This window comes from Sphingomonas sp., assembly GCF_045810705.1.
Taxonomy (GTDB): domain Bacteria; phylum Pseudomonadota; class Alphaproteobacteria; order Sphingomonadales; family Sphingomonadaceae; genus Sphingomicrobium.
Genome location: NZ_JBJMVI010000011.1, coordinates 1 through 57,540, shown reverse-complemented (window position 1 = coordinate 57,540; position 57,540 = coordinate 1). Strand labels below are relative to the sequence as shown.

Genomic DNA, 57,540 nt, shown 5'->3' with positions numbered 1-57,540 from the left:
CCGATCTGGCCGACCAGATACGGATCCTCGCCGTAAGTTTCCTCGATGCGTCCCCACCGCGGGTCCTTGGCGACATCGACCACCGGCGCGAGGGCGAGGAAGGCGCCTCGCGCCCGCATTTCGCGCGCGGCAACCGAGAAGACGCGGGTGACGAGCTCCGGGTCCCAGGTGCTGGCCAGGCCGATCGCCTGCGGGAAGCTGGTGGCGCCCCGCGCGACATAGCCGTGCAGCGACTCCTCGTGCATCAGGATCGGAATCCCGAGACGGGTGTGCTCGACCGCCCAATGCTGCGCGGCATTCACATATTCGGCCGTATCCCGAGCGTCGCGGTTTGAAGCGGCGTTGGCTCCAGCTGCGCCGTTTGACGAGGTCACTCCGCGCTTGTCCGATGGACGCGCGAATCCGCCGATTCCGTTCGGGAAATTCCTCGAGGCGAGCTCGGGCGAGAAACGGCCGTCGGGAGTCTGCAGCTTCGCCTTGCTCTCCCACGCGGTCTCGAGCTGCGCGACCTTCTCGTCGAGGGTCATGCGAGAGAGGAGGTCGTCGACCCGCCGCTCGACCGGCTGGCGAGGGTCCTTGTAAATTGCGGGCGCAGTGGCCGCCTGGGCCGAAGGGGCCGATGCCGCGAGCATGGCCGCGAGCGCGACTGTTGCGATGGCGTGCAGCTTTGAAGTCATCCCGCTCCTCGTGACCTCGTATGATAGCGCTACCATAGCCGCCGGTCTGTCGGTTGCAATGCTGTTGCCCGGTGATAGAGCCGCTTCGATGGGAACAGCACCCAAGGCGAGCCGCCGAAGCCGTGGAAGCGTCACCATCGAGGACGTTGCCCGCGCCGCAAGGGTCTCGGCGATGACCGTGTCGCGCGTCATCAACAAGGAACGGAACGTTCGCGAAGAGACTCGGCGGAGCGTGCTCGAAGCGATCAAGGCGCTGCGCTATTCGCCCAACACCGCGGCGCGCAGCCTTGCCGCCGGCGACGCCACCCATATCGGCTTGCTCTACTCGAACCCGAGCGCCGCCTATCTCAGCCTGTTCCTGGTCGGTGCGCTCGAAGCATCGCGCAAGGCCGGCGTGCACCTGGTCATCGAGCCGTGCCTGGATGACGAAGCGAGCCAGCGCCAGGCCGCCCGTCACCTCGCCAGCGCCAACGTCGAGGGCGTCGTCCTACCGCCGCCGCTGTCGGAATCGGGTGCGATCCTGAGCGAACTTGCGCTCGCCGAGATTCCGGTCGTGACCGTGGCGATGGGTGAAGTTTATCCCAACATGCTGAACGTCCGCATGGACGATTTCAAAGCGGCCGCCGAAATCACCGATCACCTGATTTCTCTCGGCCACCAGCACATCGGCCTGATCAGGGGCTATCCCGGCCATATTGCGACACAGGACCGCGAACGCGGTTTCCGCGCGGCGCTCGAGGCGGCCGGCCTGTCGAGCGATCAAATGCCCGTCGAGCAGGGCTATTTCACGTTTCGGTCGGGCCTGACCGCAGCCGAGCGGCTGCTCGACCGCCCGAACCCGCCGACCGCGATCTTCGCCAGCAACGACGACATGGCCGCCGCGGCGATCAGCGTCGCCCACCGCCGCGGGCTGGCGATTCCCGGCGACCTTAGCGTGGCTGGCTTCGACGATACGCCGATGGCGACGGCGGTGTGGCCCGAACTGACGACCGTTCGCCAGCCGGTGTCCGAAATGGCCGCCGCGGCGATGGAGCTGTTGCTTTCCAACCTCCGCAGCCGCCGCCGTGGGGCGCCGCCGGCGCGTTCCGATTGCGTACTCGAGCATGAGCTTGTCATTCGAGAATCCACTGGTGCCCCGGTTGCATTTGCCGGGAAATCGTTGAGTAGTTAGCGCTAACGGCTGGCGTGCTGCAGGAGTCGGCGCGACTGAGGGGAGAGCATATGGTTGAGGCAAGTCCGTCGCGCGCCAACATGGGATTCATCGGCGCGATCGTCGCTGTCGCCACGATTGGCGGATTCCTGTTCGGCTATGACAGCGGTGCGGTCAACGGAACCCAGGAAGGCCTGAAGTCGACATTCAGCCTGATACCGGGAAGCTGGTCGCCGACCAACGGCCTCGGATTCACCGTCGCCTCGCTGCTCATCGGCTGCTTCATCGGCGCCTTCTTCGCGGGGCGGCTCGCCGACCTGATGGGCCGACGCAACACGATGATGGTGGCCGCCGCGCTCTTCCTCGCCGGCGCTCTCGTCCAGGGCTTCGCGCCGTCACAGATCATCTTCGTGATCGCGCGTATCTGCGGCGGAATGGCGGTCGGGGCGGCTAGCGTGCTGTCCCCTGCGTACATTTCAGAAGTCGCGCCGGCGGAGATCCGCGGGCGGCTGACGACCGTTCAGCAGATCATGATCATTACCGGCCTCACGGCCGCCTTCGTGGTCAATTATTTCCTCGCCGCCTCGGCCGGCGTGTCGACCGCGCCGCACTGGCTCGGCATCGCCGCCTGGCGCTGGATGTTCCTGATGCAGGCGCTCCCGGCGGCGATCTTCCTCGTCGCATTGCTGTTCATTCCCGAGAGCCCGCGCTACCTCGTCTCGAAGGGTCGCGAGGAGAAGGCCGAAAGCGTCCTCGCCAGCCTGTTCGGACGCGGCATCGCCCGCGCGAAGCTCGACGAAATCCGCGCGACCTACAGCGCCGATCACCGTCCGCGGTTGAGCGACATCAAGGGCAATGGTTTCCTCGGCGTCAGGCCGATCGTGTGGACCGGCATCATGCTCGCGGCCTTCCAGCAGTTCGTCGGCATCAATGTCATCTTTTACTATGGCGCGACACTGTGGCAGCTCGCCGGGTTCACCGAGGATCAGTCGCTCCAGATCAACATCGTTTCAGGCGCGGTGTCGATCGCGGCCTGCTTCGCGACGATTGCGGTGATCGACAAGATCGGGCGCAAGCCGCTGTTGCTGATCGGCTCGGCGGGCATGGCGGTCACCTTGTTCGCGATGGTCTATGCGTTCAGCCAGGGCTCGCTCGATCCGGCGGGCAATCTCGTGCTGTCGCGCGGCCTCGGACTGATCGCGGTGGTCGCCGCCAACCTCTACGTGATCTTCTTCAACTTCAGCTGGGGCCCCGTGATGTGGGTGATGCTCGGCGAGATGTTCCCGAACCAGATCCGCGGGTCGGCGCTGGCCGTGTCGGGGTTCGTCCAGTGGTTCGCGAACTTCCTGGTCTCGTTCAGCTTCCCGGTGATGGCGGCGAAGCTTGGGCTGACCATCAGCTACAGTTTCTACGCGGTGTGCGCGGTGATCAGCTTCTTCCTGGTGCAGAAGCTCGTGCGCGAAACCCGTGGCAAGGAACTCGAGCACATGGAAGGCTGAGCAGGCGGCGGCTCAAAGTGAGGTGATGGAGCGAAACCCGGCACGTCCGTTCCGCTCGCGCGAGTGGTTCGCCGCGCCGGAGCGCGCCGACATGGCGGCGCTCTACATCGAGCGGTTCATGAACTACGGCCTGACGCGCGACGAGCTGCGCTCGGGCAAGCCGATCATCGGCATTGCGCAGTCCGGTTCGGACATCGCGCCGTGCAACCGAATCCACCTCGAGCTTGCCGAGCGCATCAAGGCGGGCATCCGCGACGCCGGCGGAATTCCGATGGAATTCCCTATGCATCCGATCTTCGAGAATTGCCGCCGGCCCACTGCCGCGCTCGACCGCAACCTCGCTTATCTGGGCCTGGTCGAGATTCTCAACGGCTACCCGATCGATGCGGTGGTCCTCACGACGGGCTGCGACAAGACGACGCCCGCGGCAATCATGGCTGCGGCCACGGTCGACATCCCGGCGATCACGCTCAACGGCGGCCCGATGCTCGACGGCTGGCACGAGGGCGAGCTGGTCGGCTCGGGCACGGTGATCTGGCGTTCCCGGCGGCTGCTCGGCGCAGGCGAAATCGACGAGGAGGAGTTCGTCCGCCGTGCGTGCGATTCGGCGCCTTCGCCGGGCCATTGCAATACGATGGGCACGGCCTCGACCATGAACGCCATCTCCGAGGCGCTCGGCATGTCGCTGCCCGGCAACGCGGCGATCCCAGCGCCGTATCGCGAACGCGGTCAGATGGCTTATCGCACGGGCCGGCGGATCGTGGACATGGCGTACGAGGATTTGCGTCCGTCGAAGATCCTGATCCGTGCCGCCTTCCTCAACGCGGTCCGTCTCAACGCCGCGATCGGCGGATCGACCAACGCGCAGCCGCACATTGTTGCGATGGCGCGCCATGCGGGTGTCGAGCTCGGCAGCGGCGACTGGATGGAGCACGGTTACGACATTCCCCTCCTCGTCAACATGCAGCCGGCGGGCAAGTATCTGAGCGAGCGCTTTCACCGCGCGGGGGGCGTCCCATCAGTAATGTGGGAGTTGCTCCAGGCGGGCAAGCTCGATGGCTCGGCGCTAACCTGCACGGGTCGCACACAGGCCGACAATCTCGAGGGCCGGGAAGCGACGGATCGCGAAGTCATCTATCCTTACGCGACGCCGCTGAAGGACCGTGCGGGCTTCCTCGTCCTGTCCGGAAACCTGTTCGATTTCGCGATCATGAAGACCAGCGTCATCGGCGACGAGTTTCGGAAGCGCTATTTGTCGACGCCGGGGAGCGAGGGCCTTTTTGAAGCGCGCGCGATCGTCTTCGACGGCTCGGACGACTACCACCATCGCATCAACGATCCGTCGCTGAACATCGACGAGAATTGCATCCTGGTGATCCGCGGGTCGGGTCCACTCGGCTGGCCCGGCTCCGCCGAGGTGGTGAACATGCAGCCGCCCGATGCGCTGCTCCGGCGCGGCATTCAGAGCCTTCCAACGCTCGGCGACGGGCGGCAGTCGGGAACGTCCGACAGTCCGTCGATCCTCAATGCGTCGCCGGAGAGTGCGGCGGGCGGAGGCCTGGGCTGGCTACGCACGGGCGACACGATCCGCATCGACCTGAACGAGGGCCGGTGCGACGCCTTGGTGAGCGAGGGAGAAATCGCGCGGCGGAAAGCCGAAGCGCCGCCGCCGGTTCCGCCGAGCAAAACGCCGTGGGAGGAACTCTACCGCGAGAAGACCGGGCAGCTGTCGACCGGAGGTACGCTCGAATTCGCAGTCAAGTATCGCGGCACTTCATTGAAGACCCCCCGTCACAACCACTGACAGGGGAAGCTCAAAAACCGGCACCGGCAACAGATCGAGATCGTACACATTGACGATCGGATAGTCGGCCCACGCATATCGAACCTCGGCGACGGGCTGGTTGTCGGTCCATGCTATGTCGACCAACGAACCGCGCACGCGCGCATCCGCGTAGCGGCAGCGAGAAGGAAGCCCGCCGCAAAGCTCGAAGCCGAGCGCCCCCGGGCCACCGATCGACTGCAAGGGCTTGCTGAAGCGAACGACAATCATTCCCGGTCCCGATGCCATTGCGTCGATCGGCATCGGGCCCACCGCGCCCGCTGCGCCGTAAGCGAGCTGCTTCGCTGCAAGCGACAGCCGCCGTCCAACCTCCTGCTTGTTCGGGGGATGGAGATCGGTTGGAATGCCAATGTCGATCGCACTGATCAGTGCGGCGTGGGAATCGTGCTGGACACCGAGCCGCTGCTCATTGATCAGCGCGGCCCATCCGCTCTCGACGGGTTTGGACGTGGGCCGGCCCCATCCGGCGAGCCCGACGATCAGGAACGGCAGGTTGGGATCGCGGAACTGGCCCCGCCAATTCGCCATCCAGGCCGCGAGCCGCCGGTCGTAGCCGGGAACACCGACGTCGGCTTCGCCCTGGTACCAGGCGACGCCCTTGAGCCCGAGCGGCCCGAATGGAGCCGCCATCGCATTGTAGATTTTCGAAACGCTCGCAACTCCGGACCAGGGCGGCGTCGGGCCGTTTGCGATCGCCTTGTCGATAGGCGAATATTGCCATTGGTCGCCGAGCGGGAGGGCAGCGCTGCCATCGAAATCGAGGTGCACTTTGTCAATGGGGCCGACGAAACCGCCAGCGCCGTATGTGTTGAGCACATAGATGACGATCTCGTTGGTGCCGGCATGCAGCAGGCTCGGCGGGATGGCGTATACGCGTTGCGCCGCCCAGTCGCTGGTCCCGCCGACGGGCACGCCATTGACCCACGTCTGGTCCATGTCGTCGAACACACCGAGCGAGAGGCTCGCGCCTCCGGCAGCTTGGGCTGGGGTCAGGCTGAAGCGGCGCCGAAACCATACAGCGCCTATGTGATTCTTCCAGTCGGGGCCCCACGAATCCCAATAGTCGATCCGCGGCACCGGCTGCCAGGCCAGCCGGTCGCCGGCGCGCCATGGTTCCTGGCCGGCCGGCGTGCCCGCCTGGCTGTCCCACCACTTCACCCACGTCGCGTCGAACTGGCGCAGCGCCTGTGACGGGTTTGTTCGATGAAGCCGCACGAGATCGGCGATGGCCGCTTCGCCGCCGGCGCGGACGGAGGCCTCGTCCATCCATTGGCGGATCGGCGTCGCGCCCCAGCTGTCGTCGATCGCGCCGATCGCCACGTGCTGCGAGGTGCGCAGATCCCGAATCATGAAGTAGCATGCGGCGGAGAAATCCTTGACCGAGTCCGGAGTGGTCGCTTGCCATTGCGGCGGCTTGGCGAAATGCGCCTGGGGGTCGTCGGCAACCTGTTGCGGCACCTTGAACAGGCGCAAATCCGGATCGTTCGCGCTCTGGACCTCGCCGGCGCCGTTGAGCGCCCGGTGGACCGGAAATTCCATGTTCGACTGGCCCGAGCACAGCCAGACGTCGCCGACCATCACGTCCGCGGACGCGGCTTTCGCGCCACCCGCTCCAGCAACATCGATCGTGAAGGGGCCACCGGCGCCGCGTCTCGGAAAGCTCGCGGCCCATGTCCCTTTGCGGTCAGCGACCGAGCGCCGGGTCTGTCCACCAAAGCTCACCGCGACAGGCTCATCCGGAGCTGCGGTGCCGGATAGGACGATCGGCTTGCCGCGCTGGATGACGGCGTGACTTCCGAATTGCGGGTCGATGGCCGGAGCAGCTGCCGCGGGCGATGCGAGGAGGCTGACGAAGATCAGAGACGCGCGAGCGGACATGGCACTCCCGGCACATTGACTCGAAACTCGAACAGCGCGCCGATCAGCGGCTGCTTCGCGATCTTTTCTGGCGAAAGGAGCTGACGCGCGGTCGTCGCAAACGCAGTGCGAAGATCGGCGCCGCCGAACGCAATCTTGGTGATGTTCGCGACCGGAAAACGGACACTATCAACCAGCTCTCCGGAAGGCGCATAACGGCGCGCTCCCCACCCGGCGTAAAGAGAGATCCAGACATAGCCGTTGCTGTCGATGGTCGGGCCGTCCGGATAGCCGTCGGCCGGATCGATGCGGGCAAAGGGCCGAGGTTCGCCAAGCGAGCCGTCGTCGCGAATCTCGGCGATACCGATCGTCCCTTTGAGCGTGTCCACGAAGTAGAGCAGCCCGCCGTCAGGCGAAATCGCCGGCCCGTTGGTGATCGCGATGCCGTCCAGTCCGGTCCGCTTCAGCCGTCCTTCGTGGAAACAGTAGAAAGCGCCGGTCTTCGCTTTCTCGGCATTGTCCATCGTTCCGAACCACAGCCGCCCGGCGGGATCGACGACGCCGTCGTTCAAGCGATTGTCGGGTAGGTCCGGTTCGACCTCAACGATCAGCTCGAAGGCGCTGCTTCCCTGGTCGAAGCGATACAGGCCAGATTGGAGTCCCGCGACGAAGCCGCCGCCCGCGGTCGGAAGGATGAAGCCGACCTGTTCGGGCGACTTCCAGCTTTGCTTCGCCCCGGCTTCGGGATCGTAGCGGTGGATTTGCTGCTTCTTGATGTCGACGAACCATAGAGCCTGGTCTCGCTCGACCCATACCGGTCCTTCACCAAGCTCGGCCTCAAGCTCCCAGACTGGCTTCGGACTTTGGCCGCTCATTCAGCGCCAGCCAGCGTCGACAAAATATTCGTGGCCGGTGACGAGCCGCGCATCGTCGGAAGCGAGAAACAGAGCGAAGGCGGCAATGTCTTCGGGCACCAGCCGGCCGGGGAGGCATTGCGCGTTCACGATCTCCGCTTCGCCCTCCGGTGTATACCATTTCAGCTGACGCGGGGTGCGGACGTTCCCGGGGACGATGCAGGTCACCCGGATATTGTCCGGACCGAGGTCGCGCGCGAGCGCGCGGGTGAGCCCCTCGATCGCCGCTTTGCAGGTTTCGTAAAGGGCGAGCCCCGGCAAAGCGAGATGCCAGCTGATCGACCCCAAATTGATGATCGCGCCACCGCCAATGGAGCGCATCCCTGGCGCAACCGCCTGCGCACAAAAGAACTGGTGCTTGAGGTTCACGTTGAGCCGATCGTTCCAATACTCCTCGGTCACATCATCGACGTTGTGGCGGTCGTCGTTGGCGGCGTTGTTCACCAGCACGTCGATAGGCCCGTCTTTCGTGAGCCCTTCGATCGCCTTTTGAGTCGCTGGAATATCCTTGAGGTCGATGCGCAGGAATTTGCCGCCCGTACGCTCGGCTAGCGCTTCTGAATCAGACCCGTTGATGTCGAAGAAGGTGACATTGGAGCCCTGCGCGGCAAACGCTTCGACGATGCCGGCGCCGATGCCCGAGCCGCCGCCCGTGACCAGGACCTTCTTGCCTTTGAGGCTTGGATAGACGGCGCGCTGGCCAGGCGATTCCGACAAATTCTTCAGCTCCAGATGTAGGCGGTCTTGGTCTGCGAATAGAATTCGACGGCGGCGAAGCCCTGCTCGCGCGCGCCATAGCTCGACTTGCGCGTGCCGCCGAATGGCACGTGGTAGTCGACACCCGCGGTCGGCAGGTTGATCATGACCATTCCGGCCCGAATGTTGCGCCGGAAATGCCGCGCATACTTCAGGGAACCGGTGACAATTCCGGCCGAAAGCCCGAACTGACCGCGGTTGGCGATGTCCAGCGCTTCTTCATAGTCGCGCACCTTCACCGTGCTGGCGACCGGGCCGAACACTTCCTCGCAATTGATGCGCTGCGCGGGCTGGGTGTCGGCGACGACCGTCGGCGCCATGTACCAACCGCGCTTGTCGAGCGTCAGCGGTTCGCCGCCCGTCAGCACCCTGCCCCCCTCATTGCGGGCAATCTCGACGTAATGTAGGTTTTGCTCGAGCTGCTGCTCGCTGACCGCCGGCCCGATCTGCGTCTGCGGATCGAGCGCATCGCCGACGCGCAGCGACCGCGCCTTTTCCGCCAGCGCCTCGACAAAGCGGTCGTGAATGCCTTCGGTTACAATGATCCGCGATGATGCCGTGCAGCGCTGGCCGGTGCCATAAAACGCGCCGTCGATCGCGCACATGACGGCGCGGTCGATGTCCGCATCGTCGAGTACGACGAGCGGGTTCTTGCCGCCCATTTCGAGCTGGACTCGCGCCTGGCGCTTAGCGGCGCCTTCGGCGACCGATGCGCCGACCGACTGCGAACCCGTGAATGAAATGCCATCGATGCCGGCGTGGTTGACGATTGCACGGCCAACGTCGCCTTCGCCTATCACCAGGTTGAAAACGCCTGGGGGAACACCGGCCTCGATCAGGATTTCGGCGAATGCATGAGCGATCGCCGGCGTCGGAGTCGCCGGTTTCAGCACTACCGTGTTGCCGAAGGCGAGGGCAGGAGCGCTCTTCCACGCGGGGATGGCGATCGGGAAATTCCAGGGGGTAATCAGGCCGAACACGCCGACGGGTTCGCGGTACGTCTCGACGTCGATTCCCGGACGAGTCGATTCCAGTGTCTGCCCATGCCGGCGGAGCGCTTCGCCCGCGAAATATTTGCAGATGCGCGCCGCGCGCATCACTTCGCCCGTGCCTTCGGGGAGGGTCTTACCCTCTTCGCGCGACAGCAACGTGCCGAGCTCCTTGGCGCGGTTCATGATCAGCGACCCGGCCTTGTCGAGCACGTCGGAGCGGACTTCCGGCGACGCTTCAGACCAGGCGGGGGAGGCCGAGCGCGCCGCGTCGACCGCGCGGTCGACCTCCGCGGCTCCGCCCTTGGGATAGCGCGCGACGACGTCGTCGAGGTTGGAAGGATTCAGACTCTGTCCGGACGACTCGCCGCCGACCTTTTCTCCGTTGATCAGATGGCTCAGGGCCTCGAGCATCAGGCGTTCTCCATCGCCCCGGTTAGCAGCCCCCGTGCCGCAAGATTGCGCATTAGCGCCCTGGTCCCGAAGGTCCACGCCGGCGCGTCGCGCGACGTCACGACGGTGTTGGCCAGCGTGCCCAGTTTCGGTGTCGAAATCCGGACTTCGTCGCCCACCTTGTGGGTGAACCCGCGCCCCGGCTCGTCGCGGTCCTGCGTCGGGGCGAACAGGGTGCCCAGGAACAGCACGAAGCCGTCCGGATAATGGTGTTCGCTCATCGCCTGGCGAACCAGCTCCTCGGGGTCGCGGCTGATCTCACTCATCCGGCTTTGCCCTCGCAGCGAGAAGCCGTCGGGGCCGGATATTTCGAGCTCGACCACCGCCGAACGTACGTCATCGATCGTGAAGCCCTCGTCGAACAGCCGGATGAAAGGGCCGATCGCGCACGAAGCATTATTGTCCTTGGCCTTGCTGAGAAGGAGGGCGCTGCGCCCTTCGAAGTCGCGCAAGTTGACGTCATTGCCAAGCGTCGCGCCGCGGATATCGCCCTCGTCGTTGACGGCCAGCACGACCTCGGGCTCGGGATTGTTCCAGGTGGAGTCCGAACGAACGCCGATCTCGGCGCCCCAGCCGACGCTCGCCAGCGGCGCGGTCTTGGTGAAGATTTCCGCGTCGGGCCCGATCGCGACTTCCAGGTATTGCGACCATAGGCCCTCCTCGATGAGCAAGTCCTTGAGCCGCGCGGCCGCGTCGCTGCCCGGGACGACCGAGCGGATTCCGCCGCCGATCCGCTCTTCGAGCTTGTCGCGGAACGAGCCCGCGAGCCGATAATCGCCGCGTGCACGCTCCTCGATCACGCGCTCGATCGCCGACACCGCGAACGTAACGCCGGCGGCCTTCACCGCCTGAAGGTCGACTGGCGCGAGAATCCGCTCGGGCGGAAAGCGATCGAGCTCATCGATGGCGAAGAGCCGCTCACCAGCGACTCCGGCCGGGTCGGGAAGGTCCAGCAGATCGGCGATGGTCGGAGCGACCCGCGAGATGTCTTCGACCGCGCCGCCGCGGATCAGCACGGGCGTTGGACCGGCATCGAGTAGCAACCGCCCAGCAAGCATCGCGCGGGCAACGTCGACGGGCAGCATGGCGGCTGTGAACTGCATCAAGAGCGATGAACCCAAGTGTTCATGGTAGCGCTACCAATCAGCGCTCGCAGCTATTAGTGTCAAGCTTGTATGTGGGCACGCCGGCATGAATTCCCAGGGGAGAGCGCAATGCATCGCAGGTATCGGATTCGCATCGCAGTGTTGATGGCGTGCGCCGCGCCAGCGGTTGCCTCAGCGGCCCCGCCTGGCCCGGGCGAGCGCGCAGAAGCGGTCGTCAGCAAGATGACGCTCGATGAAAAGCTCCAGCTGACCTTCGGCTATTTCGCAACCGACTGGCAGGGAAAACATCCCCCGGCGGGCGTACGCTATGGGTCGGCGGGATTCGTTCCGGGAATTCCGCGCCTGGGGATCACGCCGCAGTGGGAAACGGATGCGGGCGTCGGGGTCGCGACGCAAGGCGGCGCGCAGCAAAAGCGCGAGCGCACCGCGCTCCCGTCGGGAATTGCAACAGCGGCGACCTGGAACCCGGAGCTCGCGTTCAAAGGCGGCCGGATGATTGGCGCCGAGGCGCGCGCGTCGGGCTTCAACGTGATGCTCGCCGGCGGCGTCGACCTCGCGCGCGACCCACGCAATGGGCGCAACTTCGAATATGCCGGCGAAGACCCGTTGCTTGCTGGAACGATCGTCGGGTCGGAAATCGCCGGCATCCAGTCCAACCACGTCATTTCGACGACCAAGCATTATGCGCTGAACGACCTCGAGACCGGGCGCAAAGGCCACGATGTCCGGATCGACCATAGCGCGGCACGGATGTCGGACCTACTCGCGTTCCAGTTCGCGATCGAACGCGGCAACCCCGGGTCGGTCATGTGCTCGTACAACAAGGTCGACGGCGATTTTGCCTGTGAGAACAGCTGGCTGCTCAATGACGTGCTCAAGCGGGACCTCGGCTTTCGCGGCTACGTCATGTCCGACTGGGGCGCGGTCCACAGCACCGTCAAGGCGACGCTCAACGGGCTGGACCAGCAGTCGGGCTGGCCGTTTGACGAGCAGCCTTATTTCCGCGAGCCGATGAAGGCCGCCATTGCCGCGGGTCAGGTGCCGCAGGCCCGGATCGACGACATGGCCCAGCGCGTCCTTTGGGCGCTCTATTCCACTGGCGCTGCGGATGACCCCGTCAACGAGAACGGCCCAACCGACTTCGCCGCGCACGAAGCGGTCAGCCAGGCGGACGCCGAACAGGGCATCGTGCTGCTCAAGAACGAGGGCGGCCTGCTTCCGCTCGGCCCGAACGTACGCAGGATCGTCCTGATTGGCGGCCATGCGGACAAGGGCGTGCTCGCGGGCAGCGGTTCCTCGCTGGTCTATCCGCGGGGCGGCAATGCCGTGCCGGGTTTGCTGCCGACCGGCTGGCCAGGGCCGGTGATGTATTACCCGTCCTCGCCGCTCGCAGCGCTCAAGACAGCGGCACCGAACGCCCCGATCATTTTCGTGGATGGCGCCGATCCTGCCGCCGCGGCAGTTGCCGCGCGCGCGGCCGACGTCGCGATCGTCTTCGCGACCCAATGGTCGAGCGAGTCGATCGACGTGCCAATGTCGCTCGACGGTAACCAGGATGCCTTGATCGATGCCGTCGCTGCCGCCAATCCCAGGACCGCGGTGGTCCTGGAAACCAACGCGGGCGTGGCAATGCCCTGGGCCGGACGCGTCGCCGCGGTCGTCGAGGCCTGGTATCCGGGAAGAGCCGGCGGAACAGCCATTGCCAACGTGCTTACCGGGCGCGTCAACCCGTCCGGCCATTTGCCGGTGACATTCTACCAAAGCGAGGCGCAACTCCCTCGACCCGTGCGGCCCGGCGGCAAGTCCGAGATGGACGAGTTCACCATCGATTATTCGGAAGGCGCCGCAGTTGGCTACAAGTGGATCGACCGGCAGAAGCTGCAGCCCTTGTTCCCGTTCGGTCACGGGCTCAGCTACACCCGCTTCGGTTACGGCCCGATGCGAGCGGCCGCCGGCACCGCAGACAAGCTTCGGGTCCACTTCAACCTCAGCAACACCGGCAAGCGCCGCGGGATGGCCGTCGGGCAGGTCTATGCGGCGAGTGTTGCCGGCGGATGGGAAGCGCCCAAGCGCCTTGTCGGGTTCGCCAAGGTGGACCTCGCACCGGGTCAGTCCAAGGCCGTCGACCTCGACGTCGATCCGCGGCTGCTGGCGACATTCGACGAGACGGCCCATGTGTGGCGCATCGCCGCCGGCGAATATCGCCTGATGCTGGGAGCGTCTTCCGCCGATCTTCGAAGCAATGCCTCGGTCGCATTGCCGGCAGTCACCCTGCCGGCGAACTGGCGGCCGGGAGTTGCAGGCGCCGTCCCCGCTTCGACGCCGACCGAGCGAGGCGAATGAGATCGAGCCCGATGCGGGCGTCACCGGCTAGGACGGGCACCGGCGCTCCGTCGAGGATCGCAGCGGCAAGGCCGTCGTAGAAGGCGGGGTAATTGCCGCGCCTGGATCGCACCGGCTCGCTGCTGCCATCCGGCGCGACGATCACTCCGTCATTGGAATCGATGCCGAATGCCGGATCGCTCGGATCCATTCCTGACTTGAGTTGCGCTTCCTGCGGGTCGAGCCCGTGCTTTATGAATGAGCCGCCGGTCCCGTGGATGGCGAATCGCGGCCGAGGCGCGGCGACAAGCGTCGACGACCGCAGGCACACGCGGCGCGCGCCATAGTGAAGCGTCACGTCGAAATAATCGTCGACCAGCGCGCCTTTTCGCTGCGTCAAAATGTCCGCGTCGATTGCGTCCGGCATGCCGAACAGTTGCAGCGCCTGGTCGATCAGGTGCGGGGCGAGATCATTGAAGAGGCCCGCGCCGGGCCCGGCGTCTTCGCGCCAGCCCATCTTGATCTCGGGCCGAAAACGATCCCAGTTCGCTTCGAAGAGCAGCACGTCGCCGAGTTGTGGAAGAATGTCGCGAACCGTCAGGAAGTCCGCGTCCCAGCGCCGGTTGTGGAAGACGCTGAGGACGCGCTTTCGCTCGGCCGCAATGCGGATGAGTTCGTCGGCCTCGTCGACTATTGCCGTGAAGGGTTTGTCGACGACCACGTGCCGCCCAGCCTCAAGTGCCTGTTTGGCTAATGGGAAATGCGTCGCGTTGGGCGACGCGATGACGATCAGGTCGGAGCATGCGATCAACTCGGGCATCGAGCCGACTCGATCCGGCGCGCCGCGTGAGCTCAGGATGGCGGCCAGCTGCAAGCGATCGCAGGCCCGGATCAGCGGCGCGTGGAAGGCCGACCCGGCGAGCCCGTAGCCAACCAATCCCACTCGAATGATGTCGCGCGCCATCGGCTTCAGACCCGCCTTTAGCGCATCCGGACGGTGATCGGCGCGCCCGTGTAGGTAATCGTCGCGTCCGAAGCGTCGAGGTTCAGCGGCGTGCCGGGCCGGACCCAGCGCACCTTGATCACGCGTGTGCCCGCCATGCCCCGATAGCTGCCCTGCCGCGGGCCGATTGTCAGGGTCTTGCGACGCTCATTCCAAGCGAATGGAATACGCGAATATTGGCCGTGCAGATACTGGCGGCTGACGTCATCGTCCTCGTAGAGCGAAAAGCCGCCGTCGGCGCCGGTGTAGACATTCACCGTCAGCGGCGAATGCGTGTCGTTTCCTGTGAACTGAATCGCAGGCCCGGTCGGGACGATCGATCCGGCGCGCACGAACAGCGGCATGCGCTCATAGGGCGCAGCAGCGTCGATCATCCGCCCGCCCGCAATCTTACTCCCGGTGTAGAAATCGACCCAGCTTGCGCCGGCGGGAAGGTAGACCTTGCGGCTGCGGGCCTTGTAGTCGGTCACTGGCGCGACGAGGAATGCGGGCCCGAACATATATTCGTCGCCGATATTCCAGCTGCGCTTGTCGCCGGCGAAATCCAGCACCAGGCCGCGCATGATCGTGCCGTCCTTGAAATAGGTGTCGGCGCCGAGCGTGTAGGTGTAGGGCATCAAGCGGTAACGCAGCTTGTCATACCAGACCATCGACCGATAAGTCGGCGAACCTTCGGGCGACATTTCGAAAATCTCGCGGTGGATGTTTTCGCCGTGGCTGCGGAAAATCGGCGAGAAGGCGCCGAACTGGAACCAGCGGGTGTTGAGCTCGCGCCATTCGTCCAAGTCTGCGGCATTCGGTTTGAGGAACCGATCCTCCATCGTGTAGCCGCCGATGTCGTGGCTCCAGTTGGGGATACCCGACATGGAAAAGTTGATCCCGGCGGAGATCTGCTCGCGCAGATTGTCCCAGCGCGACGCGACGTCCCCCGACCAGATCGCGGCGCCGGCGCGCTGGATGCCGCCGAAGCCGGAGCGCGTGAGAATGAACGGGCGAACATCGGGCCGATAAGCGATCATATGGTCGTAGACGCCCTCGACATGCTCGAGCGGGTAGGCATTGAAGAAGGCGGCGCCGGGGCCGAGCGCGGTCGGGCTCATCCGCCGCTGGCGCTCGGCGACCGACAGATTGGAGTGGAAGTCGGGCTCGTCGGAATCGAGCCACCAGGCGTCGAAACCCTTGCTTCCGATGCCCTCGATCACTTGCCGCGAATAGATATGCTTCGCCCGGGTGTTATACGGGTCGTAGAAGGCGTTGGCATAGCCCTTGCCGATCCAGTCGCGATACATGCCGTGGATGTAGTTGGGGTCGTCGACCGGCTCGTCGCGCCGCGGCGTGACCATGTTGCGGTAGATCCCGCCGACCGCGTCGAGCTCCCTGTAGTTGGCGGTGCCCGGATAGAATTTCGCCCACACCGAGATCATCACGTGAGCGCCGCTGCGATGCACCTCATCGACCATCGCCCTGGGATCGGGGAAGCGTGACGCGTCGAAGCACTGGCAGCCCCACTGGTCTTCTGGCCAATAGTCCCAGTCCTGCACGATATTATCGAGCGGCAGCCCGCGCTTCCGATACTCGCGAAGGAGGGAAAGCAGCTGGTCCTGGGTCTCGTAGCGCTGGCGGCTCTGCCAGAAGCCATAGGCCCATTTGGGCATGATCGGCGCCTTGCCGGTGAGCTGGCGGTAGCCGCCGATCACCTCGTCGATGCTGCGGCCGCCGACGAAATAATAATCGACCGCGTGGCCGAAATCGGACGACAAAGTTAGCGTATGGCGATCGGCGTCGGGGCGCGGGTCCCTGTGGAGCAGCGCGATATAGCCGCCGTTCGGTTCCCACTCGAGCCGCACTTCGTGGCGCTTCCCGCCGGTCAGCTCGACGTCGGCATTATGATACCAGGGGTTCCAGTTCTGCCGCCAGCGATCGAGCAACTTGCGCCGGTCGACGAACAATTTCGCATAGCTCGACGAATAAAGGCGGAAGCGGTGCAGGCCGGTTGCTGCGGGGACAATTGTGCCGGTCCACGTCACCTTCAGCCCTGGGACCGTGCTGCTGTTGTCCGGCGCGCGCGTGCCGGCCGGCCAGTCTTTCCGGTTCTCGAGATATTGGAGATCGACCGCGGGTTCCTGTCGTTCGGCGATGACCCGGCCATTGACTGTGTAGGTCGCCGTCCATCCGGCAGCGCCGTCCTTGCCGGTGACCTTCAGCCCGTCCCCGGAGGCGCCGGCGAGCGGGTAGGGGACGGGGTCGCCGAAGCGGGTGATCGAATCATTGTCCCACAACAGCCCGTAATTCCGCGTCGAGACCACGAACGGGATCGCGACGTCCATGTTGTGCTGGGCAAGCTCGACGTCCTCGCCGTTGTAATTCATCTGGCCGAACTGGTGCTGGCCGAGGCCGTAGAACCCTTCGTTCGTGCCGCGATTGAATTGCTGCCGGATGGCGAGGAACGGCACGCCCTCGGAGCTCGTCGGCGTAAACAGCGGTGCGCCGCTTTCGGCAAGCACGACGCGCCCGTCGGCGTCCCTGAAGCTCACGCGCCCAGTCCGCAGATCGACGGTCGCAGCCGCCTTGGCCGTTTTGAGCGTTACATTTCCTGGCGCTTCGCTGAATGAAAGCGCGGCCGAGGGCTGCGCAACGACCATCAGGCTATGCGTGAGGTCCAAATCTTTGGTCGGAGCCTCGGTGACCCGGATGATCCCATCGCCATAGACCTGCAGCCGCACGATCGAGTCCGGTCGCCGCGCAGGCACGACGATGATTCCCGTGTCGGTGCGCTGGTAGGTCTGCGAGCCAGCCGCGCTGCTCACCGCGACGAGAGCAAGCGTGAGACGTCGAAGCTTCATCGATAGCTTCCCAGCCGGACCTTGAGCAAAGTCGGCGTCGTGAGGTTGAGGCCGTAATCGACCTGATCGCCATTCCACCGGCGCTGCATCACCCAGCGGCCATCCTCGAACCTGCCTTCCTCGACATCCAGGAATTGCGAGTTCTCGCCGGGTTGGGGTCGATCCAGCGAAAAGGCGAGCCGAACGTCCGACCCGGCGACGAGAAGTTCATCGGGCCCAAGCTGAATGATTGCGGCGCCCCCGACCGGTCGGTCCTTGTTGGGAGACGCCGCGGTTCCCGCGCGCTCGCGCTGGCCGAACTGCCACAAGCCATACATGGCCATGACCTTCCATCGCCCCAGCACCGCGGTCTGATCGGACGCATCGTCTGGCTTGGCGAAACCGGCAGTCGGGTGCTCGAACGAAAGCCTGGCCCAGTCCCGCGCCATTGGTGCGAGCAAGGCGAACTTCGCCGCGAATTCTTCGAGCGTCTCCCCGTTGAGTTGCTTGGCGCCGAGCGGGAAGTTGAAGTAGCCGGTGGCGTCCATGCCGAACGGCGACCAGCCGATCGCGCCATTGCCGAGCGTCAGCCAGAAAAAGCGGGCGAACTGCACGTCGTTGCCGGTTTCGGGAATAAGCAGCGGATTGTCGGGCCGGCGATAGTGCTCGATGTACTTGGCGTATTTGCGCTGGTCGGCGGTATAGATGTCCGGCGCTTCGATATCGACGTGCGGTGCCGCGACCTTCCAGATGTCGATCACGTTCCAATTGGGTCCGCCGCTTGCTCCGAACTGGACACCCTCGAGATTGAACGGGTCGGTCAGAGACGCATTGACATACATCGGCAGGTCGAGCTGCGCCTTGCCCGCAACCGCGATCTGATCGACATAGCGTGCGACGTGCCAGGCGTTGAATGCCTGATCCGCCGTCGGCCCGAATGCTTGCGACCAGGTGCCCCTCTTGCCGACGCGCCGCGACAGCTCGGGCGGAATCGCTTGAGCAAAGAGGCGCTGCGCAGTCGGTGAGAAATCGCGCGGGATGCCGTAGCTTCCAGTCTCATTCTCGACCTGCATCATGATGACCGTGTGTTGTGGGTCGGCCACTCGCAGGTGTGCCATCAGCGCCGCGAATGCGTGGCTGTCGGCGTCGAGCGTCGCCGGGCCATGCGCCGACAGCACGAAATGTGTCGTCCCGTCCGGCTTCACTTCGCGGGGAAAGCGGCGCGTGTCCGTCTTCACCCATTCGGGTGCATATTGCGGGTTGGTATTCTTCCACGTCCCGAACCAGAGCAGCACCAGCCGCACCTCGTTCTGCCGCGCCTGCGCGAGCAACGTGTCGACCCAGGAGAAATTGAACCGCCCTTCCTGCGGCTCGATTTGCTCCCACGCGACCGGGATCTCGAAGGTGTTGGCGTGAAGCTGGCGGATCACGGGCCAGACCTGTGGGAGCACCGCGGGATAGTTGCTGCTGTTGTTGACCTGGGCTCCGAGGATCAGGAACGGCGCGCCGTCCACCATGAGCGCGTGCCTTCCGCCACGCTCGACCAAATGCGGCAATGATTGCCCATGAAGCGGCGCGTTGGCCAGCCCCGCAAGGCCAAGCAGCAGGCAAGTCAGACGCCCCACGATTCTCGGCACCAAGGCGATTTGCATTGAGCTGTGGTAGCGCTACCAAACGAACAGCGCCAGATTGCGGGAGAGGTTGGATGTGGAAGGCATTTTTGGCTGTCGTCGTGGCCCTTTGGGCATCGGCAGCGGCGGCAAAACCCTCGACTGTCCTCCAGTCGCCCTTCCACCGCGGCGTCAACGTGCTCGGCTACGATCCCTACTGGAACGACGAGAGCAAGCGCCGCTTCGAGTGGCGCCATTTCACGGAGATCCGCCGCGGCGGCTTCGATTTCGTGCGCCTGAACCTGCAGGCGTTCAAGCATATGGATGCCCAGAACAAGCTCGAACCGGCCTGGCTGGCCAAGCTCGACGAGGTTGTCAGCCGTGCCCGGGCGGCGGGTCTCGGGATCATCATTGACGAGCATGATTTCGACGTATGTTCGACGGACGTAGATGGCTGCCGCACCAAGCTGTCGGCATTTTGGCAGCAGGTCGCGCCGCGCTTTGCACGGGCTCCGCGCAACGTCGCCTTCGAGTTGCTGAATGAGCCGCACGACAAATTGAACGGCGAGCCGTGGAATGTGCTGTTTGCGCACGAGCTGGCGATCGTTCGCAAGAGCAACCCAACGCGGATCGTGGTGGTGGGGCCGAGCCATTGGAACAGCCTCAAGGACCTGCCGCTGCTGAGGCTTCCGAATGACGCCAACCTGCTCGTGACGTTCCATTATTACGAGCCGTTCCACTTTACGCACCAGGGGGCAGGCTGGGTCGAGGAAACCAAGAACCTCCACGGCATCACCTGGGGCAGCGAGAAAGATCGAGCGGCGCTGGCTAGCGACTTCAACGAGGTCGCCGCCTGGTCGGCCGCCAACCACAGGCCGATCCTGCTCGGCGAGTTCGGTGCCTATGACAAGAGCGGGACGCCGACCGATCTGCGGGTGGCCTATACGTCGGCCGTGCGCTGTCAGGCCGAACGGCGTGGTTTCGGCTGGGCCTATTGGCAGTTCGACAGCGACTTCATCGCCTGGGACATGAAGGCCAACGCCTGGGTCCGGCCGATCAAGGATGCATTGATTCCGCCGCGCTCAGGCGGGGGGTGTTAGCAGCCTAGTAGAGAAACATCGGCATGCCCTGGATCCGTTGCAGCTTCGCCCGGTAAAGCGTCGGATCGTAGAGAGCGTCCACGTCAACGAACTTGCTGCCTTGCTCCAACGTGTCGATCGGCATGTGGTCGTAGTTCCCCCCGGTCAACGCGACCATTCGCCCGGTTTCGCCACGGGACAGGAGTTGGACGGCGAGAGCACCGAACGCGAGACCAACCATCCTGTCCACGGCGTCTGGCTCGCCGGCGCGCATCAGGTAAGCAAGCTCCTGAACCACTGTCCCGAACCCAAGCTTCGCTTTGATGTGCTGCGCAAGTCTGCGGCTGACGCTCACCTCCTCGCGATCGCTGCCGGGGAGGGACCGGTCGGCCTGTCCGTTGCGCTCGTCCCCGGCGATCGTCGCGCCTTCGGAGATCACGCACATGGCATAGCCGGCGCCGCTTTCGGACTTGTCCCTGGCCAGCAGCGGCAGCAGCACATCGAGGTCGACGGGAACCTCGGCGATGATCGTGCGATCGACCTGCGCCAGGAAGCCGGCGAGCAGCGCCGTTTCCCCGCTGCGCCTGCCGAACAGCTCAACAATCCCGATTCTCTCATGACTTTCGACGGTCGTGCGGAGCGAGTTGATCGCTTCGACCGAGCGGCTGACAGCCGTCGAAAAGCCGATCGAATAGTCCGTCCCGAACACGTCATTGTCCATCGTCTTGGGAATCGAGACGATGGGAAACCCCCGGCGCGACAAATGTGCCGAGAAGCGAAGAGTCCCGTCTCCGCCCAGGGTGATCAGTGCGTCCACGCCCAACGCTTCGAGCACCTCCAGAACATGATCCGTCCGGTCCGCAGTTCCGATGGTTCGCGGGTCAAGTCTCGACGTATGAAGGATGGTGCCGCCCAAGCGGTGGATGTCGCGCACCGATTCCCGCGTCAACGGTCGGGAATTATAGTCGACCGAGGCAAGATCGGCCGGGTCGATGTCCAACACGCCCTGCCAGCCGCGCTTGAACCCGAGCACTTCCCAGCCAAGGTCGGTAGCCGACATGGTGATCGAGCGGATGCATGGATTAAGGCCGGGCACATCGCCGCCGCCCGTGAGGATTCCTAGTTTCATCCGACCCCGCTTATCTTCTGGCCCGATTGAGCAGAAGGATTAATTGGCGATGTATTGACCGAAGCTGGGCCGGCCCTCGGATTCAGCATTTTCGGTTCTTTGGCTATAGCTCGTCAGGCTCGATCGTCCGACAGAGCGCGACATCAGGGGAATTCTCGGGCGAAGGCCACCGCGGCCCCGAGCAACCCCGGCTCGGCACTAGTGATGAGCTTCACCGGCGTTGCTGCAAGGCGGCGCTCGAAACGGCCCTTCGCGGCAAAGCGGTTCGGAAATCCGGAGCTTCCCAATCGATGGCTGAGGCGCCTGCCGACACCGCCGCCGATCACGACCGCCGAGGCGCCGTGCGCAAGCGCCAGGTCTCCGGCGACGGCACCCATGCACATGCAAAACCGGTCGAGCGCGATGGCCGCGAGTTGATCGGTCTGGTCGAGCGCCATCGACCACAATGTCGCCTCATCGCGAGTTAAGTCGCTTCGACCCTCCAGCTTGCCCAGGACTTCATAGATGTTGACCAGGCCCGGCCCCGAGACGAGCCGCTCGACCGACACTCGACCGAATTTCTTTCTCAACTCTGCGACGATGCTGTCTTCAAGGGAATCAAGCGGCGCGAAATCGATGTGCCCGCCCTCCGTCTCGATCACGTGATAATCTTGTCCGCCTCCGCGCACGAGCAAGGCTGCGCCGAGCCCGGTTCCAGGACCAACGATCGTGATCACGCCGGTTGTCGGCAACGGCTCATCCGGGCCGGTGATGTGTAGGAGCCCTGCGTGGTCAATGGCAGAGACCGCGTGCGCTACTGCGGCGAAGTCGTTGATCAGCACAAGCGAGCTGAGTTGAAGCTGCGAGACGATTTGTGCGCGGCTGAGCCGCCAATGGCTATTCGTCAGCGAGAATTCATCGTTGGCGACCGGAGCCGCTACGGCGAGCGAAAGCCTGTCGGGAAGCTTCGTTCCGGAACGCTCTTCGAAGGCATCCCAGGCGCGTTCAAAACTCACGAACTCGGCCGTTTTCAAGGTGACCGGATCGCCGAGCCCAACGATCTGTCCGCGATCGATCGTCGCAATTGCAAATCGCGCGTGGGTTCCACCGATGTCGGCCGTAACGATCTGGTCCATCAAGTCTCCCGTGCGGGTCCGCTCAGCTTTGGGCGAACCATTTTAAAATGGTCTCTGCTCCGCTGAGGCGGCTCAGCCGTTCTTGCCATGCGGCTCGCCAGCTCGCCCGTATTGATCGTCAAACCGGACAATATCGTCTTCGCCGAGATATGGGCCGCATTGGATCTCGACCAGCTCGAGCGGCACTTTGCCCGGGTTGGCGAGCCGGTGGCGGGTGCCGGCCGGTATGTGGGTCGACTGGTTTTCCTGGAGGATCGAGACCGTCTCGCCAACGGTCACTTGCGCCGAGCCGCGCACGACCACCCAATGCTCGGATCGGTGGAAGTGCATCTGGAGCGACAGCGTCTCGCCCGGATCGACGATGATGTGCTTGACCTGGAAGCGCGGGCCGTCGCCGATCGTCTCGTATGAGCCCCACGGCCGAGCCACCTTGGGGGGCGTCAGGACGCAATCGCGCTCCTCGCGCTGGAGACCGGCGACGAGTTCCTTGACCTCCGACACACGGTCCATCGGCGCGACGAACACCGCGTCGCGCACCGCGATCACGGCCATGCGGTCGAGCCCGACCGTCGCGATCATCGCCTGACCGTCCGAACGCAGCAGCGAATTGCGCGTGTCGAGCGCGACCACGTCACCGTGAATCGCGTTGCCCTCGGTGTCCTTGGGACTAAGCTTCCACACCGCGTCCCATGCGCCGACGTCGGACCATTGCATCTCGACCGGCACGACGATGCCGCGCGCGGTCTTCTCCATTACGCCATGGTCGATCGAGATATTGTCGGCCTCGGCGAACGCCGCGGCCGCCGGGCGGACGAACAGCCCGTCGATACGCGCCTCCTTGACCGCCCTCAGGATCGCCTCGAGGCTCGCGGGCAGAAATTCGCGCATCTCGTCGAGCAGGGTGGATGGCTTCATCAGGAAAATGCCCGAGTTCCAGAAGAAGCGGCCGCTCTCGACATATTCGGCCGCCTTCGCCGCGCTGGGCTTTTCGACAAACCTGGCGATCGGGGAAGCGCCGTCCGGGAAGGATTGGGACGTGTCGGCTTCGATGTAGCCATATTGGGTGTTCGGTTCGGTCGGCCTGGCGCCAAAGGTGACGATCGCGCCATTCTCGGCATGCGGGATGGCGATTGCCACGGCGGCCATGAACGCGTCGGCGTCGCCGATCACATGATCCGAAGGCATGACGAGCATGAGCTCGTCGCGCCCGCTGGCGTCGAGCCACGCCGCGGCGAGCGCCGCCGCCGCCGAGGTATTGCGCGCAGCCGGCTCGAGGAGGATCGCGTCGACGGGGGCGGCGACAGCCTCGAGTTGGCGTTTGATGAAGAAACGCTGCTCTTCGCCGCTGACGATAAGCGCCGGACCGAAGACTTTCGCCGGCAGCCGCGCCGCGGTCTGCTGGAGCAAGGACTGATCGCCGATCAAAGGCAGCAGCTGCTTGGGAAACAGCTGCCGCGAGACCGGCCACAGGCGCGTCCCCGCGCCGCCACACAGGATCACTGGACGAACGATTTAGCCCCTCCCGAGAAGATGTTACGGCCGGTCTGGCCAGCGGGTGATCTATCGCACGCCGCCAGCCACCGCAACGAACCGCGGTGGATCACCGCTGTTCGTTTACTTTACGTTTAATTCGATAGGCTCGGAGCGAACCGTTTATCCACAGTTTCCTTCCAGTAGAAAGTGCGTCTGGTCGGCGTCCAGAACGGTCTATCGTAAACAAATATTAACTATCTCGCCCCAACGTCCGCCAAGGTGCAAATAGGGCTCTGGAAGCCCGGGGTGGGAAATTGTTGTTTGAAATCAGGCTGTGGCGAACAGCAGCATCAATTCGTGCGAGGCTGAGCCTCGGCGCGGCAGCCGCAGCGGCCGCCGCGGCGCTGTTCGCGACTCCCGCTGAGGGGCAGGTGATGGACATTGCCTCGGACGGCACGGTGTCGGTCCGCCAAGGGTCTGGCGCGGCGACATGGGAAGTCGTCAGCCCGGCGTCCGACAAGACCGTCGATCAGAACGGCCAGCCAATCGTTCCCGCTTACGCGTATAGCGATGTCACTCCGCCTCCGGTTCCGCCGCAGTTCGCCGCTGCCCTGACCCAGGCCGCCGTTTCAGCGAACCTCAGCCCGACACTGCTCTCCGCTTTGGTGTGGCAAGAAAGTCGTTGGAATCCTTCGGCAATTTCGCCTAAGGGAGCGATCGGCCTGGCCCAACTGATGCCAGGCACGGCGCGCGATCTTGGCGTCAACCCTGCCGACCCCGCGGCAAATTTGATCGGGGGCGCGCGCTACCTGCGCCAGCTGCTCGACCAGTTCGACGGCGATGTCGAAAGGGCGCTCGCTGCTTACAACGCAGGCCCGGGCCGGGTACGCAGCGCCGGGGGCATCCCCGCGATTGCCGAGACCCGGGCCTATGTGGCGTCGATTGTTCGTCACATTTCATTTTCCACCGGAGGAAGCCAATGACCATGAACCGCCGCCTCGCACTCCTGCCGCTGCTCGCGCTTAGCGCGCCGGCGGCAGCCGCGGGGCAGGTCAATCCGCAAGGCTCGGGGCCGATCGTCGCCGCCTTGATGTGGCTGCAGGGAACGCTGCTCGGCAATGTCGCCACGGCGGTCGCCGTCATCGCGGTCGCGATGGTCGGTTTCATGATGCTGACCGGACGGATGAACTGGCGCTTCGGCGCGACCGTGATCATCGGTTGCTTCATCCTGTTCGGCGCCGGGACCATCGTCGCTGGAATTCAGTCGGCGGCGGGTTGATCCATGGCGCTCGCTAGATCGCCCGTGTTCCGCGCGCTGACCCGCCCGCAGATGTTCGCGGGCGTGACCTACAGCTATTTCGTGATCAATGCCGCGGTGACCACCGAGGCGTTCCTGATCACTCGCAGCTACCTCGCCATCCCGGTCGCCGTCGCGGTGCATGTGATCGGCTATTTCGCCTGCCTTCGCGAACCCCGAATCTTCGATCTGTGGATCACCAAAGTCAGCCGTTGCCCGCGCACCAGGAATTGGAAGCGCTGGGGCTGCAACAGCTACACGCCTTGAGCGGGAAAGCGCCGAACATGACCAAATGGCTGGGACCGGCAGCATGGGGGAAGAAGGAAGCCAGGGGCGGCGACCGGCTGCCCTATGCCTGCCATGTCGACTCCTCGACCCTGAGGCTGCGCGACGGCTCGCTGATGCGCTCGATGCGCCTCGCCGGCTTTCCGTTCGAAACCGAGGACGACGATGTCCTCAACCATTTGCTCGCGGTCCGCGACGTGGTGCTGCGCAGCGCGCTCAATTCGAAAGCGGTTCTCTACCATCACCTCATCCGCCGCCGCGTCGAGGTCGACCTCGGCGCGCGCAACCCCGACCCGTTGTCGACCGAGATCGACCGCCGCTGGACGGCGCAACTCAATCACGACCGGATGTTCCTCAACGAGCAGTTCCTGACGATCGTCATCCGTCCGCCGCGCGGCAAGGCCGGCTTGCCAGAGCGGCTGAGCAAGCTTGGCGCGAAGCCGACCGGCGCGCCGACGGGCGCCGAAGCCCTGGACCTCGATTCGGCAACTGCGGCGCTGACCGCGGCGCTCCAATCGTACGGCGTGAGGATCCTCGGAACCTATGAAACCGAGACCGGCGTCTTTTCCGAGCCGCTGGAGCTGCTCTCGGCGCTCTACAATGGCGAGACCCGCCCGGTGCTGCTTCCGCGCCCGGAGCAGGATCTCGGCCAGCACATCCCTTATTCGCGCGTCAGCTTCGGTCTCGACGTGCTCGAGATTCGCGGGCCCGCCCAGCGCGGCTTCGCCAGTATCCTCGGCATCAAGGAATATCCGGACGCGAGCCGCGCCGGCCTGCTCGATTCGCTGCTGAGAGTGCCGCACGAGCTGGTGATCACCGAGAGCTTTGCGCCGATCGAGCGCCAGACCGCGCGCGAGCGCATCGACTTGTCGCTCCGCCGGCTGAAGAGCGCGGACGAGGGCGCGGCGACCGAGCGGGCCGAAATGCTCGCAGCGCGCGACGCCGTCGGCGCCGGGCAGCTGAGCTTCGGCGACCATCATTTGAGCCTGCTGGTTCGGAGCGGCTCGCCCGAGACGCTCGAAGCCGCGACCGCGGAGGCTGCGGCGGCCCTTGCCGATATCGGCGCGGTCGCGGTGCGCGAAGACGTCAATCTCGAGCCCGCCTTCTGGGGTCAGTTCCCGGGCAACGAGCAATATGTCGTCCGTCGGGCGTTGATCTCCAGCTCGAATGCGGCCGGGTTCATTTCGCTGCACGGCTTCCCGATGGGCCGCGCGACCGGCAATCACTGGGGAGAAGCGGTCACGGTCCTCGAGACCACGAGCGCCACGCCTTATTTCTTCAACTTCCACGAGGGCGACCTCGGCAATTTCACGATCATCGGCCCCTCCGGGTCGGGCAAGACCGTCGTTCTGAACTTCCTCGCGGCGCAGGCGCAAAAGTTCGCGCCGCGCACCATCCTGTTCGACAAGGACCGCGGCTCGGAGATTTTCCTCCGCGCGCTCGGCGGCAGGTATGAGCGGATCACCCGTGGCGGAGCGACCGGATTCAATCCCCTCGCTCTGCCCGACTCTGCAGTGAACCGGGCGTTCCTCAGGGAATGGCTGGCCAACCTCCTGCAAGCGAACGGCGCCGAGGAAGAGACCGCGATCGCCAAGTCGATCGACGAGATTTTCGCTCACGGCGCGGAGCTGCGCCGCCTGCGCTTCATGCGCGACCTGCTCGGTGGCGGCCGCCGGCCTCAGGCGGGCGACCTCCCGTCGCGGCTCGACCCATGGATCTTCGATGGCGAGCATGCATGGCTGTTCGACAATCGCGAGGACGAGCTCGACTTCGACAGCCGGGTGATCGGGTTCGACATGACCGAGCTGCTCGAGGACCGTCGCCTGCGCACGCCCGTGCTGCTCTACCTGTTCCACCGGATCGAGGACCGTCTCGACGGCGAGCCTACCATGATCCTGATCGACGAGGCGTGGAAGGCGCTTGACGACCCGATGTTCGCCGCGCGCATCCGCAACTGGATGAAGACGCTGCGCAAGCGCAACGCGATGATCGGCTTCGCTACCCAATCGGCGGCAGATGCGCTCGACAGCTCGATCGCCTCGGCCATCGTCGAGCAGACCGCGACCGCGATTTTCATGCCCAACACCAAGGCGCGCGAGGAGCATTATTGCCAGGGCTTCGGCCTCAGCACGCAGGAGCTCGAGTTCATCCGCAGCCTGCCCGCGCACAGCCGCTGCTTCCTGGTGCGCCAGGCGAACCGCTCGGTCGTCGTCCGGCTCGACCTCAATGGGATGCCCGACCTGCTGACGGTGCTCTCGGGCCGCGAATCCAGCGTCCGCCGCCTCGACGAATTGCGCGCCTCGGTCGGAGACGACCCTGCCAATTGGTACCCGCTGCTGACGCGCGCCCCGTGGCCCGGCTCCCCGCCGCCGAGCGGCGACGACTTCTGGCTGGAAGCCGCCGAATGACTCAGTGCCAGCCATTCACCGCCGACGGGCCCGCAGGGGTCGCCGACGCGCTGTCGAAGGTCGACTGCCTGGCCAGCGATGCGACGGCGGTATCGTTCGGCCGCCTGTTCGGTGCCCACGGCAGCTTCCAGACGGCGTTGACGATCATCCTCACGCTCTATGTTGCGCTCCTCGCCTTCAACATCCTGACCGGCAGGTCGGCGCTCCGTGTGTCGGTGCTGACTCCGCGGATGATGACTCTCGGCCTAGTGCTGACCTTCGCGACCTCATGGATCGCTTACCAGTCGGTCGTGTGGAACCTCGCGATGGGGGCCCCCGATGAAATCGCCAGCGTGCTGGTGGGCACGAGGGGCTCCGCGACGACGATCTTTGCGCAGCAGCTCGACGGCGTGTTCACCGCGATCACCGATGCCGCGAGCGCAATTACGCCGGCCGCAGCCGCTGCGCCCGGCATGCCTGCAGCGGCGGCCGTTCCGACGATGGCCTCGCCGGCCAATATCCTGTCGATTGCCGGGCTGATCCTGCTGCTCGGAACCGTCGGCGTCCTCGTTGTCTGCCGGCTTGCGCTCGCTGCGCTGTTGATCCTCGGCCCCATATTCATTGTGCTGGCGCTGTTCGACGGCACGCGCGGCCTGTTCGAAGGCTGGCTCAAGAGCGTCGCGATGTTCGCGCTGGTGCCGCTGTTGACAGTGATCATGGGCAGCGGCGCGCTGGTCGCGATCTCGCCGATGGTCGCCGGCCTTGGCGAAGGCGGCGCCGAGATCTCACTGCGCAGCGCCGTGTCCATCCTCGTCGCGTCCATCATCTACGTCGCCCTGATGCTGGTCGTGTTCAAGGTCGCCGCATCGCTCACGAAGGGCTGGCGGATGGGCCGCGCGCAGGCACTCGCCCAGGCGCACATGGGTGCGGCCCTGTCGGCTCACCAGGAACGTCCGCTCAACCCTGCCGCGTCCGCCGCGCCTGCGACGGCCGTGGCCTCGGAGCGCGTCCGCAGCACGGTCGCCAGTCTTGAAAACAGCAGTTCGAGCCATCGGCTGCTGACCAGTGGCGCGGCGCTCGCTGCCATCGCAGCGCCGGCACCGCGGCCGGCGCTTGCGGGACCCAACGATGCGCGCAACCAGCTTCGTTATCTCCACCACCGCGTCGCCGGTGCAGCCACTCCTCATTCGCGAGAAATGTTTCGATGATCCGCAAGGTTAGTTTTGCCGCTTTGGCGGTGCTGGGCTGCACGAGCATGAGCGCCGCCGCGGACACCCGCATTCGCTCTTTGCCTTACGATCCGGACCACATCGTCCAGATACTCGGCAAGGCCGGGATCCAGTCGACGATCGAGTTCGCGCCCGACGAGCGGATTGAGAATATCGCGGTCGGCGATTCCAACGCCTGGCAGATCACGCCGAACCACCGCGCCAGCCTGGTGTTCGTCAAGCCGCTGGCGCCGCGCACCCGGACCAACATGACGGTGGTCACCGACCGCCGCACCTACATGTTCGACCTGGTCGCGGGCGATAAGTGGACCACCCCGGTCTACGCCCTGAAATTCACCTATCGGAACGAGAAGCCGCCGGAGGCTGAGGCGAAGCCGGGGCAGTCAGCCCCACAGCTTGCCGTCGCCGCCGCGCCACCCTCGACGACGATGGTCGCCGACAAGCTGCATTTCGATTGGCGGAGCAAGGGTTATGGCAAGCTGGTCCCGTCGCGCGTGTTCGACGACGGCGCCGCGGTCTATCTGTCGTGGAACCGCGACGTTCCGCTTCCGGCAATCCTGACCGTCACCGAGGACCGCAAGGAAGGGCCGCTGAGCTATCGGATGAGCGGCGAATATATTGTCGTCAGCCCGATCCCGCAGAACATGGTGCTGCGCTACGGCAATCGCATGGCGGTGCTGTGGACATCGCGGCGCATCGTGCCCGCGCCTGCTGCGCCGGCGGCGACCCCGCCAAGTGACTTCGCCCAGCGCGTGGCGGCCACGCAAGTGACGCCGAGCGCTCCGCCACCGTCGCAGGGCAGGGCGGTCAGGCTCGCCAATCTGACCGCGCTCTACTCCGACAAACTCACGGACGGCCGCTAATGACCACTCGAGCAACCATCGAAGCCACCGGCAACACTGTCCGTGGTCCCTGGGACGATTCGCTGCGTCCACCTCTTCCGGTCGCTGTGCCGGCGACGGATCCGCGGCTCGAGCTCAGCGAGCAGGCGCTGGTCATCGCCAGCCACAATGCTTACCCGATCGTCGCGACCCGCAAGACACGCCGCGACAGTGTCGGCCTCGCCGCCGGCGGTGCGATCGCGCTGGTGCTGGGCTGCGCGACCTTCGTTTCGCTGAGCTCCAGCCGCCACGCCTCCACCAGCCCGGCGGCAGCGCCCGCGACAGGGGCACAGACGCAGCCCGGCCTGCCGATGCCGGCCGCCGCCGGCAAGGCGATGGTCATGCCGCCCTCGACGCTTGCGACCAACGCCGAGCCGGGTGCCGTTCCCGGCACCGCTCAAATGCCGCGGACGGGCGCGATGTCTGGCATGTCGCCGCCCGCCTCTCCCGTCCTGGTCTATGACGGGGGATCGGCCCCCGGCCTGACGGTCGCGGCTGGGCCCAACAGCCCCCGCGACGCTGACGGCGCCCCCAGCTTGCTCGCCGGAGCGGCGCCGGGACGTGGCTTTGCCAGCGAGAATACGTCGGTGCACTCGACGCGTCTCGCCGAACCGGCAAGTACTGTGATCCAGGGAACGCTCATCCCGGCGGTCCTCGAGACGGCCATCGATACCGATGTCCCCGGCTATGCCCGCGCCGTGGTCAGCCAGGACATCAAGTCATTCGACGGCAGCCGAGTGTTGATCCCGCGCTCGTCGCGGCTGATCGGCGAATATAAAGGCGCGACCCAGGCCGGCCAGCGCCGCGCCTATCTGATGTGGACCCGGCTTGTGCGCCCCGACGGCGTGTCGATCGCGCTCGCGTCGCCCGCCGCCGATTTCTCCGGCCAGGCCGGCATTGGCGGTCAGGTGAACAGCCACTTCTTCTCCCGCTTCGGATCGGCGATCCTGCTGTCAATCCTCGGTAGTGCAAGCACGCTCGCCTCCGCTGGTGCAGGAACCGTGATCGTGTCCGGAGCCGGGCAGAACGCCGCGTCGGCCGCAATCCAGAGCAGCGGCAATCGCGGTCCGACGATCAAGGTCCGCCAAGGCGAGCCGATCCGCGTCTTCACCGCCCGCGACCTCATCTTTTCGGCCGATGACGGGTCAACGGGATGAGCAAGGCCGACGAGCCGCAGCGCGACGACGGGATCGATCCATTCCTCGAGGCCTATCTCGAGCCGTTTCGCGGCTGGCTTGCCGCGGCGGACGTCACCGAGCTGCTCGTCAATCGCCCCGGCGAGGTCTGGATCGAGCAGCGCGGGAAGATGACCCGCCACGAGACGCCGGCGGTCGACGACGCATTGCTGCAGCGCCTCGCCGAACAGGTCGCGCGGGTCAGTAACCAGGGGATCAGTCGCGAGCGGCCGCTGCTTGCCGCGATGCTTCCAAACGGCGCGCGCGTCCAGTTCGTCGCACCAACGGCAACACGGGCCCATTGGGCGCTCGCGATCCGGCGCCACTGCCTGCTCGACATGCCACTCGAAGCTTATGGCAACGGGCCCCTTCAGCCCTTGCAAAAGGCTGCGGGATGCTCGCCTGAAGCTGATCCGATCGGCTTCCTGCGCGAAGCCGTCGTCGAGCGGAAGACAATTCTGATCAGCGGCGGTACCTCGACGGGCAAGACCACATTCCTCAACGCGTTGCTGCGCGAAGTCCCGGCCGAAGAGCGCGTGATCGTGGTCGAGGATACGGCGGAAGTGCAGCTCCACGGCCCCAACGACCTCGGCCTGATTGCGGTCAAGGGCGAGCTTGGCGAGGCGTTGGTCAACACCGACGATTTGCTCCAGGCCGCGCTGCGCTTGCGCCCCGACCGCATCCTGCTCGGTGAGCTGCGCGGCAAGGAAGCAGTCAGCTTCCTGCGCGCCGTCAACACCGGTCACCCCGGATCGTTCAGCACGATTCATGCGAATTCGGCGAGCGGGGCTCTCGAGCAGCTGGCGCTGATGGTGATGCAGTCGGGCCTCGGCCTCTCGCGCGCCGAGACGATCGATTACGCCCGTTCGGTCATCGACGTCGTGGTCCAGCTCGGCCGCGACGGCGCCGAGCGCAAGATCGTCGCGATCGAGGAGCTGTCTGCGCGCAGCGAACCTCGCGAGACCACGCTGCGCGGTGCGCTGGACAAGCTGCGCGCGGCTTAGGGCGCTTCCCGCGGAGACTCCGCAACTTGCCGGAGCTACAGGGCCATCCATGCTCCGCAGAGGGACAGGCCCAAAGTTGCTGTTGTGAGCGTCGGCGGCCGGCTGCTAAACTCAAAAGAGCAATGGCTGGTTCTAGCGACAATCTCAGTAGCACCCCTGCGGTTTGGTCCGACCACGGCGCCAAGTCTCTCCGCGATTATTGCCTGATCAGCCCGGCACGCAACGAAGCGGAATATATCAGAGAGACGCTGGATTCGGTGCTCGCCCAAACTGTGCTGCCCAAGCGGTGGATCATCATCGACGACGGCTCGGAGGACGCGACCGCTCGTATTGTGTCGGAATATTCCGCGAAGTATGACTTCATTGAAGTTTACTCCCGTGCCAACCGCGGACGTCGTGCTCTCGGCGGTGGCGTGGTCGAGGTGTTCAACATCGGCCTCGAGCTGCTGGGCGATCATCCATCGGAGTTCGTCTGCAAGCTCGACGTCGACCTCATCCTGCCGCCACGCTACTTCGAGCGTCTGCTCGAGGAGATGGCGCGGGACGAGCGCCTGGGCTCTATCTCGGGCAAGCCCTACTTCAGGGTCGGCGGCGAAGACTCCGGCGAGCTGAAGAGCGAGCGCATCGCCGATGACGTGTCCGTTGGAGCCTCAAAGTTCTACCGTCGGACCTTCCTTGAGGACATCGGCGGCCTAGTGAAGGGTCTTATCTGGGACGGGATCGATTGTTATCGCGGACGAATGTTGGGGTGGCGGTCGAAGTCGATTGATGACGCCGAGCTTCGATTCATTCATCTTCGACCGATGGGCTCAAGCGACCGCGGTATCCTGACTGGCCGCATGCGGCTAGGGGAGGGTTATTGGTTCATGGGCGCTGCGCCGTCGTTCGTGCTCGGAAAGGCAGTCCACGGCGTCGGACACAGACCGGCTGTGATCGGTAGCTTGACGCTGCTCTGTGGATACGGAAGGGCTTGGTTGAAGGGGCTCCCGCGGTACAATGACCACGGGTTTCGCCAGTATCTACGTCGCTATCATCGCGCGATGCTGACCCGCGGGAAAGCGCGAGCCTCGGCCCTGTTTAACGCGGAAGCGGACGAAATTTGGGAAAGGCGACGCCGTCAGGTCGCGCGCCCTGTGTCGCCGACCCAATGATGAATCAATTAGGGTCAACGCTCGCGGACGGCGTGGTCGCGCTCGATCGAGGCTGACAGCGCATGTGCGGCATAGCCGGAGCTATTGGAGCGCTTCGTCCAAGCGATCGTCAAGCTTGTGAGGCGATGAGCAACCGATTGCGCCATCGCGGCCCAGACGATGCGGGTTCATGGACTTGGCAGGTGGGAGCTTCGTTCGGCGCGGTGCTCTGCCATCGTCGCCTGTCCATCATCGACTTACGGTCGATCGCAGCGGAGCCGATGATCAGCCCGGCCACAGGTACGACGCTGGTTTTCAACGGCGAAATCTACAATTTTCAAAGTTTGCGGGCGGAGCTCGAGGCGGCCGGGGCGCGGTTTGTCACGAACGGCGATACCGAGGTCATATTACACGGCTACGACCTCTGGGGGGTCGACGTTTTTGCCCGACTGCGGGGGATGTTCGCAATCGTCCTTGTCGATCCACGCAAGGGGCGAGCTATATTGGCCCGCGACGGTTACGGCATCAAGCCACTCTACTGGGCCAGTTTCGCCGGCACAGATGGGCGACCGGCGCTGGCCTTTGCATCCGAAGGGCGCGCACTCGTGGAAGGCGGTTTTGCTGACCGTCGCACGGATGCGGGTCGGATCGGGCAGTATTTGTGGAACGGGTTCATGCCCGGGCCACACACAATCTGGACTCAGGTCAAAGACGTACCTCGCGGCTGCTACGCCATTATCGACGAGCATCATTTTACGCCCAGGTTTGAGCGGTTTTGGCGCATCGGCTCGAGTCTTGCGACGGGCGACCCCATTAGTGCGGAGGAAGCGGACCGGCTCATAACCGAGACGGTCAAGCTCCACTTGATCGCCGACGTACCCAAGGTGGTGTTCCTTTCGGGTGGTGTAGATTCAACCGCCGTTGCAGCCGCCGCGGCGGCGCAGGCGGGCGACCTCGAAACACTATCGGTCGCATTCGACGTTTCGGCCTCCGACGAGAGCCGCTTCGCCGCGTCAGCTGCTACGGCTATCGGTAGCCGACATCATGTTGTTGAACTTTCTGCCGCGCGAATTGTCAGCCACCTCAGCGACGCTGTGGCTGCGCTCGACCAGCCTAGCTTCGATGGGATCAACAGCTGGTTCGTCTGCCGCGAAGCCGCACGGTTGGGCTTCAAGGTCGCGCTATCCGGAGCCGGGGGCGACGAACTCGCCGGCGGCTACACCTCTTTCCGGCGAGCCATGCGCGGCGAGCCGCTGATGAGAGTACCGGGCAGCAGGTTGGCCGCACGGATTGCCGGCTACGCACTGCAGCAGCTTCGACCGGCCTCTAAGGCGGGGCAGCTCGGTCGCGGTTTCGGTGCTTTGGACCAAATGTACCAAACTCAATATGCCCTTTTCAGCACGGGCACCATTCGGCGTCTGCTCATCAACGCCGATGAACTGACACCTTGGGGAGTTGAGGAGGAACGTGCGTGCGATTTGAGTTGTCAGATCTCCCCGCTGTCGACGCTTCGCGCGGTAACCGCACTTGAATCGGAAATGTATTTAGGGGACCGACTGCTGCGGGACATGGACAGCGTCAGCATGGCACATTCGATCGAGCTGCGGGTTCCTTTGGTCGATACCTTCCTTTCGGACGCCCTTGCCGGCCTCAGCGACGAAGACCGCTACTTGCCGATCGGCGAGAAGCGCCTGCTGCGTCGGCAGAGCAAGGCTGTACTGCCCGATAGATTCTTCGCTCGGCCAAAGCGCGGGTTCGAGTTTCCGATGGACAGTTGGATGCGCGGCCCGCTCCGCCAACTTATCGAGGCTGACCTTCTCGATGGCCAAAAGTGCGCTGCGCTCGGACTGCGCTCAGGCGAAGTCGCGAAAATTTGGAAGCGGTTTCTCGACCGACCCGGCGCTATATATTGGACACGGCCCTGGGCCCTATTTTCACTGCTGCACTGGTCCTCGATCAACGGTGTCAGTTGTGGGGGCCCTGAGATGGAGAGCCTTTGACTAATCCCACAGAGGTTTCGGCCAGCGTGCCGGATTGGAGCCGGGAACAGGCCGCGGCACGGTCATGGGACCCATCCAGGGCGCTGATCCGAAGCATCCGCGACTATCAGCGGGCGCGTGATAAGGGTTTTTGGCTGCGGATGAGGCTATCTCTGCTTCGGCATCGATTTTGGTCCGTCGTTACCGGGGCGGACATCCCCTTGAACTGCCGCATTGCGGACGGATTGCTCATCCCACACCCGAACGGCATCGTTATCCACCCGGACGTTGAAGTCGGTCCGAATTGTTTGTTGTTCCAACAAGTCACCCTCGGACATGCGGGGGCCGGCGTACCGCGCCTCGGTGGACATGTGGACGTCGGCGCCGGAGCCAAGATTAGGGCCGGTCACCATCGGGGATCACGCGAGGATTGGCGCCAACGCCGTAGTCACGATCGACGTGCCGATGAGCGCGACTGCCGTTGGCATTCCGGCTCGATTGCTCGGCGAGAAATCGATGGGCTGAGTTCCCGGTTAACTCTTCATGAGCAGCGAGGCGTTTCATCGCGAGACTGCCCCCTTTCCGCTAGTTGATCCTTCCCGACCAGTCTAGCATCCCCGTCAGCGGCAGTTCGTGAGGAATTTTTCGTGACAATTCGGTCGGCCGTCATCGGCCTGGGCAAAATGGGCCTGTCTCACCTCAGCATTGCGAATGCGCTTGATGATTTCGAGGTTGTTGCCGCGTGCGATAACTCCAAGCTCGTCACTGCCGTTTTGAGTAAGGCAACGGGTCTCAAGGCCTTCAACGACTACGACGAGGTGCTGGCCCTCGAGGCGCTCGACGCGGTCCTGATCGCAACCCCCAGCATTGCCCACGAGCCGATGATCCGCAAAGCGCTCGACCGCGGATTGCATGTTTTCGCCGAAAAGCCGCTGACGCTCGATGCCGCCGCGAGTCGCGAACTGGCGGAACTGGCGGCGAAGAAGGGCGTGGTTGGGCAAGTCGGCTATCATAACCGCTACGTCGGCACGTTCGCGGAGGCCGCCCGTCTGCTGTCCGGCGGAGCGCTCGGCAAGATCAGCCACGCGCTGGCGGAATCCTACGGTCCGGTCGTGCTGCGGCGCACCAAGCCGACTTGGCGGGGCAAGGCCGGGCAGGGGGGAGGGTGTCTTCATGATTATGCCGCGCACCCGATCAATCTTCTGAACTGGATGTTCGGGTCGCCGGTCGGCTGTCTCGGGGCGTCACTGACGCGGCATTTCAGCGCTGAGGTTGAAGACCAAACGCACGCTCTACTGCAATTTCGGGATGGTACGATGGGGCAGGTTTGCGTCGATTGGTCCGATCCGTCGGTCAGGAAGATGACAACCAAGGTGTCGATTTGGGGCGAGGCAGGCAAGCTTTACGTCGACCGCACCGAGTTGCAGCTCTTCCTCAGCGGTAAGGGCAAGTCGCCGGAGGGCTATCGGGAGGGCTGGACGATCAAGCATATTACCGACCTCACACCGCCAGTCAGCTTTTACCTTCGCGGCGAGGAGTATAGCGCGCAGCTGGAAGCATTCGGCGGAGCGATCGCCGGCAGGGAGTCGCAACGCAATGACTTCGCGTCTGCCGCGCAGACCGACCTCACCATTGAAATGATCGAACACACGGCAGCGGCGCCCCAGCTGGCCAAGCAAGCCACCCCTTCTGCCAGCTCGCCGAAGTCCCTCCTCGGGCGCGTCTTCAGCCGCTGATGCAGACGAATGTGCAGCAGCGAAGGGCCGGTGAACGACGCTGGCACCGATCGCGGATCTTGAACGCGTGGGTCGACAGCCTGACCGTTCAGGAGCTCGTCGAGCAGCTTGACGAGGGAATGTTGTTCACTCTCAACCCAGACCATCTCTACTGGCTCCAGCGTAACGCGGATTTCGCCGCTGCCTACCGCAATGCGGCGCTGGTCTCGTCTGACAGCAAATATGTCTACTGGGCGCTCGGCTTCCTCGGCCGCCCCATCAAGCAGAAATCTTCCGGATCGGATATCGTCCCGGCCTACTGGCGCCACCATGCGGCAAACCCCGGTGTCACCATTTTTCTGCTCGGCGCACGCCCTGGCGTCGCACAGATGGCACGCGAACGCATCAATCGGCTCGCTGGCCGCGAGATCGTGGTAGGTGCGCACGGTCCTTCGTTCAATTTCGTCAAAGATGTCCAAGAGACCGCCGACGTCGTCGACATGATCAATGCTTCCAAGGCGACTTGCCTGATCGTCGGACTCGGCGCGCCGAAACAGGAAATCTGGATCAATCGTCATCGCTCGCGCCTGCCTGGAGTGAAGGTTTACATGGGGGTCGGGGCTACGATCGACTACGAGGCCGAGGCTGTCGGGCGCGCACCGGGCTGGATGACCCGCAACGGCCTAGAGTGGGTCTATCGCATGGCGACCGAGCCGCGGCGTTACTGGCGGCGATATACCCGAACGCTCGAGTTTTTCTGGCTAGTACTTCTCGACCGGTTCGGCTTGTACCGGCCGCCGCCCTTCACGTCGCCGGTTGTGGATGCGGATGCCTCGACCTGTGCGGCGGCAATCAACGGGAGCTGACGTGCAGCGTGTTCTTTTCGGCGACAACCAGTTCTTCGGGATCAATCATTTTTCCGAAGAAAAAGCTCGCCAACAAGCGATAAAATTCCAGGACATCGAGGCCATTCTCGATATCCTTCAGTCCGCGCTGCAGTCCGGCGTGTCAGACTTCATGTGTACGACGCACGACACCGTGGGCCAGATTGCCGCGGAGGTTCGGTCGAACCCCGAAAAATGGGAGGGCTTCACTTTCCATCCGGGCATGCCGTACGCCCACAAATATGCCAACGCGGTGACCGAGCTTGGTTATTTGGGAGCGCTCAAGAAGTTCATCCCGAGCGGCGGCATGGTGGATACCCTGACGCGCGGCGCGCGCGCGGTGGTGGCAAAGGATCTTGAATCAGTGATGTCCATGCTGATTGATGCCGAAATGAAAATGTTCGAGGGACTCGAAACGCCGGTGATCTTCCTGCAAAATGTTGTGACCGACCTGATCCTGGGCCTTGGTGCCATCGACGTGTTCGCCAGCTTCGAGGCCTACATAAAGCGCCGCTACAATGCTGAAGCAGGATTTTTCACCATGAACCTGCCCAAGCTACTTGAGGCCCTGCATGCGGCTGGCGTCCGGAAGCCGATCGTGTGCGCAAACGTGAACAAGGCCGGGTTTAGGATGAGCGGCGGTATTGAAGCCTACCGGGATGCCACGAATAAATATCCGGCACGGGTGATCGCGATGTCGGTGTTCGCGTCGGGAGGCATCCCTCCGCGCGAAGCAATCGAATGGGTCGTCGGTGAGCCCTACGTCGAATCAATCGTATTCGGAGCGTCGAGCTGCCGAAACATCGAAAGCAGTGTCGCTCTGATCACCGAAGCGGACCGGCAGCTCGGTAGAGCTGCTTAGCTCACCGTTGAGCGAACCGGCGCGACCGGTAGAATGAGCCGACGAGCTTGGGGAGTTGATTTGCTGCGCAGGGTGGGCATCGTCACGGTCAACCATCGGACGCCAGGCCTGACCGCGGCGTGCCTTGCGTCGTTGCGCCAGGAGCGAGACAGGCTGCCTGGCCTGAAAGCAATCGTTGTGGATGGCGGATCTGGCGACAACTCAGCCGAAGAGTTGGCGAAGTTCATCGACCGGCCAGAATATCGGGACTGGGTCGAGTTGATGCCGCTGGCGATCAATGGCGGGTTCGGCTGGGCGAACAACCACGCGATTAGCCGCCTGATCGGGCAAGGAGATCCCCCGGAATATATCCACCTGCTCAACCCCGATTCCGAGATCGAGCCGGGGGCGGTCCGGTGTCTGGCCGATTACCTGGACGCGCATCCGCGGGTGGCAGCCGTTGGCAGCCAGTTGTTGGAGCTGGACGGATCCTGGACAGGCAGCGCGTTCAGCTTTCCGACGATCAGGGGAGAATTCGCGCGCGGCGCGGGGACTGGTGCCATCGACCGACTCCTAAAGGTGCCACCGGTAGCCATCGAATCCGCCGAAGCGCGGGAAGTCGAGTGGGCAACGGGTGCAAGCGTCATGATCCGACGAGAAGCGCTCGAGCAAGTCGGGCTCTTCGATGAAGGATTTTTCCTCTATCATGAGGAAATCGAGTTGATGTGGCGGATGCGGCGGGCGGGGTGGGCAATCGCCACTGAGCCTCGGAGCCGGGTGCGGCATGTCGGTGGCGGCTCGACCGGTGTGCATAGTCGTGAGGTCGTGGAGCGCTTGCGGCCGCGGAGACCGCATTATTGGTATCGCTCGAGGGCGCGACTTTTTGGTCTGACCCGCGGACGATTGGCGTCTTGGGCCGCTTTTTGCGGCTGGATCATGGGTCACGGTATCTGGCGGATTCGGCGTCTGCTTGGGCTCACAGGAAACGCCAAACTCTTGGATCACGAGGTTCGCGACTTCCTGAAATTTGCGCGACCGAGACGAGACGATTTTGCTTCGGCGCCAGTGCCAGCGCTTCGGCAGCCAAGCAGGTCGCCGGTTTGGATGCAAAAGCGATGGCTGTAGATCCTGCGGCTGTCGGCGCCATCGTCATCGGCCGCAACGAGGGCGAGCGGCTCGACGTTTGTCTGCGGTCGGTGAAAGAAGAGATCGACCGCGTCGTTTACGTGGACTCCGGCTCGAGTGACGGCAGCGTGGCGTTGGCGAAGGAGCGCGGCGCTGAGGTCGTCGAATTGTTCGCTGATCGTCCCTTTACTGCAGCTCGTGCGCGCAACGCGGGCGCTGCCAAACTGCTGGAGGATCACGAGGTCGATTTCATCCAGTTCATCGACGGCGATTGCGAGTTGCAGCCAGGTTGGGTCGAGCAGGCTACAAGCTTTCTCGCTTGCAATCCTGAGGTGGCGATTGCCTGCGGTCGGAGGCGCGAGCGCTTTCCGGACCGAACGCGGTACAATCAACTGTGCGACATGGAATGGGACACGCCCGTTGGTGAAGCGGCCGCCTGCGGAGGCGATTCTCTTATGCGTACGAAAGCATTTAAGGCGGTTGAAGGGTTTACGGAAACGTTGATCGCGGGTGAGGAGCCTGATCTTTGCTTCCGTCTTCGGCAGGCAGGCTGGAAGATATGGCGGCTGGATGACGAGATGACCCTGCACGATGCAGCGATGTCCCGCGTCGGCCAATGGTGGCAGCGTTCCGTCAGAAGCGGCTACGCGACAGCCGAAGCGCATCAGCGGCGTGGCGACACCGAACGCCACTTGAAGAGGCAGGTTGTCAGCAATCTAGTTTGGGGCTTGCCGATCGCATGGCCCCTCTGGCCGATCCTTTGGCTCCGGATACAGCGCCGCAAGGGCGCGCTCTACGCATCGCATATCGTCCTGGGAAAAGTGCCGCATTTAATTGGCCAGATCCGCTTCTGGTGGCAGAGAATGCGCGGGGAGGCGGGGACACTCATTGAGTATAAATGAACCGACCACGCGACCGACCTTTTCGGCCATGCTTCGCCTAGTCCGAGAAGACCTCGCCGCTCACGGGGGCGATTCCAGCAGGGCCGGATTCCGGGCACTCGCGGTCTACCGCTTTGGCGTCTGGCGAATGGCGATCTCGTCCAAGCTGCTGCGAGCGCCCCTCAGTGTCATTTACCGGTATCTCTTCCGCCGCATTAGAAACCACTATGGGATTGAACTGCCATATTCCGCGTCCGTCGGAAGGCGCGTGGTAATTGAACATCAGTCCGGGATCGTCATCCATGGCGCGACCGTCATCGGCGACGAATGCATCATACGGCAGAATTGCACGCTCGGAATCCGTCGCGTCGACGAGCCGACGAAGGCGCCGGTTCTGGGTCGAGGCGTCGATGTGGGAGCCGGCGCGGTAATTCTCGGCGACATTCAAGTCGGCGATTTCGCCAGCATCGGTGCTAACGCCGTGGTGCTCCAAGACGTCCCCCCAGGCGCTCTTGCCGTCGGCGTGCCGGCAACAATCAAATCGCCTAGTCGCTGAGACCGAACGAGGCATCGCTTCGCGTGCTGCGAATGGCCTCCAGAATCGATCCCGCGTTTCGCTCGGCATCATGCAACCGCTTGACTCTTTCGCGTCCTGTAGCGCCCTTGGCGGCGAGATCGCCGGCGGTCGCGTGAAGCGCCGCCGACATTTTTTCGACTAGCGCCTCTTCCGAGCCGGCGGGGATCAGCCAGCCGCATGTGTCGTCGACGAGCTCAGGAATGCCAGCAATGGCGGTGCTGATCACCGGCCGACCAAGCGCGAGCGCTTCCATGATCACCACCGGCAGGCCTTCGGCAAAGCTCGGCAGAACGAATGCCCGCGACCGACGGAGATGGTCGCGGATTTCCGCCGAGGAGCAGGTGCCTGCGAGGAACACGAAGCTCCCCAGCTCGCGAAACCGAATATCTTCTTCGAGGCTCTCCCGAAGCTCACCATCGCCGATGATCGTGAGGGTGAAGCGCTCGCCGGCTTGGCGGAGTTGATCGCAGGCGGCGATGAGCAGCGGCAAGCCTTTCTGAGCCGAAAGGCGCGCGACACAAACGAATTCAGGCGAGCCTTCCGGAATCGGCTCAACGCTCGCCTCCAAGAATGCGGCATCAAGGCCGCAGCCGACGACCCTGATCTTGCCCCAATGTTGCGGGTCGCTCCAGCGCATCAGCTGGCTCCGCCCGTAGCTGCTGATCGCAACGACGAAGCTTGCCGCTTCGATCTTGGCCGGGAGCGACAGGGTAAGCGGCGCGTCGAACTCGTCCGGACCGTGCGCGGTGAAGCTGAACGGCGGGCCACCCCAAGCACGCGCAAGCGCCGCGACGCTCGCTGGGTTGGTACCGAAGTGCGCGTGAAGATGTTCCACCTGCAACTCTGCCATGCGGCGCACCAGCCAAGCCGCCTCAAGCCAATAGGCCAAGTGCCGGAACATCGATTCCAGCCCCGGTGCGCTAAGCCGCCATGCCGCGGCGAGCGCTTGGAGGCTCCTTGCTGGTCGTGTCAGGAGCAGACCCAACGCGCAAAGCCCAAGACGCATGAAGCCTTCAGCGAGGACGGCTTCCGTCCGCTCTGCTTCGCGCAAATCTTGCTGGTCCTTCAGGTCGCCACGCGCCGGCCGAAGCGAGAAGCGGTGCACCTCATGGCCGGCGCGCACGACGGCTTCGATCTCGCGGCGCACGAACGAGTGACTGACGGCCGGATAGAGATTGCACAAATAGGCTAGGCGCACTCTCGCTCCATCGCGGCTGGTCCCCCGCGCGCATCATAGCAAAGCTGCGGCGGGTTTAGGGAAGTGAGATTCTAGAGGTGCCCGCCAGCGAGGGCCTTGGCGACAAGGTGCGGCTTGTTCCTAGCGTTGAGCTTGTTGCGCAGGTTCTCGACGTGCCGCTCAACCGTGCGCGGAGCAATTCCGAGCTGCTGCGCGCACTGCTTCGATGACAGGCCGCTGGCGATGCACTGCAGCACCTCGCGTTCCCGATCGGACAAGGCGACGAAATCTTCCTGTTGCCTCGGAAAATTCACCATGCACTCCACTCTAAGGCTTTTTCCGCCTCTAGCCGCACATACGCTTTGTCCGCCATCGGGTTACAGCAATTTGAACACACTGTTCCAATTTCGGACGGTTCGGCGGTGCCATCGCGCAATTTTGCCGCGCGTCAGGATCATAACAACCTGCCGATCGGATTTTATTCATCCTTAAAGAATGGCGCTTTTCCGCCGTTGCTGGCGAGCAACGCATACCGCGGTATGGGTATAATTACCTAGTCCTTCGTACTAGGTAGTCACGCTTAACTCATGGTTAACTCGATATTGTTGCGAATCGTTAAAAAAGCGTTTATTCGAAGGCCGCTTCAAGTCGCAAACACGCGACCGAACGTGAGCTGGGGGCCGCACCACACTTAAGAAGAAGTGCCGGGCAAACCCACCTTCAGGGGCAACGGAAGGAAACAGTTATGCGACGCGTATTGATGACAGCTCTCGCGGCAGCGACGATGCTAACGGCAGTTCCAGCATTCGCGGTACCGACTCTCGTGCAACAGACCGGGCCCGATCTGAATGTTAAGATCTACGCCAGTGGCGATGCCGGTTTTCTAACGACAAGCAATCCGGCAGGCAGTACGCAGGACCAGTCCGTGTACGGCAATACAAGCCCGGGTGCTGGCCATAACGTCAGTTTTACGGGCTATACGAGCTTCAACGGAACCACGCTCGGAACCGGCACGAGCATCAACATCACCGGGGGCAACGGCTTCGCGCAGATCGCAGACGCTAATGGCGTCAACCCAACCGGCCAGAACCCCACCCCCAGCGAGAATGATCTGTTCGCGTTGGTGATGAATCCGGCGCCGGACTTCTACCTCTATGAGTTCAGCATCCAGCAATTCGTCGCGGGCAATGTCAGCATCTACTACGACCTCGCTGGCGGCGGCGTCACCTGGCTTCCCGCTACTGGCAATCCGATCATGAATGGCAACGGTGACACGCAGTACATCTTCGGTGATGCGAACAATATAAACCTGGCTATCGACTCGATCCTGATTCTGTCGAGCACGGCGATCAATCACGTGAAGCAGAACTCCATCCAGACCACGGGTACGGCGCCGCTGCCTGAGCCCGCGACCTGGGCGATGATGCTCCTTGGTTTCGGCGGCATCGGCATGGCGATGCGCCGCAGCCGTCGCCGCAATGGCGTCCTGATGCAGGTTGCCTAACCAACAGTTTTAACTTGTAACCCCTTGCGGCCCGGCTCACGCCGGGCCGTATTTTTTTGCTCGAGGCTTCATAAGCTAAAACCGTAGTCAGCTTGCCCTTCAGGGGACGCTGGCGCCCGCGCGCGCTTCGCGTCATTCAAGAACGGCTGGGGATCAACAGGTCGACGAGCTCAAGCCGGCGCGCATGTCGTTGGCGCCGAGCGGCGCGATCCGCTTTCCCTCGCTATTGGCGGCACAGTTACTCGCCGACTTCGCCTTGGCCTTCGGCGCGCGCGGAGCCTGCCCGTCCACGAGCAGCGTCGCAGGCGACACATCCGCGAGGAGCGGCAAAGGTGGCGGGCCAGCTTTTTCGATTTCGGGTATGGCGGGATCGGTGCCATCGCTGACCAGGCCGCTCGCCAGCTGCGCAGTTTCCGCTGTGGGCGGCAAAACGACTACGGAACCCGGGGTCGGGATGGGGGGCTCGGCGCCGGCATATCGCTGAAAGAAAGAGCGGTTGTCGCCCAATAGGCCGCGCAGGCGGTAAAAGATGTGACGTCCAATCTGCACGCTCTTGTCGAGGGAATCCGCCCAATATGGCAGCACATAATCGGCGTGATAGTGGGTTGCGTGCCCGATGGAGGCGAACACCCGGCCAGCTAGTGCCTCTTCGGCAATCTTGCGCGCTCGCGTCCATAAGGCCGGCACCGGCGTCCGCAGCAGCGAGCCGTCGCAAGTGAACGTAAACTGGCAGCCGCTGCCTCGTTCCGACCCCTGATAGACGACGCCGCAGACGCTCGCTGCGTAGCCCGGGTGGTGCATGCGATTGAGGACGACCTGTGCGACCGCGCGCTCTCCTTCCGCTCCCTCGGCGGCGGCTTCGTAGTAGACAGCCTGCGCCAGGCAGGTGAGCGCGCGTTCGCGGTCGTCAGCGCCGGCTTTCAGGACAAATTTTCTCGCCGCCGTGTCGGGCCGTACGACGAACGGCCGCTCCGCGTTTTCCTTGACTGCCTCTTGCGGAGAGAGCGGCTTCAACAGGTCCGGCGGCGGAAGGCTCATGACCGCGGCGGACGCCGAGGCGATCGGCAGTTTCTCGGTCACCGTTGGCTGGGTGCCGCCCCATTTATACGCCATCGAACCATAGACCAGCAGTCCAACGCCTGCCGTGGCCAGCGCGACGGCGACCGTCCGCCCAAGTAATTGCCGTTGCCGCCGCGGCCGCGGCGACATTTCTTCGTCCGCGATGCACGGCAAGTCCCTGTTGCCGGGCGCGCGGAAGAGCCGCTGGGCGGGCTTGCCCGCATCACCCACGTGCATGTCGCGGTTTGGTGCCTCTCCTGTGACTCCCCAATCCATCTCCGTCACGCTTCAGTACGCGTCACGGTCGAACAGGACGGCGCGGACGGTGGCGATGAGAATCCATATGTCGAGCCAGAAGGACCAGTTATCGACATAATGTTTGTCGAGCTCGACCCGACGCTTGGCCCGCTCAATCGTCCTCACTTCGCCGCGCAATCCCTTCACCTGCGCATAGCCGGTGATGCCGGGCTTCACGCGGTGCCGGCCGGCATAGCCGCGCACGGCTTCGTGATAGAAACGTTCGCCGACCATCATCTCGGTCCCGTGCGGCCGCGGCCCGACCAGGGACATGCTCCCTTGGAGCACGTTGAACAGCTGCGGCAGCTCGTCGATGCTGAAACGGCGCAACACGCGCCCGGCGGGGGTCACGCGAGGATCGTCGCGGGTCGTCGTCTGCTTCGCGCGGAGATCCGCCATGTGGCTATACATGGTCCGGAACTTAAACACGTTGATCGTTTCATTGTTGAAGCCGACGCGCGGCTGGACGAACAGGATCGGCCCCGGGCTTGTCAGCCGGACGAGCAAAGCGGTCACGAGCAGGAGCGGCGACAGGAGCGTCACGGCAATCACGCTCAGCAGCAAATCTTCCGCGCGCTTGGCCAGCCGGTTCATATCGCGGAACGGCCGCTGCCACAGGGTCAGGACCGGAACCGCGCCGAGCAGGTTGACGCGGTAGTTTGGAGCGAGCTCGATCGCCTGGGAGGGGATCAGGGAGACGTCGACGCATACCTCGCTTAGTCCCACGACAATTTGCTCCAGGCGCTTGGGCGTGAAGTGCGCCCCGCTGATCAGCACCTGATCGATTTCGCCGCGTCGCGCCGCGTCGCACAGCGCGGCCAAGTCGCCGATCATCGGCAGACCGTCGATGTTGGTCGCCCGGACGCGATCGTCGGCAATCCCGACGAATCGGAGATGCGGGAACTTGAGCGACTCGAGTAGCTGCCGCGTGAGTGAAACCGAATCCGGGTCGGCGCCGTAGAAGGCGATGCGCTGCTCGATCTGTCCGCGCTCCGCCAGCCTAGTGATGAGGCGATTGAGTATCGGCCGCGAGACGGACAGGCACAGCACCACGCTGACCAGGAACAGCAAGGTGATGCCGCGCGAATAATGTTCGATGAGGCCGGCCTGCCAGATCAGCGCTGAGGCGATGAGGCTGCTGATCACCGCATCGAAAGTGGTGTCGCTATTGTCACTGAGGTCGAGCAGGCTGCGCCGGTATGCCTGGCGCGACGAGCGGATCAGCAGGAAACTGCCCAGCATCAGGATGAAGGCGGTGATGTGGACCGGCACGTCGAGCCGTGATCCGCGAACCAGTGAATAGGCGCCCAGCGTGATCGGCGCCGCGACGATGAAGCAGATGACGTCGGTGACCAGGAACATGGACCCGACGACGTTGGAGGTGAAGCGGAGGCTTTGCCCCGCGGGCGTCGGCGCTGTCGTTCGAACCTCGTCGCACGTCGCCTCGGCCGCTACGGACAGGCAAGGGTTATCATCTATCCGCATCAGACAAGCCCCCGGCTAACTCTCGCCTCACGCTGACGGTCAAACTCCTCCTGCAACTCTCGAGTTGCTTCCTCATTTCCCTTTTTCGTCGCAAGAAGGGCGTTGTAGATCGTCTCGTCGGCCGGGATATCCTGGAAGGCGGTCCACAGAGTCCTCTCAGCCCAAGCATTGTTGCCCGCGGCCGCGTAGCACCTTGCCAGCAGCAGCCGGTCGCCAGGCGAGCTGGGGAGAACGGTCACGATCTTCTGCGCATCGACGATCGCGGCCGCAACTTTGCCCGTCCTAAGGTCGAGTTCCGAGCGGCCGCGGAGCGCCGTCGAGTTGCCCGGATCGAACGCGATTACCGCGTCGAAGCGGCTTTTTGCAGCCGCGACGTTTCCGCTGCGGGACAAGGCATCGCCTAGTACTGCATTAGCTTCGGCGCTTTCTGCGTTGACCGGAAGCGCAGCTGCGGGCGTTGCCAGCCGGATTGCGTCGGCAGGCCTGCCTGCCCGGCTTAGAAAAGCCGCGTACACGAGCTTCTGTTCGATAGCCGCGGTGCGGGCGGCGAGCAAGCGTGCGTCGTCGACCCGCTGCGCCGACGGCCAATAGTCGCTCCAAATCCGGAGCACCGAAGCAACCAATGCCGGGGCCGCGGTCGGTTGTAGCACCCGGTCGGAGGCGGCTCGACCCAAGCCGACGTTTCCAGACCGGAAGGCCGTCTCGATCAGGAGAAGCGAGTTGGCCTGATCCTGTGGATCCAACAGGCTTAGGCGTCGCGAAATTTCGGCCGCCTTCGCCCAATCCGCCTGCCGCACGTAGATCCTCGCCAGGAGCTGCATGCTGCCCTTGTCCGTCGGCAGCAGTTGCGTCTGCTTGCTGAGCAGGCTGATGGCGTCGTCCTGCCGGTTAAGGCCGATCAGAGCGCGGGCCTTGAGGACCGTTCCCGATGGGTCGAGAGGCGAAGTCGAAAGTAGCTGCTCACTCGCGGCAAGCGCCTCGTCGAAACGCGACTGGCTGATCGCTCCCCAACCCTTGGTGATCTTGACCCATGGATCCCCCGGAGCAAGAATCTCCAGTTCGCGGGCCCGACTTTGAGCCAGGGCTATATCTCCGGAGCGCAACGCCAGCTGGGTGACTGCCCGCAGCAGATCAGCATTGCTCCGGTCCAGCTCATAGGCTCGAGTGAACGCATAATAGGCATCGCCGTAGCTGCCGGTCGAGGCATCGAGCTTGCCCAGCTCGACCCAATATTCCGCGACGTCATCCTTGGCGCCGACGAGCTCCAGCAAGGCGCGCCGGGCGCCCGCGACATCGTTCGTTGCGGCGGCGCTCTGATAAGCACTGAGCGCCGCGCGCGCGCGCGAGTCAGAGGAACTGCAGCCGGCGACAAGCATCGACGCGGATAGGCAAGCGACAGTCCGCAGGATAAGATGCGTCGGCAACTGCATTAAATGGCTACTCCAGCGGCAGGGATTATCCTTTTCTAAATTTAACAAAGCAATAGAGTGATTTGGCGACTCATTGTCGTTATGACAGCTCTGCTGGGTGGAAGTGTTTCAGGAAGGGACGGGTGGTGGTCAGACGGGGGTTGGCGCAACTTGCAAGTGGATTCGCTCTTCTCTTTTTGGCGGCGGGCGTGTCGGCGCAGCCACAGCTTTCGGTGCCTCCCTCGGCGACGGTTGCAGGCACACCCTACCGCATCAATCCGGGTGACGAGCTGGAAGTTCTGGTGTGGGGCGATGAAAGACTCCAGCGAAGCGTGCTTGTTCTGCCCGACGGCACCTTTGCCTTCCCACTCGTTGGACAAGTCAATGCCGCAGGGCGTCTTCCGAGCGATCTCGAACGCGTCATCACTGCGGGGCTGCAGCCGCAGTACAAGGGCCCAGTGCCGCAGGTGACCGTTTCGGTACGGAAGCCGAGCGGCTACCAATTCTCGGTGATTGGCAAGGTACGTGGTCCCGGGACCTTCACTCCGGGGCGCTATGTCAACGCCCTCGAGGCGCTCGCAATCGCCGGCGGGCCGGCTGAATTCGCGAACCTCGGGGGTGCTCGCGTGATCCGCAAGGCCGGAGATCAGTTATTCGTTGTGCCGGTGCGCCTCCAGGACGCGCTTCGCGGCGAGGGCCGCCTTGGCCCGAATGAAATCCCGCGCATCGAAAGCGGCGATACATTGGTGGTCCCCTGATGAGCGCCCTGGTAATCGTGGCCACGTTGGCGGCGCAGGCGGGAACCGCCGCAGCATCGGCCCCACCGGTTGACTCAACCGCACCGGTGCGCACCGCTGGGCAATCAACCTACGTCGATATCGAGGGCGGCGTCGGCTATTCGACGAACCCGCAGCTGTCCTTCGTTGACGACGAAGGAAGCGGGTTCGGGCGAATCTCGCTGCATGCGGTGCATAGCCGCGTCAGTACGCGAAGCACCACGGTGCTTTCCGGTTATGTCGATAACGTCAGCTATTTCACAGGTCACGGCTCACAGCAGTCGGTGGACCTCTCAGCCCGGCACGACACAGCGCTGAGCGAAAAGGTTCGCCTGTTCGGCGACGTCGACGCGAGCTATCAGGAGGGTGGCCAGCTAGGCACGCGGATCTTGGGCGTGCCCCTCGTCCCTCCCCCACCAGGGGGAGATGTGACCCCGCCCATCCTCTTTCCCGGGGGCGGCGGAGATTTCCTATCCGTCACCGGCCGTACTTACCGACTAGCGGGGCATGTTGGAGGGTCATTCGCGCTTAGCCCGCGGGACAGCCTTACGTTGACCTCTGGGGCCGAGCGCGTGGTCTTCCACGGCGGCGGCGGCCTCAACGACAGCAGCTACACGACCGTCCCGATATCGATTGGGTACGATCGGCAGCTCACTCCGCGAACGACCGTCGGCGCCCGGCTGGTCGCACAGGACACCGAATATGACGGTCCTGCCAGCGTGCGAGTGATTACGCCGCAAGTGACTGGGCGGGTGCTGCTAGCCGAGCGGGTAACGCTGAGTGGGGCTCTCGGCGCCTCGTTTTCGCGCATCGACGACGGGCTAGTGATCCGTCATTCGACGGGTCTCTCTGCGCAAGCTAACCTGTGCGGCCAAGGGGAGCGTGACTTTTATTGCGCGCGAGTTTCAGCGGACCAGCAGACAGCAACGGTGGCCGGGCCGGCGAAGTTGATCAGCGCGGGAATCGATTATTCACGTCAGCTTGATGCCAATCAGTCGATCCAGGCCTCACTCGGTGCGGAGCGATACTCGACGCCCATTTCGGTCATTTCCGGACGTACGTTTTCAAGATCTAGCTACTACCGGGCCGCAGGGGCCTACACGCGCAGGATCGGTCAGCGGCTGTTCGGCGGCGTGAACCTTGCGGCCCGCAAACTGGCCCAGAATGGGCCGGACCCCAAGACCGACCTTAATGCGTCAGTGTTTATCCGATACCGGCTCGGTGACGTGCAATGACAGATTCGGACCAATGACAGATTTAGACTCGGCCGATGGGCCTCAGTCCTCGCCTGGATGGATGATCAACTATCTGCCGATCATTCTCTGGCAGCGGCGCTACTATGTCCTCACTTGTTTTCTGGTCGCGCTTGCGCTTGGCGTCGCCGCGGCGTTCGCGCTACCGCGAACCTACCGGTCGACGGCAACTTTATTGGTCCAGGCGCAAGACCTGCCTAAGTCGATCGTCGATGCACCGATCGATGGCGCGGTCGAACAGCGGATAGCCCGAATTCGCCAGCAAGTGCTAAGTCGCGGCGACCTAATCGAGCTGATTGAACAGAACGATCTCTATCCCGGCGAGCGCCGCAGGCAGCCGCTGTCGAAGGTCATTGAGAAGATGCGCCATTCGACCAGCGTCGGGGCCCTGTCGAGCGACATCGGCCAGCAGTCGGGCACGCAGAACAATACGATCGCGATCGCGATGAGCTTCGATTATCCCGATCCCGGCAAGGCCCAGGCGGTCTTGCAGAGCTTCGTCTCCAAGTTCCTGACCATGGACAGCCAGGACGTGGAGGACCAGGCGACGCTTACCGTCCGCTTCCTCCAGGATCAGGCCAACAAGCTGCAGAGCCAGATCTCCGACATCGAGGGCCAGCTGACGGGCCTGAAGGCGCGCAACGGCGCTGCACTCACCAGTAGCGGCATGCCGGCGATACTCGATACGGGCAGCTTCAGCGCGCAAATCGCCGCGCTGCAGAGCGAAAACCGGCAGCTTGTCGCCCAAAGCCGGCGTCCTGGTGGCAACGATGCGATGGCGTCGGCCGAGGCAGCGCTGGCCGCCGCACAGGCCCAGTTTAGCGACACCCACCCGGACGTGATCGCGGCCAGGGAGCGGGTCAAACAGCTCCGCCAGATGGTCGGATCGGCGACCCCGGACACGACGCTCCAGGAGCAGATTGCCGCCAACAATTCCGCGATCCGCCAGCTTATGGACCAGCGCGACGCGACGATGTCGCGTGCCAATGCCGCCGTGGCCGGATCGGCCCGCGCGCCGGCGATCCTCGAACAGGCGATGCAGCTGGAGAATCGCGCGACGACCTTGCGCAATCAATATCAACAGATTTCCGAGAACCTCCTGAAAGCGCAGAACAGCGCCAGGATGGCTTCGGAACAGCGGGCGGAGCGATTGTCCCTGGTCGAGCCGGCCAACTTGCCCGACCGTCCCTATTCGCCGAACCGGCCGCTGCTCGTTGCTGCCGGCGGCGCCACGGGCTTGCTCCTCGGCCTTCTCCTCGCGCTCGGCATCGAGCTGGTGAACCGCCCGGTGCGCAGCCCTAAGCAGCTCGAGCAGCTCGACCTGCCGGTTATCGGTCTCGTACCGCTGATCAAATCGAAGCCGCAGCCCCGAACTCGGCGCTTCCGCGGATTCCTCGCGCGGGAGAAGCGACTTGCAGCATAGTCCGTTAGAACCGAAGTCCGAGCTGGCAGGCGAGGTGCGACAGGTGAGGATCGCGCCGGCATTTCCGAAGCGCGGCGAGACCCAAGAGTTCCCATGGAGCAGGAGTGAGGCCAAACGGCGGCTGGTCCATGGCTTTGACAGTCGAAACGCGAGCTCACGCAGCTTCAATCTCATCCGTTCAAAGCTCGTCGCGCTCCAGCGCGAACGCGGCTGGAGAATGCTGGGAGTGGCCTCGGCCACGCCCAGCGTCGGCAAGTCGTTTGTTTCCGCCAACGTCGCCGCGGCCATGAGTCGCGACCCGCGCTTTCAAACCTATCTGCTCGATCTCGACCTGCGTCGCGGAACGGTCAAAGATATCTTCGGCATCGAAACTGAAGAAGGTATCGTCAATTATCTTGAGCAGTCGGAACCGCGGAGCGTTCTTTCGGGCTTCATGCCGCAAGGGCAGGAACTGATCGTCATTCCGAGCGTCGCAGGACCGGTCCATTCGGCCGAACTTCTCGCGAGCGACCGCGCGACCGCGCTGTTTCGGACGATGCGCAACTCGGATGAACGCAATTACTTCATCTGTGACCTGCCGCCGGTCTTCGCCAACGACGATGCGGCGATCATCATGGAAGCGCTCGACGGCTACATCATCGTCGCGCAGGACGGGAAAACCACGCAGCGCGAGATTGCGGCCACGGTCGAAATGCTCGGCCACGGGCGCCTTGCCGGCGTGGTGCTCAACAAGTATCGCGGCGGTATGTTCAGCGAAGGCTATGGCATCGAAGATCGGTACGCGAGCGAATATTACGCCAGCCGCGACACCGACGAAGACTGATCGCTCTTAGCTCTTAGGGGGCGCAAAGCCCGGCTGATACTCGATCTTAGCCTTCGCTTTCAGCTCCTTGATCCGATCCTGCACGAACTTGCCCGCGTTGTCCCGCCGCACCGATTGAAGGGCGATCTGACGCGCCTGGTCGCCAGAAAGCGGCTGCGGCTTACGCGCCGTGATGACGCTCGCCACGGCCTTGCCTGGACCAGGAGCGATGAACGGCTCACCTTCCCGCAATCGGCTGATCTGCGCGTAGATTGTGGGCGGCAAGACCGCGCTGTCGATCTGCCTGCTAGCCCGCGTGGACTGGATGCCGCTTGCCGACAGAACCTGCGCGACTTCGTCCAGAGTCTTGGCCGCCGTGATCTTTGTCGTCACTGCTGAGTCAACGGGCAGCGGATAAACGATCTGTGATAACGTCCAGAGCTCGCGATTGGCGAAAATCCCCGGATGCGCCGCTTCGTACCGGTTGACTTCATCGGCCGAGGGCAGCTGGCTCGTATTCACCTTGCGCGACACAAGCATGCTGATCAGCAGGTCTTCGGTGCCACGACGCTGCTGGTTGATGAACTCCGGCGACTTGTCGAGGCCGTCGTTCTTGGCCTGCTGAACCAATAACTTGCGATCGATCAGCTGCTGAAGGATGGCGGCGCGCGCTTCCTTGGTGTTCGTCGCACCCGCCGGGGCATTCTTGCTCAACGCGTCGTTGAGCTCCCCGGCTGTAATTTCCTCATTGTTCACCACGGCGACCGTTTGGCCGGACGCCTTCTTTTGACAGCCGCTCGAGATGAGCGCGACGAAGATGCCGAATAAGATACGCTGACGCATTAAGATGCCCCGTTGAATAAGATGTGTTTGAGCCATAGCATGCGATTCTGGGTCGTTCCAGCGGCGGCAGGGGAGCGCATTTGAGCACGATTTACGACTGGGTCTCGCTGGGCATCTTCGCCGGGCTGGTGGTCCTTTTTTTACAGCGATCAACCGGCGAACATGCTGAAAAGGATGCGTCTCTCCTCTACTATCTCGGAGCCGGTGTCGGTTGTGCGGCAGCCAACTACTTCGGCAACGAAGGGCGGCACGTGGTCGCTGTGCTGCTACTAGTAGCAACGGTCGGGTTCATCCTCTATTTTCTGAAGCCCTTTCCGACAAAGCCGCAATCGTAAAATGCTCAGGGCGAGGCCGAGAACAGGCCACGGCGTTTTGCGTCGATCCCATTTAGAGGTCAAAAAGGCCTTCGCGACTTCCTTATGATGGATGTTGCTGATGGACCGAGGGCGAACGCGACAGCCACTTCAATTCCAGCTGGCGAGCCGCTGCCCAAATCTTATTAGGCGGTGAACACTCGCTGCATCGACCGCGGGACAGCGGCGATCATCTCTCGAATGAATTCGTCGATCGCCTTGTAGGTTGCCGGGCCATCGTTGCTCACGGCTGACACTCGGCAAAGAATAGCATCGGGAATGATGCCTTCCAGATTCTGGACGGCGACGGCTGCTTTCTGCTCCTTCCAGCTTCGCGGCAGCAGGGTCCCTACGCGAGTCCAGTAAACGATATGCTCAGTAGAGCCGTTCGCAATTGCTTCCATGCTGTTGGCCGGAAGTGTCTTAGACCCGTATCGTAAGGGGTGGGGTTCCAAGGGCGAGATCTGATAACCGCCAGCAGTGTAACATGTCTCTGGCCGATGAATTTGAAGGAAGCCTGTCTGACTGCCGTTTTGAGCCAGCAGAAGCATGATGGGTGGGCTTTCCCCATCGGAATAAACGCGCGTCAATTGCTGAGCATAGATTGCCTGCGCAAGCTGGTCGTCAGGCGGAACGACCAAACCGCTGGAAGCGACGAACTTCCACTTGCCGATCGTTTCCGGAATTAGTTTGTCGAGTTTTGCGCGGCCGAGATAGTCCAGCTTTCTCCGCGGCTGTCTGATTGCGGCGGCGCCGGCTGCGGAGCAGAACAGCAATCCGAGCAGGAACTTCCGCCGATCCGTCTTCGGTGTCGTGAAGCCGTCGAGGACGGGCCTCATGCCGTTGCTCTTTTGCCGAAGCGTGCGATTAGTGGCGTCGCCAATTTGTCGATCCCGAAGATCGTAAACAAAGCGACGGCAAACATCAGCAGACCCGCAAAATCATGCAAGAAACCTTGGGCCGCAGCGTCTCCGAGATGATACGTGATCAGGACTAGCACCAGAACCCGGACGAAGTTCGAGATGACCGCGATGGGGATCGCTGCCAGAGCGATGACTATGAAGGCAACAGGGTCTGATCGATGCCGCAGGTAGACGTAGAATAGGCAGAGTGCCGTTAGAGTGAGGATGGAATTCAGTCCGGCGCACGCGGCGGCTACCAGCAGGTCGTATTGTCCGATCTGAATGGTGACCCCCGAGCTGGCAACCGGATATCCGGCCCAGTGCAGCAAGGAAACTGCAAAGGTAGAGATCGCAATCTTAATTGGCTGAGTGACCGCGGCGACCAAAGTGTCGGGGGGCGGCAATGTGAAAGCCAAATATATGAGCGGAAACCATATCGCGCCGATCAAGCGCTTGCCCCACAGCATGTACGCGCCAGCTACCAGGGCGCCGTACATCGCGAAGGCCTCTATTTCCAGGATTCCCGTAATCCGTGCCAAGACGAATACGCAGAGGCAAATCCCGATCAGCAGCAAGCCGACGCCTAAATTGCCCGGCGCGAGATCAGGCTTAGTGGCTTTGAGTTCCCGCCAAACAGCCCAGATGCCGGTTACCAATACCAGCGGCCCGTGCCCGCCTTGCTCCGACGACCAGGAGTCGCGGGCGACTTGGAACATGGTCGGCGCGACCAAAGCGACCACGCCAACGGCAAGCAGGATGTTTGCAATCTTCAGCAGGTGTGATGGAGAGCGCGTCGGGACCTCCATCACCGCAGCCGAATTCTCGACGTTCAATTTCAACCCTCTCCGTTAAGATGCTCCACGCTAAACTTCGCTTGAGTTTGCCGCAAGTTAGCGAGTCCCTGATTAGGACGGTTGCCGCCTAGTCGCGAGTTCAAAAAGTCGGCGGGCTGGACGTTCTGGATCTAGACCGTATTTTTCAGCACCTCGTGTCGTAGGCGAGCAAGAGGATAGACAGCAATCCCGAACTTTTTTGCCTATTTTGCGCTCTTTGCGTGGCCGTTCGTATGTCTTGGGTTATTCGCGCGGCTACCGCTGGAAAAAGCGGCGATCGGTTCCCTCCTTGGTGGCTATCTTCTGCTTCCATCAGCCACGAGCGTGGATGTCGCACTGCTTCCGCCGCTGGATAAGTTTCTTATCTCCGCGATAACCACTGCAGTATTGTGTTGGATGAAAGGCACGCGGACGCCACGGCCCCACTCGTCAGTGGTTATCTATTTCTTAGCTTTTTCCTTTGTTATCTCGCCGATTTTTACGACGTTCAACAACAGTTATGAGCTTCGGATCGGCAGAGCGAGTATTCAGGGTCTTTATCTGCTCGATGGTCTCAAGCTTGCGTTGCGCAATCTGTTCACGCTCGCACCCTTTTTCGTCGGGATGCGCTTTCTTTCGTCGGCCAAGGGCCGTGCGCTATTGCTGAAATCGGTGCCGATTGCAGCCCTGTTCTACAGCTTGCCGATGCTGTTCGAAGTTCGCTTTAGTCCGATTCTTCACAGCTGGGTTTACGGCTTTTTCCCACATAGTTTCGTTCAGCAATATCGCAACGGCGGCTTCCGTCCCGTAGTATTCCTTGGTCACGGGCTGGAAGTGGCTTTGTTCACATGCATGGCCCTAGTCGCCGCGATTGTGGCAACGAGAGCGAAATGGCGACTATTCAGCTTCCCAGCGGGGGCTGTCGCTGCCTATCTCGCTGTCCTCCTTCTGCTCTGCAAGAGCTTGGCATCAATGGTTTATGCGGTGATTGTGGGGCCGGTCGTGTTATTGACGAGGCCGCGGACGTGGTGGCGGATTTCGGCCGTGGTCCTGCTGGTGGTCGCGTCTTACCCGATCCTGCGCGGCTACGACATCATCCCGGTCCACAAGATGGTCGAACTGGCCAGTCACGTCAGCGAAGATCGAGCGTCGTCGTTCCAGACGAGGGTGTCTAACGAGGATGTCCTGCTGGCGAAGGGCAATGAGAAACGGATGTTCGGCTGGGGGACCTGGGGCCGCAACCGGGTCTATGACGCGGGCTCCGGCGAAGACGTCTCCGTCACCGACGGATTCTGGATCATCCAGTTCGGCATGTTCGGATGGGCAGGTTACCTGTCGCTGTTCGGCCTGTTCGCCGCGTCGGTCCTCAACGGCCGATCGGCCATTCGAGGCCCGGTCACGGAGGCAACCGTTGTGCTCGGCGGACTCTGCCTGCTGTTGGCAGTGAACGTTGCCGACCTCATTCCAAATTCGGACATTCTGCCGCTGACCTATATCATGGCCGGCGCGGTTGCTGGTAGTCGAGCGCCCCTGCGTCGGGTTACCCGACAACAGCAAGCGGGATCGAAGCAATCAGCCGTCAAAGGGCTGGAGTCAGAATTGGCCTAGCTGCTTCCGCTTGTTGGCCGCTTCCTAACGGTTCGGCGGAAATATCGCCGGTTTAACCGGAATATTATGTCAGTCCGTGGACGCTTGAGAACACCTTAACTATCCCAGACGGATAGAGCATACGGGGTTTGGGGAATTCCGCCTAAGTGCCCGGGGATCTCGCGGGAGCGGCCTTCATAGGTAGCAATGCTTTAACTACGAGTGGGGCAAGTAAGTACGCGGTTCGCGGGGATGTTACCTAATGGTTGAGCGTTTCGGGCTGAGCAGCCAAATTGGACTGCTCGCGTGTCTTTGTTCCCTGGGCGCCTGCGGCGTATCCAGGGGCCCGTCGGCTGACGAAAACGCGAGCGCGCCGGTTGCAACGCCATCCGTCACGGCTCCAAGCCCGCCGGTATCGGTGCCAACCCCCGCGGTAATCGACCAAGGGGGTTACGACGCATCCATCGGCAACGGCGTCGACGCCAACGGCTTCGCCAATCTGCCGCTTCATAGCGGCGCGCATCGTTATTTCGTCAACTCGGCGACTGGAAATGACGGCAACGGCTGTTCGGCCGCCCAGCAGCCGGCAACTCCGTTGAAGACGATCACGGCCGGCAAGAATTGCATGGCCGCCTGGGGCAACGCCGGCGACCAATTGCTGGTGGCGGAAG

50 protein-coding genes (1 of these 50 only partly in view) are annotated in these 57,540 nt (G+C 63.4%); 29 read left to right on the top strand and 21 right to left on the bottom strand.

Annotated features, from left to right (window positions below; translation table 11 throughout):
- Positions 1-677 carry the beginning of a glycoside hydrolase family 3 N-terminal domain-containing protein gene (locus tag ACJ8FR_RS05625; protein WP_407827642.1) on the bottom strand. It extends 1,705 nt beyond the left edge of the window, so the window shows 677 of its 2,382 coding nt (coding positions 1-677); it begins with the start codon at positions 675-677; the stop codon falls past the left edge of the window.
- Positions 678-765: 88 nt separating this feature from the next.
- On the opposite strand from ACJ8FR_RS05625, the gene ACJ8FR_RS05620 reads away from it, so the two are divergent.
- Genes ACJ8FR_RS05620 through ACJ8FR_RS05610 form a run of 3 tightly spaced genes read left to right on the top strand, consistent with a single transcriptional unit; the run spans position 766 to position 5,130 of the window.
- On the top strand, positions 766-1,848 hold the full coding sequence (locus ACJ8FR_RS05620; RefSeq protein ID WP_407827641.1) for a LacI family DNA-binding transcriptional regulator: 1,083 nt from the start codon (positions 766-768) through the stop codon (positions 1,846-1,848).
- A 50-nt stretch (positions 1,849-1,898) separates the two neighbouring features.
- Positions 1,899-3,326 (top strand): sugar porter family MFS transporter, encoded by a 1,428-nt coding sequence (locus ACJ8FR_RS05615; RefSeq protein ID WP_407827640.1) that lies wholly within the window; start codon positions 1,899-1,901, stop codon positions 3,324-3,326.
- Between the two features lie 25 nt (positions 3,327-3,351).
- Positions 3,352-5,130 carry an IlvD/Edd family dehydratase gene (locus ACJ8FR_RS05610; RefSeq protein ID WP_407827639.1) on the top strand — a complete coding sequence of 593 codons (1,779 nt, stop codon included), beginning with the start codon at positions 3,352-3,354 and terminating at the stop codon, positions 5,128-5,130.
- On the opposite strand, the gene ACJ8FR_RS05605 is transcribed toward ACJ8FR_RS05610, so the two are convergent.
- Genes ACJ8FR_RS05605 through ACJ8FR_RS05585 form a run of 5 tightly spaced genes read right to left on the bottom strand, consistent with a single transcriptional unit; the run spans position 5,101 to position 11,241 of the window.
- Positions 5,101-7,047: a sialate O-acetylesterase gene (locus ACJ8FR_RS05605; protein ID WP_407827638.1), complete on the bottom strand. Its 1,947-nt coding sequence runs from the start codon at positions 7,045-7,047 to the stop codon at positions 5,101-5,103. The genes ACJ8FR_RS05610 and ACJ8FR_RS05605 overlap by 30 nt on opposite strands.
- Positions 7,026-7,901: an SMP-30/gluconolactonase/LRE family protein gene (locus tag ACJ8FR_RS05600; RefSeq protein WP_407827637.1), complete on the bottom strand. Its 876-nt coding sequence runs from the start codon at positions 7,899-7,901 to the stop codon at positions 7,026-7,028. Before ACJ8FR_RS05600 ends, ACJ8FR_RS05605 begins: the two co-directional genes overlap by 22 nt.
- Positions 7,902-8,657: an SDR family NAD(P)-dependent oxidoreductase gene (locus ACJ8FR_RS05595; protein ID WP_407827636.1), complete on the bottom strand. Its 756-nt coding sequence runs from the start codon at positions 8,655-8,657 to the stop codon at positions 7,902-7,904.
- Between the two features lie 5 nt (positions 8,658-8,662).
- Positions 8,663-10,099 (bottom strand): aldehyde dehydrogenase family protein, encoded by a 1,437-nt coding sequence (locus tag ACJ8FR_RS05590; RefSeq protein WP_407827635.1) that lies wholly within the window; start codon positions 10,097-10,099, stop codon positions 8,663-8,665.
- On the bottom strand, positions 10,099-11,241 hold the full coding sequence (locus ACJ8FR_RS05585; protein WP_407827634.1) for a fumarylacetoacetate hydrolase family protein: 1,143 nt from the start codon (positions 11,239-11,241) through the stop codon (positions 10,099-10,101). The genes ACJ8FR_RS05590 and ACJ8FR_RS05585 overlap by 1 nt, the downstream gene beginning before the upstream one ends.
- 111 nt (positions 11,242-11,352) lie before the next feature.
- On the opposite strand from ACJ8FR_RS05585, the gene ACJ8FR_RS05580 reads away from it, so the two are divergent.
- A complete protein-coding gene (locus ACJ8FR_RS05580; protein WP_407827633.1) occupies positions 11,353-13,587 on the top strand; it encodes a beta-glucosidase in 2,235 nt (744 codons plus the stop codon).
- On the opposite strand, the gene ACJ8FR_RS05575 is transcribed toward ACJ8FR_RS05580, so the two are convergent.
- The 3 genes from ACJ8FR_RS05575 to ACJ8FR_RS05565 are packed head-to-tail and all read right to left on the bottom strand — an operon-like array spanning position 13,511 to position 19,043.
- Entirely contained in the window at positions 13,511-14,530 is a 1,020-nt protein-coding gene (locus ACJ8FR_RS05575) for an oxidoreductase (protein ID WP_407827632.1), read from the bottom strand. The genes ACJ8FR_RS05580 and ACJ8FR_RS05575 overlap by 77 nt on opposite strands.
- A gap of 17 nt (positions 14,531-14,547) precedes the next feature.
- Positions 14,548-17,412 (bottom strand): TIM-barrel domain-containing protein, encoded by a 2,865-nt coding sequence (locus ACJ8FR_RS05570; RefSeq protein WP_407827631.1) that lies wholly within the window; start codon positions 17,410-17,412, stop codon positions 14,548-14,550.
- Positions 17,409-19,043: a DUF5597 domain-containing protein gene (locus tag ACJ8FR_RS05565; RefSeq protein WP_407827630.1), complete on the bottom strand. Its 1,635-nt coding sequence runs from the start codon at positions 19,041-19,043 to the stop codon at positions 17,409-17,411. Before ACJ8FR_RS05565 ends, ACJ8FR_RS05570 begins: the two co-directional genes overlap by 4 nt.
- Positions 19,044-19,096: 53 nt before the next feature.
- On the opposite strand from ACJ8FR_RS05565, the gene ACJ8FR_RS05560 reads away from it, so the two are divergent.
- Entirely contained in the window at positions 19,097-20,101 is a 1,005-nt protein-coding gene (locus ACJ8FR_RS05560) for a glycoside hydrolase family 5 protein (RefSeq protein ID WP_407827629.1), read from the top strand.
- 4 nt (positions 20,102-20,105) lie between these two features.
- Here the strand turns inward: ACJ8FR_RS05560 and ACJ8FR_RS05555 are convergent, their stop codons facing one another.
- The 3 genes from ACJ8FR_RS05555 to ACJ8FR_RS05545 form a co-directional block, all read right to left on the bottom strand.
- Positions 20,106-21,209 carry a 6-phosphofructokinase gene (locus ACJ8FR_RS05555; protein WP_407827628.1) on the bottom strand — a complete coding sequence of 368 codons (1,104 nt, stop codon included), beginning with the start codon at positions 21,207-21,209 and terminating at the stop codon, positions 20,106-20,108.
- Between the two features lie 143 nt (positions 21,210-21,352).
- The gene (glk, locus tag ACJ8FR_RS05550; protein WP_407827627.1) at positions 21,353-22,324 is read right to left on the bottom strand and encodes a glucokinase; all 972 of its coding nucleotides are present in this window, start codon (positions 22,322-22,324) and stop codon (positions 21,353-21,355) included.
- Positions 22,325-22,396: 72 nt separating this feature from the next.
- Entirely contained in the window at positions 22,397-23,824 is a 1,428-nt protein-coding gene (locus ACJ8FR_RS05545) for a mannose-1-phosphate guanylyltransferase/mannose-6-phosphate isomerase (protein WP_407827626.1), read from the bottom strand.
- Between the two features lie 407 nt (positions 23,825-24,231).
- On the opposite strand from ACJ8FR_RS05545, the gene ACJ8FR_RS05540 reads away from it, so the two are divergent.
- The 16 genes from ACJ8FR_RS05540 (at position 24,232) to ACJ8FR_RS05465 (ending at position 40,631) form a co-directional block, all read left to right on the top strand.
- Complete coding sequence (locus tag ACJ8FR_RS05540; protein WP_407827625.1) at positions 24,232-24,780, top strand: lytic transglycosylase domain-containing protein; 549 nt, start codon at positions 24,232-24,234, stop codon at positions 24,778-24,780.
- The gene (locus ACJ8FR_RS05535; protein ID WP_407827624.1) at positions 24,777-25,076 is read left to right on the top strand and encodes a TrbC/VirB2 family protein; all 300 of its coding nucleotides are present in this window, start codon (positions 24,777-24,779) and stop codon (positions 25,074-25,076) included. Before ACJ8FR_RS05540 ends, ACJ8FR_RS05535 begins: the two co-directional genes overlap by 4 nt.
- Positions 25,077-25,079: 3 nt before the next feature.
- The gene (locus tag ACJ8FR_RS05530) at positions 25,080-25,361 is read left to right on the top strand and encodes a type IV secretion system protein VirB3 (protein ID WP_407827623.1); all 282 of its coding nucleotides are present in this window, start codon (positions 25,080-25,082) and stop codon (positions 25,359-25,361) included.
- Between the two features lie 17 nt (positions 25,362-25,378).
- On the top strand, positions 25,379-27,787 hold the full coding sequence (locus tag ACJ8FR_RS05525; protein WP_407827622.1) for a VirB4 family type IV secretion/conjugal transfer ATPase: 2,409 nt from the start codon (positions 25,379-25,381) through the stop codon (positions 27,785-27,787).
- Complete coding sequence (locus ACJ8FR_RS05520; protein WP_407827621.1) at positions 27,784-28,974, top strand: type IV secretion system protein; 1,191 nt, start codon at positions 27,784-27,786, stop codon at positions 28,972-28,974. The genes ACJ8FR_RS05525 and ACJ8FR_RS05520 overlap by 4 nt, the downstream gene beginning before the upstream one ends.
- The gene (locus tag ACJ8FR_RS05515; protein ID WP_407827620.1) at positions 28,971-29,858 is read left to right on the top strand and encodes a TrbG/VirB9 family P-type conjugative transfer protein; all 888 of its coding nucleotides are present in this window, start codon (positions 28,971-28,973) and stop codon (positions 29,856-29,858) included. Before ACJ8FR_RS05520 ends, ACJ8FR_RS05515 begins: the two co-directional genes overlap by 4 nt.
- Positions 29,858-31,033: a TrbI/VirB10 family protein gene (locus ACJ8FR_RS05510; protein ID WP_407827619.1), complete on the top strand. Its 1,176-nt coding sequence runs from the start codon at positions 29,858-29,860 to the stop codon at positions 31,031-31,033. Before ACJ8FR_RS05515 ends, ACJ8FR_RS05510 begins: the two co-directional genes overlap by 1 nt.
- Positions 31,030-32,055: a P-type DNA transfer ATPase VirB11 gene (gene virB11, locus ACJ8FR_RS05505; RefSeq protein WP_407827618.1), complete on the top strand. Its 1,026-nt coding sequence runs from the start codon at positions 31,030-31,032 to the stop codon at positions 32,053-32,055. The genes ACJ8FR_RS05510 and virB11 overlap by 4 nt, the downstream gene beginning before the upstream one ends.
- Before the next feature lie 122 nt (positions 32,056-32,177).
- Positions 32,178-33,206, top strand: coding sequence for a glycosyltransferase family 2 protein (locus ACJ8FR_RS05500; RefSeq protein ID WP_407827617.1), 1,029 nt, complete (start codon positions 32,178-32,180; stop codon positions 33,204-33,206).
- Between the two features lie 62 nt (positions 33,207-33,268).
- Positions 33,269-35,185 carry an asparagine synthase (glutamine-hydrolyzing) gene (gene asnB / locus ACJ8FR_RS05495; protein WP_407827616.1) on the top strand — a complete coding sequence of 639 codons (1,917 nt, stop codon included), beginning with the start codon at positions 33,269-33,271 and terminating at the stop codon, positions 35,183-35,185.
- Between the two features lie 315 nt (positions 35,186-35,500).
- The gene (locus ACJ8FR_RS05490; RefSeq protein ID WP_407827615.1) at positions 35,501-35,689 is read left to right on the top strand and encodes a hypothetical protein; all 189 of its coding nucleotides are present in this window, start codon (positions 35,501-35,503) and stop codon (positions 35,687-35,689) included.
- A 122-nt stretch (positions 35,690-35,811) separates the two neighbouring features.
- Entirely contained in the window at positions 35,812-36,900 is a 1,089-nt protein-coding gene (locus ACJ8FR_RS05485) for a Gfo/Idh/MocA family protein (RefSeq protein ID WP_407827614.1), read from the top strand.
- A gap of 59 nt (positions 36,901-36,959) precedes the next feature.
- On the top strand, positions 36,960-37,745 hold the full coding sequence (locus tag ACJ8FR_RS05480; RefSeq protein ID WP_407827613.1) for a WecB/TagA/CpsF family glycosyltransferase: 786 nt from the start codon (positions 36,960-36,962) through the stop codon (positions 37,743-37,745).
- A 1-nt stretch (position 37,746) separates the two neighbouring features.
- Positions 37,747-38,625 carry a hypothetical protein gene (locus ACJ8FR_RS05475; protein WP_407827612.1) on the top strand — a complete coding sequence of 293 codons (879 nt, stop codon included), beginning with the start codon at positions 37,747-37,749 and terminating at the stop codon, positions 38,623-38,625.
- A gap of 72 nt (positions 38,626-38,697) precedes the next feature.
- Positions 38,698-39,729, top strand: coding sequence for a glycosyltransferase family 2 protein (locus ACJ8FR_RS05470; RefSeq protein ID WP_407827611.1), 1,032 nt, complete (start codon positions 38,698-38,700; stop codon positions 39,727-39,729).
- Positions 39,705-40,631 (top strand): glycosyltransferase, encoded by a 927-nt coding sequence (locus tag ACJ8FR_RS05465; protein ID WP_407827610.1) that lies wholly within the window; start codon positions 39,705-39,707, stop codon positions 40,629-40,631. Before ACJ8FR_RS05470 ends, ACJ8FR_RS05465 begins: the two co-directional genes overlap by 25 nt.
- Positions 40,632-40,668: 37 nt before the next feature.
- Here the strand turns inward: ACJ8FR_RS05465 and ACJ8FR_RS05460 are convergent, their stop codons facing one another.
- The 3 genes from ACJ8FR_RS05460 to ACJ8FR_RS05450 form a co-directional block, all read right to left on the bottom strand.
- A complete protein-coding gene (locus ACJ8FR_RS05460) occupies positions 40,669-41,103 on the bottom strand; it encodes a hypothetical protein (protein WP_407827609.1) in 435 nt (144 codons plus the stop codon).
- Positions 41,104-41,155: 52 nt separating this feature from the next.
- A complete protein-coding gene (locus tag ACJ8FR_RS05455) occupies positions 41,156-42,385 on the bottom strand; it encodes a glycosyltransferase (protein WP_407827608.1) in 1,230 nt (409 codons plus the stop codon).
- Positions 42,386-42,456: 71 nt separating this feature from the next.
- Complete coding sequence (locus ACJ8FR_RS05450) at positions 42,457-42,678, bottom strand: helix-turn-helix transcriptional regulator (protein WP_407827607.1); 222 nt, start codon at positions 42,676-42,678, stop codon at positions 42,457-42,459.
- Positions 42,679-43,109: 431 nt separating this feature from the next.
- On the opposite strand from ACJ8FR_RS05450, the gene ACJ8FR_RS05445 reads away from it, so the two are divergent.
- On the top strand, positions 43,110-43,868 hold the full coding sequence (locus tag ACJ8FR_RS05445) for a PEPxxWA-CTERM sorting domain-containing protein (protein ID WP_407827606.1): 759 nt from the start codon (positions 43,110-43,112) through the stop codon (positions 43,866-43,868).
- A gap of 153 nt (positions 43,869-44,021) precedes the next feature.
- Here ACJ8FR_RS05445 and ACJ8FR_RS05440 read toward each other — a convergent pair whose 3' ends face one another.
- From ACJ8FR_RS05440 to ACJ8FR_RS05430, 3 genes are all read right to left on the bottom strand, one after another.
- Positions 44,022-44,906 (bottom strand): cell wall hydrolase, encoded by an 885-nt coding sequence (locus tag ACJ8FR_RS05440; RefSeq protein ID WP_407827605.1) that lies wholly within the window; start codon positions 44,904-44,906, stop codon positions 44,022-44,024.
- A 309-nt stretch (positions 44,907-45,215) separates the two neighbouring features.
- Positions 45,216-46,709: an exopolysaccharide biosynthesis polyprenyl glycosylphosphotransferase gene (locus ACJ8FR_RS05435; RefSeq protein ID WP_407827604.1), complete on the bottom strand. Its 1,494-nt coding sequence runs from the start codon at positions 46,707-46,709 to the stop codon at positions 45,216-45,218.
- Entirely contained in the window at positions 46,709-48,085 is a 1,377-nt protein-coding gene (locus tag ACJ8FR_RS05430) for a tetratricopeptide repeat protein (protein WP_407827603.1), read from the bottom strand. Before ACJ8FR_RS05430 ends, ACJ8FR_RS05435 begins: the two co-directional genes overlap by 1 nt.
- Before the next feature lie 242 nt (positions 48,086-48,327).
- Between ACJ8FR_RS05430 and ACJ8FR_RS05425 the strand changes: the two genes are divergently transcribed.
- The 4 genes from ACJ8FR_RS05425 to ACJ8FR_RS05410 all read left to right on the top strand — a co-directional run bounded on the left by ACJ8FR_RS05425 (position 48,328) and on the right by ACJ8FR_RS05410 (position 52,393).
- Positions 48,328-48,876 (top strand): polysaccharide biosynthesis/export family protein, encoded by a 549-nt coding sequence (locus ACJ8FR_RS05425; protein ID WP_407827602.1) that lies wholly within the window; start codon positions 48,328-48,330, stop codon positions 48,874-48,876.
- Complete coding sequence (locus ACJ8FR_RS05420; protein WP_407827601.1) at positions 48,876-50,129, top strand: hypothetical protein; 1,254 nt, start codon at positions 48,876-48,878, stop codon at positions 50,127-50,129. Before ACJ8FR_RS05425 ends, ACJ8FR_RS05420 begins: the two co-directional genes overlap by 1 nt.
- A gap of 61 nt (positions 50,130-50,190) precedes the next feature.
- Entirely contained in the window at positions 50,191-51,570 is a 1,380-nt protein-coding gene (locus ACJ8FR_RS05415) for a lipopolysaccharide biosynthesis protein (RefSeq protein ID WP_407827600.1), read from the top strand.
- Between the two features lie 217 nt (positions 51,571-51,787).
- Positions 51,788-52,393, top strand: coding sequence for a CpsD/CapB family tyrosine-protein kinase (locus ACJ8FR_RS05410; protein ID WP_407827599.1), 606 nt, complete (start codon positions 51,788-51,790; stop codon positions 52,391-52,393).
- A gap of 6 nt (positions 52,394-52,399) precedes the next feature.
- Here the strand turns inward: ACJ8FR_RS05410 and ACJ8FR_RS05405 are convergent, their stop codons facing one another.
- Positions 52,400-53,215, bottom strand: coding sequence for an EpsD family peptidyl-prolyl cis-trans isomerase (locus tag ACJ8FR_RS05405; protein WP_407827598.1), 816 nt, complete (start codon positions 53,213-53,215; stop codon positions 52,400-52,402).
- Positions 53,216-53,295: 80 nt separating this feature from the next.
- On the opposite strand from ACJ8FR_RS05405, the gene ACJ8FR_RS05400 reads away from it, so the two are divergent.
- Positions 53,296-53,550, top strand: a complete 255-nt coding sequence (locus tag ACJ8FR_RS05400) for an XrtV sorting system accessory protein (RefSeq protein ID WP_407827597.1) — start codon at positions 53,296-53,298, stop codon at positions 53,548-53,550.
- A gap of 164 nt (positions 53,551-53,714) precedes the next feature.
- On the opposite strand, the gene epsI is transcribed toward ACJ8FR_RS05400, so the two are convergent.
- Both epsI and xrtV read right to left on the bottom strand, forming a co-directional pair.
- The gene (epsI, locus tag ACJ8FR_RS05395; RefSeq protein WP_407827596.1) at positions 53,715-54,407 is read right to left on the bottom strand and encodes an exosortase-associated protein EpsI, V-type; all 693 of its coding nucleotides are present in this window, start codon (positions 54,405-54,407) and stop codon (positions 53,715-53,717) included.
- Positions 54,404-55,303 carry an exosortase V gene (xrtV, locus tag ACJ8FR_RS05390; RefSeq protein ID WP_407827595.1) on the bottom strand — a complete coding sequence of 300 codons (900 nt, stop codon included), beginning with the start codon at positions 55,301-55,303 and terminating at the stop codon, positions 54,404-54,406. The genes epsI and xrtV overlap by 4 nt, the downstream gene beginning before the upstream one ends.
- A 432-nt stretch (positions 55,304-55,735) precedes the next feature.
- Between xrtV and ACJ8FR_RS05385 the strand changes: the two genes are divergently transcribed.
- A complete protein-coding gene (locus ACJ8FR_RS05385) occupies positions 55,736-56,890 on the top strand; it encodes a hypothetical protein (protein ID WP_407827594.1) in 1,155 nt (384 codons plus the stop codon).
- A gap of 397 nt (positions 56,891-57,287) precedes the next feature.
- Positions 57,288-57,540, top strand: a 253-nt coding sequence (locus ACJ8FR_RS05380) for a hypothetical protein (protein ID WP_407827593.1), incomplete at its 3' end; no start/stop codon positions are given.

Excerpts from the sequence above, each read along its gene's own strand:
- ACJ8FR_RS05415 (WP_407827600.1), top strand. The coding sequence starts at position 50,191 with ATGATCAACTATCTGCCGATCATTCTCTGGCAGCGGCGCTACTATGTC.
- ACJ8FR_RS05605 (WP_407827638.1), bottom strand. The coding sequence starts at position 7,047 with ATGTCCGCTCGCGCGTCTCTGATCTTCGTCAGCCTCCTCGCATCGCCC.
- ACJ8FR_RS05565 (WP_407827630.1), bottom strand. The coding sequence starts at position 19,043 with ATGCAAATCGCCTTGGTGCCGAGAATCGTGGGGCGTCTGACTTGCCTG.
- ACJ8FR_RS05535 (WP_407827624.1), top strand. The coding sequence starts at position 24,777 with ATGACCATGAACCGCCGCCTCGCACTCCTGCCGCTGCTCGCGCTTAGC.
- ACJ8FR_RS05445 (WP_407827606.1), top strand. The coding sequence starts at position 43,110 with ATGCGACGCGTATTGATGACAGCTCTCGCGGCAGCGACGATGCTAACG.
- ACJ8FR_RS05580 (WP_407827633.1), top strand. The coding sequence starts at position 11,353 with ATGCATCGCAGGTATCGGATTCGCATCGCAGTGTTGATGGCGTGCGCC.
- ACJ8FR_RS05510 (WP_407827619.1), top strand. The coding sequence starts at position 29,858 with ATGACCACTCGAGCAACCATCGAAGCCACCGGCAACACTGTCCGTGGT.
- ACJ8FR_RS05620 (WP_407827641.1), top strand. The coding sequence starts at position 766 with ATGGGAACAGCACCCAAGGCGAGCCGCCGAAGCCGTGGAAGCGTCACC.
- ACJ8FR_RS05570 (WP_407827631.1), bottom strand. The coding sequence starts at position 17,412 with ATGAAGCTTCGACGTCTCACGCTTGCTCTCGTCGCGGTGAGCAGCGCG.
- ACJ8FR_RS05530 (WP_407827623.1), top strand. The coding sequence starts at position 25,080 with ATGGCGCTCGCTAGATCGCCCGTGTTCCGCGCGCTGACCCGCCCGCAG.
- ACJ8FR_RS05600 (WP_407827637.1), bottom strand. The coding sequence starts at position 7,901 with ATGAGCGGCCAAAGTCCGAAGCCAGTCTGGGAGCTTGAGGCCGAGCTT.
- ACJ8FR_RS05540 (WP_407827625.1), top strand. The coding sequence starts at position 24,232 with ATGGACATTGCCTCGGACGGCACGGTGTCGGTCCGCCAAGGGTCTGGC.
- ACJ8FR_RS05515 (WP_407827620.1), top strand. The coding sequence starts at position 28,971 with ATGATCCGCAAGGTTAGTTTTGCCGCTTTGGCGGTGCTGGGCTGCACG.
- ACJ8FR_RS05440 (WP_407827605.1), bottom strand. The coding sequence starts at position 44,906 with ATGAGCCTTCCGCCGCCGGACCTGTTGAAGCCGCTCTCTCCGCAAGAG.
- virB11 (WP_407827618.1), top strand. The coding sequence starts at position 31,030 with ATGAGCAAGGCCGACGAGCCGCAGCGCGACGACGGGATCGATCCATTC.
- ACJ8FR_RS05410 (WP_407827599.1), top strand. The coding sequence starts at position 51,788 with ATGCTGGGAGTGGCCTCGGCCACGCCCAGCGTCGGCAAGTCGTTTGTT.
- ACJ8FR_RS05405 (WP_407827598.1), bottom strand. The coding sequence starts at position 53,215 with ATGCGTCAGCGTATCTTATTCGGCATCTTCGTCGCGCTCATCTCGAGC.
- ACJ8FR_RS05420 (WP_407827601.1), top strand. The coding sequence starts at position 48,876 with ATGAGCGCCCTGGTAATCGTGGCCACGTTGGCGGCGCAGGCGGGAACC.
- ACJ8FR_RS05490 (WP_407827615.1), top strand. The coding sequence starts at position 35,501 with ATGCGGGGGCCGGCGTACCGCGCCTCGGTGGACATGTGGACGTCGGCG.
- ACJ8FR_RS05435 (WP_407827604.1), bottom strand. The coding sequence starts at position 46,709 with ATGCGGATAGATGATAACCCTTGCCTGTCCGTAGCGGCCGAGGCGACG.
- ACJ8FR_RS05560 (WP_407827629.1), top strand. The coding sequence starts at position 19,097 with ATGTGGAAGGCATTTTTGGCTGTCGTCGTGGCCCTTTGGGCATCGGCA.
- epsI (WP_407827596.1), bottom strand. The coding sequence starts at position 54,407 with ATGAGGCCCGTCCTCGACGGCTTCACGACACCGAAGACGGATCGGCGG.
- ACJ8FR_RS05615 (WP_407827640.1), top strand. The coding sequence starts at position 1,899 with ATGGTTGAGGCAAGTCCGTCGCGCGCCAACATGGGATTCATCGGCGCG.
- ACJ8FR_RS05525 (WP_407827622.1), top strand. The coding sequence starts at position 25,379 with ATGACCAAATGGCTGGGACCGGCAGCATGGGGGAAGAAGGAAGCCAGG.
- ACJ8FR_RS05590 (WP_407827635.1), bottom strand. The coding sequence starts at position 10,099 with ATGCTCGAGGCCCTGAGCCATCTGATCAACGGAGAAAAGGTCGGCGGC.
- ACJ8FR_RS05430 (WP_407827603.1), bottom strand. The coding sequence starts at position 48,085 with ATGCTTGTCGCCGGCTGCAGTTCCTCTGACTCGCGCGCGCGCGCGGCG.
- ACJ8FR_RS05585 (WP_407827634.1), bottom strand. The coding sequence starts at position 11,241 with ATGCAGTTCACAGCCGCCATGCTGCCCGTCGACGTTGCCCGCGCGATG.
- ACJ8FR_RS05575 (WP_407827632.1), bottom strand. The coding sequence starts at position 14,530 with ATGGCGCGCGACATCATTCGAGTGGGATTGGTTGGCTACGGGCTCGCC.
- glk (WP_407827627.1), bottom strand. The coding sequence starts at position 22,324 with ATGGACCAGATCGTTACGGCCGACATCGGTGGAACCCACGCGCGATTT.
- ACJ8FR_RS05500 (WP_407827617.1), top strand. The coding sequence starts at position 32,178 with ATGGCTGGTTCTAGCGACAATCTCAGTAGCACCCCTGCGGTTTGGTCC.
- asnB (WP_407827616.1), top strand. The coding sequence starts at position 33,269 with ATGTGCGGCATAGCCGGAGCTATTGGAGCGCTTCGTCCAAGCGATCGT.
- ACJ8FR_RS05520 (WP_407827621.1), top strand. The coding sequence starts at position 27,784 with ATGACTCAGTGCCAGCCATTCACCGCCGACGGGCCCGCAGGGGTCGCC.
- ACJ8FR_RS05610 (WP_407827639.1), top strand. The coding sequence starts at position 3,352 with ATGGAGCGAAACCCGGCACGTCCGTTCCGCTCGCGCGAGTGGTTCGCC.
- ACJ8FR_RS05555 (WP_407827628.1), bottom strand. The coding sequence starts at position 21,209 with ATGAAACTAGGAATCCTCACGGGCGGCGGCGATGTGCCCGGCCTTAAT.